This is a genomic window from Pseudoalteromonas sp. Z1A2 (genome assembly GCF_011378755.1).
Classification (GTDB): Bacteria; Pseudomonadota; Gammaproteobacteria; order Enterobacterales; family Alteromonadaceae; genus Pseudoalteromonas; species Pseudoalteromonas distincta.
This window is the reverse complement of sequence record NZ_WTKX01000033.1, coordinates 1-44,367: the sequence shown is the minus strand read 5'-3', so window position 1 is coordinate 44,367 and position 44,367 is coordinate 1. Positions and strand designations below refer to the sequence as shown.

Genomic DNA, 44,367 nt, shown 5'->3' with positions numbered 1-44,367 from the left:
ATGGCAAGGATGGCTTAAGTTACAAGCCATCCTGGAAGGCTACGATTTAGCAAAATCTCTTGAGTCAGACTTGTGATCAAGAGACAGCTAATAGCGGCTTTATTTTTGTGGGCGATTTTTTATAAAAATTATTGAATTTTTTGTATGCGTTAAGGTCTATCAGCATGCAAATATACTTATACAGTGGAATAACCATGCAAAACATGCCATCAATTAAACGTTGTACTCGAGAAGAGTTAGCGCCAGAGCAAGATTTGGGGCGTTTAGTCTCTTTTTTACGTTCGAGATTAGCCATTCATGTTGATGCCAAGTTACTTCCTATGGACTTAACTTCTGCGCAATATATTGTGGTTGTACTACTTGCGAGAGAGTCGGTTAATACGCTTGCAGGACTTTGCGAATATATGGTTTATGATCGTGGCGCTATGAGCCGCTTATTAAACCGACTTGAAGAAAAAGGACTCATTATTAAAACGCAATGTGAGCTTGATAAGCGCTCAACTATTTTGTGTTTAAGTGAAAAAGGTAAAGCTCTTTGTCCTGAAATTATGCCTGTAGTGAACGAAGTCTATGCGCAAGCATTAAGTGGTTTTTCAGAGCCAGAAAAAAACCAAATAATCGACTTACTATTCAAAGCTATAAATAATCTTGATTCACTGCCAGACTCCCCCCAAAAGTAGATTATCAATAAAATAGCGATACTGTTTCAATAGAAAGTTAGCGTGCTAATTAGTTGATCTGATTGTGCGCAGAATCTAACTTTGATAATATAGTTGCCTAGGCAATTAAAGTTATCATCTTGTTAGGTTTGTTATGATTGAAAATAATTTGTTAGTACAATTACAACAGCAATTTCCAGAACATACTTTTATGCAACATCACTTAAGTGTTGTCCATAAGGGACGTTTTGCTAACGCGATTGTGTATCGATATAAAGATAATGAATTTGATTTAATCGTTAAAGATTTTAGCCAAAGCCCTTGGTTTATCCGCAAAACATTTGCACGAATGTCGGTAAATCAAGAGTATAAAGGGTTGAGCCGTTTAGCAGAGCTTGATGCAGTTGCTAACCGCTTTTGTAGATTGTCGCCGATAGCGGTTGCTTATAACTATATTGAAGGCACGCCACTGCGCGCTTTAATTCATGAAGACAAAACACTACCTGTTAACTTTTTTAGTGAGCTTGAGCGTCAAGTAGCAAAAATGCATCGCAAAGGCATCGTGCATTTAGACTTGCGTAATATGGGTAATATTTTATGCGGCGCAGACGGTAAACCTTACTTTATTGATTTTCAGTCCACTATTAGCTTTTCTCGTTTTCCACGTTGGTTGCAACGCTTTATGCGAGGATCTGACATGTCAGGCGTATATAAAGCATGGAATAAATTGGGTGAGCAGCCTCTGCCACAAAAAAAGCAAGACTATTTAGAGCGCTTTAATCACGTGCGTAAACGCTGGATTTTTAAAGGTTACCCAATACAGCGTGGCTATGCGTGGGGCACTGCACTTATTACTCAATTTGTAGATTCTGACTTAGTACGAAATATTACTGATAGACTTTAATTTAAAGCATAAACCGTAATTTAAAAACACCTAATTCATTGTGTGATTTTGCCCATATTAGCCTAGCTAATATGGGATTTTTTTATTATAAGTAATCCCTTTAGTTTGTTTACTTGTTGTTTAATCCCTCAAAAATAATTCCTTTTACTGTTTTTTTAATTTTTTAAAATAAATATTAGTACTGCATTTAGTTTGCCCATACAATGCGCAAAAATAGCTTGCGCATGCTTAATAAGTTCACGTTTTTTCTGCAATTTTTTATTGTTCAAGTAGACTATAAATAATGTGCGCTTTTAAATTTTAAGGTTTTAAGATGATTGAGTATCCGGTAGACCAACTTCCACAGCTCATAAATGATTTATTGCAATGCGATACAACAGAACGCAAAAATAAATTATTAGCAGATGCGCAGTTAACGCTTTCAACAGAGCACCTGTCATTACTTTTTGAGGCGATACCAAAAGAGCAACGACTTGAAATTTGGCAGTTGCTTGATGAAGACACGCAACACGAAATTTTTGTTAATTTAAGTGAAGATAGTTGTTTGTGGTTGCTACAAACGCTAGAAGACACTGAGGCTTTTAAACTTCTTGATGAAGTTAATGTAGAAGAGCTACTGGAACTTGAAGAAGTTATACCAGAGCGATTTGTTGAGTATGCAAAAAAGCAACTCGATGAAGCGCAAACCAAACAATATGATTTAGCGCAGCAATACCCGCCAGAGCAATTAGGTCACTGGTTAGGTTTTGACTTTTTAAAAGTATCGGAGAAGCTAACAGCCGGTGGTGCTAAAAAATTGCTACACAAAGGTTTACCGCAATACAGTGAAGTTATTTATTTAGTAAGCCGCAAGGGTAGTTTAATAGGTGAGGTTGCGGTAAATGATTTAATAAAAGCCAGCGACACCGATAACTTAATGACATTGGCAAATCATGACTTTTCATCGCTCCATGCTGATGATGATTTATATGAAGCGGCAGAAGTGGTGATCCACAGTGAAAAAATGGCACTGCCAGTGGTTAATGTTGATAACAAATTACTTGGGCGATTAACCATTGCCTCTGCTTATGAATTACGACAAGAAATTGCTGATGAAGCAGCCGCTAAAGCCGGTGGTTTACGTGAAGACGAAGACCTGTTCGCAAGTGTGCGAAAAAGTGCTAAAAACCGTGGCATATGGTTAGGTATTAATTTAGCTACTGCCTTTTTAGCGTCGTGGTTTATCGGTTTATTTGGCGCAACGATAGAACAAGTTGTAGCACTAGCGGTATTAATGCCAGTGGTCGCTTCTATGGGGGGAATTGCAGGTAGTCAAACATTAACCGTTATTGTGCGAGGTTTAGCGCTTGGACAGGTTACAGATTCAAACCGTAATGCGTTGCTTAAAAAAGAGCTGCGTGTTGGCGCTGTAAATGGCTTGGTATGGGCGTTTGTAATCGGCCTACTTACCTTTTTATGGTTTAACGACTTAATGCTTAGTATTACGATTACGGTAGCCATATTATTGAATTTAGTGGCCGCGTCACTAGCAGGTGTTGTTATTCCGTCTATTTTAGACAAAATGAAAATTGATCCTGCGTTATCTGGTTCGGTAATTTTAACTACCGTTACCGATATTGTTGGGTTTGTTACCTTTTTAGGTTTAGGCAGTTTATTGCTTTTATAAGCCTTATACCAATTCGCTTAATTAAGTGAATTGGTATTACTAACAGGAAAATACAATGACCTTTGAAGTCATGATTTGGTGTGCAATTGCTTTGTGTATTTCACAATCGGCAATATTTTCGGGCTTAAACTTAGCGTTTTTTTCACTAAGTAGGCTTCAGCTTGAAATGGAAAGTGCAAAAGGGAACGAGGCGGCCATAAAAGTCATGGCCCTTCGAAACGACTCTAATTTTTTATTGTCGACTATTTTGTGGGGTAACGTAGGTATTAACGTACTACTTACACTACTTTCTGATTCGGTATTAATGGGCGCAAGTTCGTTTTTATTCTCAACTATCGCAATTACTATTATTGGTGAAATAACACCACAGGCTTATTTTTCGCGTAATGCGTTAAAAATGGCGAGCCTACTTTCGCCGTTAATTAAGTTTTATCAGATTCTGTTTTATATAGTTGCTAAGCCAACGGCTTTAATACTCGATGCATGGTTAGGCAAAGAGGGGATTACGTACTTTGCTGAAAGTGAGCTCAGAGGTATTATTCGCAAACACATAGAGGCTGAAGAAGCTGATGTTCAACATGTTGAGGGAATAGGCGCACTTAACTTTTTTAGCTTAGATGAAATAAGCGTAACCAAAGAGGGTGAGGTAATTGATCCAGACTCTATTATTGCTTTGCCTACTAAGCTTGATTTGCCTATTTTCCCAGACCTTACATTAACAACTGATAATGAGTTTTTACGCAAACTACATAAGTCAGGTTATAACTGGGTGATCATTACCAATGAAGACGGTTGGCCTTTATTAGTGGTAGATGCTGACGGCTTTTTAAGATCAGCGTTATTTGAGCCAGATACGTTTGACCCTTATCACTATTGTCACAGACCTATAATTGTTGCTGATGAAGCGATGCGTTTAAGTGAAGTGATTTTAAAAATACGGGCTAATCATTCTTTAGATAAATCGTTTGATGGGGCCATTGATCACGATGTGGTATTAGTGTGGAGCGATGTGAAACGCATTATTACCGGCGCTGATATATTTGGTCGGTTGCTCAAAGGTATGAGTGCACCAAAACTCGAACTGCATGAAAGTACAGAGAATAAAAAGCCGCTGTAAAGCGGCTTTTTTGTATTTAGTTGGATGGAGCTTTACGCCCAACCTTCGTAGCGCTTACGACGTGACAGCACTATCGTTAATATAATACCTAAAAACAGGCCTAAAAACGCAATAGCACCACCGTAAGTAAGTAGCTGGCGTTTCTCTTTTGAGCTAGCAGCTTCTTTTTGAGTGCGCTCTTGCTCTAGCGTTGTTTTAAGCTTAGTAATTTGAGCAGATAACTGCAGATTTTGATCTGTTAAAGTTTGGTTTTGTTCTTGTAGCTGTGGAAGTTCTATTTGAGCTTGGCGTAGCTTTTCTTGCATAGTGCTCATTTCGCTACTTAGTGTTTTGTACTGTTGGTGTAAGCCCGCTGTTTTAGTAATAAACTTAGTTTCTATCCAGCCTTCGCGGTCTTTATCATCTTTAATTTTTATAAAGCCGTTTTCTTCATTTGATAACAAGGTTAACTTTGTTCCAGCATCTACAGAGCCGAGTAGTCGATAATTTTTACTCGCCCCAGAGCGCATAAAAGTGTATAGATTATCGATAATATAAGCGGTGTTTGCATTCGTTGAATTTGCAGGTTGTGCTTCTTGTGCATAACTCATGAATGTGGTGGCTGTTAAAAGTAGCCCTAATAAACAATGTTTTAGCATTTATCTACCTTGTTGATCTAACTGCGTCCGTTATGAACGTGATTTTTATTTCACATAAGTAGTTAGATAGTATGGATTAAATAGATCAATAGCAAGACTGATATTGTAACCCAGTACGGTAACGCAGGAGTAGTTATCGAGTCCACTAGGTTACAAGCCTCACGCTATGATTAAATTGCTCCTAGATAGAACGAATTTTAATCCACAAAGGCCATCAAGCCCTAAAATAAGGTTAAAAAATTTGCATTGTTAAGGCGCTTTGTTTATTTTGAGCACTTATTTATTTTAAAGGTAATCCGCAAACCGAATGGATACTGAGATAGAACTGAAATTTTTGGTATCAGATGCCGTTATTCCACTGATCCCCTCGTTAATTACTCAATTTGCAAAAACGGTGAAGAATAAACCGTCTCGCAGCTTACAAAATGCATACTACGATACGCCAAGCAGAGAGCTTAGAGCGCTTGATATAGGCTTTCGAACGCGTTGTTCTGACAGCGAATGCGAGCAAACTATAAAGCTTGCAGGTGAAGTGGTAGGTGGTTTACACCAACGTCCAGAGTACAATTTACCAATTGAATCAAGCCGCCCTAATTTAATGGCGTTTGATGCTGATATTTGGCCTCATGGCATGCAAATAAGCGCCATCTCAAAAAACTTGTATCCAATATTTAGTACTAACTTCATTCGTCGTACTTGGTTAATTGAAACCGAAAGTGGCGCTAAAATTGAAGTCGTACTCGATAAAGGTGAAATTGCGGCTTCGGGTAAAATTGAAATTATTAGCGAGCTAGAAATTGAGCTAGTTGAGGGCAGTCGTAATGAGCTGTTTGCATTTGCAGATATACTAGTTAGCCAAAACTGCATACGCTTAGGTTTGTATTCTAAGGCCGCGCGTGGTTATCGACTTGCTGATGAAAAACCTTTAATGCCAAGCAAATCTATTGGTTTTGTACAATTACCAAAGTCGACTACTCAAGAGCGTGCTTTAGTTGAAGCCATGAACTTTGGCATTCGCTTTGTACAAAAGCACGAGCAATGCTATTTCGATAAGCCAAGTTTAAAAACACTTAAACGCGTAACTGACGGCATCAGTTTAATCCGCCATACTTTTTGGCTATACGACGATATAGTATCTAAAGAAAGTACAGAGCACTTACGTACCGAACTTAAATGGTTATTAAGTGAATTAGCGTGGGTAGAAAACGCGATTCAATTAAAAACGTACACGTCTAAACGCCATGCTTTTTATAAAAAAATTAATGCGGCGCCAGCACTTGCTCAAGTCATTGGAGACTTAAAAGAGTTACAGCCAAGCATTGACGATATAAATGCACTGTTTCACAGCGCACGTTATAATCGTTTATTACTATCGTTAACTACCTGGTTAATCGATAAGCAATGGCGTAAAGACTGGGGGCAAGCAGAGCTTCAAGCGGCTGAGCAAAATGTGTCGTCTATTGCCAATAGGCTTTTCAATAAAGACTGGAAAAACCTGCACGAGTTGCTTCCAAAGGAGCAAACACTCGATGTCGCTTCGTATTTAAACCTACGAACTCAGCTTGAAAATAGCCTACTGAGCGGTAACTGTTTAGGATCGTTATTTGATAAAGAAGAACGCCTAGAGTTTAGATTGCCTTGGCTTGATATTTCTCATGGTATTTATGAATTAAGTACGCTTGAGTATTTAAAGCAATTATGTGCAGGGCAAGAGGACGAACAGCTTGCAAAAATCCAGTCATGGCTTGAACAAAAGTCTGAATATTTGGTCAGTGCCATGGAGCAAAGTCGCCTTGCTTCACTTGACATAGAACCTTACTGGCAAAAATAAATGATGCGCTTTTGTAATAAAATTCAGTTGCAAAAGTGTTTATTCGTTATTTTTTTATTAGTTAGTTTTAACACTTACGCTGAGCCCATATGGCATTTGTATAAAAACAAAAATGGCGTAAGTGTGTATTATCAAAGCCACAGTGATAATACCTTTGAAGTAAAAGCGCAGATGAGCGTGAAAGGCGTATCCACCAATGAGTTTTTAGAATTACTTAGTGATACCGATGCCGCACCCCAATGGCTCGAAAATATATCTCAGGTAAAGGTTATTAAGCACATAAGCCCATCAGAAAATTTAGTGTACAGTTATTTTAATTCTCCTTGGCCTATTAGAGATAGAGATAGCATTACTTATTCTTGTTATTCACAGTTGACTGCAAATAAAAGCCAATTGCTTATTAAGGCTCGCCCTAATAAGCAGCCCAAAAACAATGGCGTTATAAGAATTACTACTTTAAATGCACGCTGGCTACTGAGTGAGGACAAAGGCCGCCTTGATATTGAGTACCAAGTATATGCTTTGCCTGATGGGGCAATACCTACTTGGCTAAGCAATAAGGTCGGATTGAAAAGTACTTACACCACATTTATGAACTTGCATCATATGCTCACAGATAAAAAATACACTCCAAAACCACCTGTAATCAAAGCAGGTCAATGCTAAATATCGAATATATAATAATTTAATGGTGTGTTGAGTAGTCTTTAACTACGCTTAAGCAATAATGACACGCTATTATTTGGAGAATTGATGAAGTATTTAGTGGCTATATTATGTTTGATACACAGCTCATTCTTATTAGCTCAAGAATATACCTTTGGTGTAGTGCCGCAATACGAGCCGCAAAAGCTAAATACTATTTGGCAACCTTTGTTAAAGCAAGTAAGTAAGCAAACGGGAATAACAATAAAGCTAATTACAGTTGAGTCTATTCCTGTATTTGAAAAAGCCTTTGCTAATGGCGAGTACGACTTTGCATACATGAACCCATGGCATAGTGTTGTAGCATACGAAAAACAGGGATATTTACCATTAATAAAAGATGCAGGGCGAAAGCTGCAAGGTATTTTGCTCGTAAACAAAGACAGTGATATTGATAATTTAAGCCAACTAGAGGGCGCTGAAATAGCATTCCCTGCACCTAACGCATTAGGTGCGTCATTATTAATGAGAGCTGATTTAGCATTGTTATACGGGCTAACAATAAAGCCTGTATATGTCCAAACTCATCCATCGGTATATTTAAATGTAGCACTGCACTCAACAATGGCGGGCGGTGGTGTAATGGGCACATTTAAACAACAACCAGAAAGCTTACAAAATAAACTCAAAATTCTTTATAAAACGCGTGAAATTAGTCGCCACCCAATTGTAGCCCATCCAAGGGTTGATCCTGCAATACAGTTAAAAGTGCAACAAGCTATTTTAGATATAGGGCAAAGCCCAGAGCATAAACATTTACTTGCAGGTATCCCAATTATTAAACCTAGTATTGCAACTTTAGCAGAGTATCAGCAGTTAACTCAGTGGGGCTTGCGCTCATTTTATGTTGAAAATTAGAGGGTTTCGTAGTTTAAGGGCGCAAAGCTTTATTGTTGTATTGCTTTGTGGCTTGCTTATGGCATGTCTTTTTATGTTTTACGCATTACCTGAACAAGCGCGTTGGGTAAACGATGGCCTTTCAAAGGCTGCTCAGCGTTCTTTAGCGCAGTTATCGACTTCTATAACGACTCCGTTGTTAACTAGGCAATATGCAGAGCTATATGAAGAAATAGACAGTCAACTTCAAACTCGCCCTAATTGGAAAAGTATTAAAATTGTTGACGTTGATTCAAAAAACCAATTGTATCCGCTTGAGAATTGGGTTGGAGCAAATGAAAACGGCGACATGCTGTTATCTCAACAGGTGGTATTTTTAGACAAACCGCTGGCTAATATTAGCTTGGTTGTTAATTTTACGAATGAAATTAACGAATCTTCAAAACTTCATTACACCTTAATATATATACAATTTATTATTTTAGTTATCGTTTTTATAGGTTTAGCTTGGCTGGTGGATTACAGGGTTACATCGCCTTTGAGGACGCTAAAACTTGGGTTTTCACGTTTAGCCAAAGGCGACTTTGATTGCCATATAGATAAACAACAACAAAATGAAGTGGGCAGTGTAATAAATGCATTTAATAATATGGTTGATGAGGTTGCGAATAACCATCAAAAATTAAATGCATTACGAATTCAAGCTGAGTCTGCAAGTAAAGCAAAGTCAGATTTTATGGCCAGTATGAGCCACGAATTAAGAACTCCATTAAATGCAATTTTAGGCTTAGCCCAGCTGTATGGATATGATGAGAGTGCTAATAAAGTACAAAAAGAAAACGCGAAAAGCATTTATCAAGCTGGAGAGCATTTACTATTACTCATAGACGATGTGCTTGATTTAACAGCTATTGAGTCGGGTAATATGCAGTTTAGTTTTTCTTATGTGCCTATTAAAAGCATATTAGAAGAGTCAGTAAAGCTTGTCACTGAGCTAATTAAAGGGCAATCAATAACACTGCAAACTCACGGTTTTGAGTCCTTAGAAGGGTTGAGTATTTATATTGATCAGCGCCGCTTTAAACAAGTGATGCTTAACTTGCTTTCAAATGCGATTAAATACAACAAACTAAATGGCAGCATTAATATTAATTGTCGGGTGTTAAGTAATAAACAATGCGAAATAGATGTAATAGATACCGGATGCGGATTTTCTCCAGATGATATTTCTCGCCTATTTAAACCTTTTGACCGCTTAGGCGCTGAAACCAGTAAAGTAAATGGAACCGGTATTGGTTTAGTGATAACTAAGCAGCTGGTAGAGCGTATGCAAGGGTCTTTGAGCGCACAAAGCGAGCAGCACAAAGGTTCTTGTTTTACGCTAAACTTTAACAGTTTTGATCAAACTGACTTGCCAGCACAAGTGCAAGCCCCTCAAATAACACAGCAAAGCTTAAATGCGGTAACGCTTCCTACGCTTGAGGTTTTAGTGGCAGAAGATCAAGTTACAAATCAGCAAGTGTTAAAACAGCAATTAACTATGCTTGGAGTGTGCTCTACTTTTGTAAGTAACGGTGAGCAAGCTTGGGAGGCCATACAAAATAAACGCTTTGATATTTTACTAACCGACATTCAAATGCCCTTACTCGATGGGTTAGGGTTAGCCAAAAAAATACGAGAAAACACTCATTTTGATGAACTGATTATAATTGCAATTACGGCCAACATTACCAAAAACAACATAGATAATTGCTATAGTTGTGGAATGAATGGCTTTTTAACAAAGCCTATTGAGCTTGTTAAATTAAAGTCGTTATTGATGGAGCATTCTCAAACTATGGTCAATACACGTTCAGAAAAATCAGATGGTGAAAATATAGCTTCAGATAGTTTTGATCAATTAGATATTACGCTACTAAAAGCAATGCTTGGTGATGATCCTAGCGTACATTGCATGGTATTTAATGCGTTTTTACAAACAGCAGGGGAGCAAATTAAATTAGCTAACGCGTATGCTAAAAGTAAAAACTATGTTGATTTAGCTTTTCAGGCTCATGCATTAAAGTCGTCTTCAAAGTCTGTTGGGGCTATTGAGTTGGCAAATATATGCCAGCAGATAGAAACACAGGCAGAAAACGAAACAGTTAAAAATGAATATATACAGCAGCTGGAAGAGCGCTTTAACGCTGTAGTCACACAACTTAAAAGCTATTGTTTACGATATGAAAAACGCACATAAAAAATGGCTCTTAAAGAGCCATTTTTTGTTTTAGGTATTTTAGTATTTAGCCGCTTGCCCTTTTTTGGGTAAAGCGTGCTGTATAAAGTCACGTAAATCGTTATTAGAGCTTTCTAAATCAGCGTGGCGAAGGTACATCATGTGTCCGCTTCTGTAGCCTTTAAAGCTCAAACGGTCTTTCATTTTACCGCTTGAGTCTAATTGCCATAACGTATATTTAGCGTCAAAGTAATTGGTTGCGCCATCAAAGTATCCTGATTGGATCATCACGTTTAAGTAAGGGTTTTGTGCCATTGCTAAACGTAGGTTTTCGCCTGTATTATTACCGGTTCTATCCCATGGATGGACATTACCAAATAAGTTATATTTTACATCAGTTTTATAGTTTAACTCTTCACGTAAGTAGTGATTAATTGCAGGAGTGAAAGAGTGTAACCAAGAGGTAAGTTCAGCCCAGTAGTCTGGGGATTCACCTGCGCTTCGTTTATCTATTCCTAAATAACGAGAATCTAAGCGGCCTACAGTTTTACCACGTTCACGTAGTAGCTCTTTCCAGAAAAACTGAGTTGGAATATCTAAGTTATTTTGTTCAACAAACTTTTCTGATAAGCCTGCGTAGTGCGCCATTTTTGTAATTATGCGTCGCTTCTCATCAGCATTAATAAAGCCACCTTTAGCAAGCGCAGGGATTAACTCATTTACAGTAAACTCTTCAACTTCAGGTAATAACTCATCAAGATCTTTAGCTTGTAAATCGGCGTTAAGTGCTTTGTGATACCAAGCAGTCGCTGCAAAGTAAGGTAGGCGGTTAGCGGCTTTAATCGGGCCGTCGCGCTTAATACCAATGTCAGTAGGTGATACGAGAACAACACCGTTTATGTACATCCACTGACTGTTTTGAAGCTCATGAGCGAGTCCAGATACACGTGTTGTACCGTAGCTTTCACCAATTAAAAATTTAGGCGAGCGCCAGCGCTGTGCTCTATTTACAAAAGTATTTAACCACTCAGCAAGGTATTTAATATCGGCATTAACACCAAAAAATAACTCTTTTTGTTTTGCTTTGGAAGGCAGTTCGCCTTTTTCGTTTTCAAGTACGCGAGAATAGCCAGTATTTACCGGGTTTACGTAAACAATATCGGCAATGTCAAGTACAGAATATGGGTTGTCTTTTACGCCATAAGGTTGAATTGGATAGCCTTCGTCATCAATTTTTAATACGCGAGGGCCAGTATAAGCAAGATGCATCCATACAGAAGCCGAACCCGGCCCGCCATTAAATGAAATAAGTAATGGGCGAGCTGTCCTGTCGTCAACTTTGTCACGTGTGTAGTAGGTGTATTGTAGTGTAGCAACCGCGTCGCCTTTATCATCCCATACAGGTTGTGTGCCTGTAGCTACGGTATAACTAAAACGCTGGCCATTAATTTTAGCCTTATGTTGGGTAACTACTTTGCTGTCTACATCAATACGACGTTGATTATCGGCAAGCGTGCTTGTACTAATTATTAATGCAATAACGGTTATCGGTAAACTGATAATACGACTAAGCTTCATTAGGTGTCCTTATTATTGTTGATACATCATTAAAGATAAAAATGAGTTAAATAACAAAAGTATTGAGACTAGTGGCCGATAATACTGGTTAAGTAAGGTATTAATACATTGAAAGGCGCGTATTAATCGCTTTTATAGTTATTTTGGATTTACTTTCTTTATTTAGTTAATTGCAAAATTCAGGTATATTGCGGCCTACTTGTATTGATTTTTTATACAGGCTATCACCAAAAAATCTAACGGATTACGCTTTCAAGCACATAAGTGCACTCTACACCGGATGTTTATGACTAATGCTATTGCAGTAATTGCGTGGTATTTGTCGTTTTGTGGTAAAACTAATTAAAGGTAAAGAGAAGCTTTATGCAAAGAGTATTAGTGGTTGAAGACAGTAAAGTAGTGCAGCAGGTACTTCGCCACTTAACTGCACAATACCTTGATGTGGCAATCGATTTTGCTTGGTCTTTAGCTGAATGTGCCACTTACGTAGAAAAATACGACTACACGCTTGCGTTAGTTGATTTAACCTTGCCAGATGCTCCTCACGGTGAAGTCGCAAAATATACTTTATCTAAAAAGATTCCTACGGTTGTTTTAACCTCAAAAATAGATGAGTACAAGCGCCAACAAATGCTTGAATTAGGTGTCGTTGATTATGTTATTAAAGATAATCGCGACTCTTACCATTACGCCGTTAAACTCGTTGCGCAATTGCTAAGAAACCAAGGTTGTAAAGCATTAGTAGCAGATGATTCATTACTGAGCCGCTCGTTAATGAAGCAAATGCTTGAAAAGCAATTGTTTGATGTGACAGATGCCCACGATGGACAACAAGCACTCGAAATATTAAAAGCTAATCCTGATATAAAGCTACTTATGACCGACTACGCTATGCCTTCTATGGATGGCTTTGAACTTGTTAAAGCGGTACGTAACTTTAGAGGCCGAGACGACTTAGCAATTATTGGCTTGTCGGGCGCGGGGAAACATGGCCTATCAGCGCGATTTATTAAATATGGCGCCAATGACTTTTTAACAAAGCCATTTATGAATGAGGAGTTTCATTGTCGAGTACTTCAAACAATGGAGCAACTATCGTTAATTTCAGATATTAAAGAAAGCGCGCATAGGGATCATTTAACAGGGCTTCATAATCGACGCTATTTTTATCAATATGCAGAAAAGCTCCTTAAAAGTAAAAACCAGAAAAATACTCTCGCATTGTTAGATATCGATTTTTTCAAAAATATTAACGATACATTAGGCCATGAGGGTGGCGATCAGGCTTTAAAGCAGGTTGGTTCATTAATCCGCACTACGTTTTCAAAGTTTACAGTTGCACGGGTTGGTGGAGAAGAGTTTGCCATAATATTACCTGAGATAGAGCTTGAACGTGGTCGTGAATACTTTGAAGCATTTAGAAAAAAGCTGGCTAGTTACGATTTTTCTATCAGCGATAAATCAATTAAAATTACTACAAGTATAGGCTTGGCAGACTTTCAAGACACTAGCTTGACGCAGGCAATGCGTGTTGCTGACAAAGCATTATACGAAGCTAAAAACCAAGGAAGAAACTGCGTGGTATAGCTCTGTTATATAAAGCTAAGCATGCAATTAATATATTGCACGCACCAATGTAGATAACTTGTTAAATTAACGCACCTAATTGGTGCGTTTTTTTTGTTATTTAGTTTCTGTTTTTCACTAACTTATTGTTTTAAAAAATATAAAAATAGTGGCACAAAGGTTGGATTGTTTAACCCAACAGGATAACAATAAAGAGTCCGAGGGGGCCGCTATGAAAATGATTAGTGCAATCATAAAACCATTTAAATTAGACGACGTGCGTGAAGCACTCGCTGATTTAGGAATTGAGGGGATGACAGTAGTTGATGTTAAAGGTTTTGGACGTCAACGAGGTCATACTGAGTTATATCGTGGTGCAGAATACCAAGTAGATTTTATTCCTAAGATCAAACTTGAAATTGCAACTCGTACTGAAAATTGTCAACGCGTTGTTGAAGCAATTACTAAAATTGCATCAACAGGTAAAATCGGTGATGGGAAAATTTTCGTGTACGACTTAGATCAAATTGTTCGTATCCGTACTGGCGAACTTGACGAAGAAGCAATTTAAGGGGGTCTCATGGAAAATACAATAATAGAACTAAAGTTTTCACTCGATACCTTCTATTTTTTAATATCAGGTATATTAGTAATGTGGATGGCAGCAGGTTTTGCCATGTTAGAAGCGGGCTTAGTTCGCTCTAAAAACACAGCTGAAATTTTAACTAAAAATGTCGCGCTGTATTCAATTGCATGTACGATGTTTTTATTAGTTGGCTACAACATTATGTATGTAGACAATGCCGAAGGTGGTTTTATTCCTTCAATAGGCGCTTTAATTGGCACACAAGCTGCTGATGCTGACCATTCTTTAGAATCTGATTTTTTCTTCCAAGTAGTATTTGTTGCAACGGCTATGTCGATTGTATCGGGTGCAGTTGCTGAGCGTATGAAGCTATGGGCTTTCCTTGGCTTTGCTGTAGTACTAACTGGTTTTATTTACCCTATTGAAGGTTACTGGACATGGGGTGGTGGTTTCTTATCTGAAATGGGCTTTGTAGATTTTGCAGGTTCTGCAATTGTACATGGCGCAGGTGCAGCTGCTGCACTAGCGGGTGTACTAATCCTAGGTGCTCGTAAAGGAAAATATGGTAAAAACGGTGAAATATACCCAATTCCAGGTTCAAACTTACCACTTGCTACACTAGGTACATTTATTTTATGGATGGGTTGGTTTGGTTTTAACGGTGGTTCTCAATTACTACTTTCGGATAAAGAAAACGCAACTGCGGTAGGTCAAATATTACTTAATACTAATGCAGCTGCTGCAATGGGTGCTATTGCTGCACTGTTTGTATGTAAGATACTTTGGGGCAAATCAGATTTAACCATGGTATTAAACGGTGCATTAGCAGGTTTAGTTGTAATTACTGCTGACCCACTTTCACCTTCTCCATTAATGGCATGTTTACTAGGTTTACTTGGTGGCTCATTAGTTGTGTTTAGCATTATAGCACTTGATAAAGTTAAGATTGACGATCCAGTAGGTGCTATCTCTGTACACGGTGTGTGTGGTGCATTAGGTATTATGTTAGTACCGCTAACCAATGGTGATGCAAGCTTTGTCAATCAGTTAATTGGTTTAGTGTGTATTCTTGCCTTTGTATTTGTAGCATCATTTATTGTTTGGACTGTGCTTAACAAAACAATGGGTATACGAGTAACTGAAGAGGAAGAACTAAACGGTATGGATCAACACGATTGTGGTATTGAAGCCTACCCAGAGTTTGTTTCTGTTAGAAATAGCTAATAGTTTATTTAAATAATAGTGTGTTTACATAAAGCCCTACTTCGGTAGGGCTTTTTTTGTTTCAGGGGGGGTTAACTTTTCGGATGTTAGGATATGCCCAATATGCTAAGCTCACACTCGTGAATAACCCTTGGAATAAATTACACTTAAATGGCCGACAATAAAAAAACACCTACCAGCAAACCTGCAGCTAAACGTGCTAGTAAATCGTCAAGCACGACAAAAAAAAGCACATCAAAGGGTAGTAAAAAAACAGTGAATCCCACTGTTAAACGCTCTTTTATGAGAAAAACATGGTCAGTGTTTTGGAAATTCAGCTTGGCTGTTTTTATTGCAATGGCAATGTATTTCATTTATTTAGATTCAAAAACTACACGTATATTTGAAGGTAATAAATGGCAACTTCCAGCGCAAGTGTATGCTCGTTCTATGGAGTTCTATCCGGGGCAATTTTTATCAAGCCAAGAAGTTGTGTTTGAGTTAGAGCGTCTACATTATTCATCTGTTAATAGATTAAGCAGAACAGGGCAGTTTGTTAAAACAGCAGATAGCATCAAGATTTATCGCCGTGATTTTGAATTTTATGATGGCCTTGAAGAATCACATATTATTGAACTTCGTTTTGCAGGGCAAAAAGTTGCGACTATTAAAGATAAGTTCGGCAGGCGTTTAAACTCTGCTCGCCTAGAACCTGTGCAAATAGCGCGAATTGGCAACGACTCTAAACAAGATAGAGAATTTGTACCGCTAGATAAGTTCCCAGCCATGCTTAAAGATACGCTACTGGTAGTTGAAGACCGTGATTTTTATGATCACCATGGTGTGTCGGTGTTTTCTATTTTACGTGCGCTTTATTCAAATATTAAAGCGGGACGCACCGTTCAAGGTGGCAGTACGCTTACTCAGCAATTAGCTAAAAATATTTACCTCACGCGTGAGCGTTCTTTAGTACGAAAAATAAATGAGGCCTTTATTGCCCTTATTTTAGATTATCGCTATTCAAAAGATCAGATATTAGAAGCTTACTTAAATGAGGTATACCTAGGGCAGTCATACAACCAAGGTATCCATGGTATGGGGCTTGCTTCTGACTTTTACTTTTCAAAGCCTGTAGACGAGCTTGAGTACGATCAAATTGCTCTGCTGGTGGCAATGGTTAAAGGCCCATCTTATTACAACCCACGTCGTTATAAAGAGCGCACAATGGAGCGCAGGGACTTAGTGCTGCGTCTAATGGTCGAAAATAAGTTACTTAGCACAAAAGAGTACCGTGCATCGCTTAATCGCCCAATTGATATTGCGCCAATGAAAGCCAGTTTACAAAAATCATACCCAGGCTATTTAGAGCTAGTAAACAGAGAGTTAAATGAATTATTACCTGATCAGCAAACACTTGATGCAGGCGTAAGAGTATTTACTTATTTTGACTTGCAAAAGCAAACAGCAATGGAAGAGTCGATTGAAAAGAGTTTACCGTACTTGGAAAATCGCCCTAGAACTGAAAAACTAGAAGCAGCCATGATCTCTGTTAATGTAGAAAAAGGCGGTGTTTCTGCACTTATTGCTGGTCGCGATGTTCGATATTCAGGATTTAACCGTGTTTTAGACACAAAACGTAATATAGGCTCGCTTGTAAAACCTGCCGTGTATTTAACCGCACTGCAATTGCCACATTATAATTTAGCTACTTTGCTTGATGACTCGCCAGTACAGGTCACAAATGAGCAAGGTAAAGTGTGGCAACCAGAAAATTTTGACCACCAATACCGTGGTGCAATTCCACTTTATAAAGCATTTAGTAACAGTATAAATATCCCAGCGGTTAATTTAGGCCTCGATGTAGGTGTTGATAAAGTAGTAAATACATTGAAAGGTTTAGGCGCAACAGGGGCGATAGACGAATACCCATCGCTGCTTTTAGGGGCTGTTGAAATGTCGAGTTTTGAAGTGGCTCAGCTTTATACAACAATTGCTGCAGATGGCGAATATAAAAAGCTCACTGCAATTTCGGCATTAACTGACTCTGTTGGTAAAGTACTTTATAAGCATAAAGTAAATGCAGAGCCTCGTTTTGATAAATCTGCAATGTATATGACCAAATACGCAATGAAACGCGTAACGAAAGATGGCACTGCTAAACGCTTAAATTTACACTTTCCGTCAATCCAGCTCGCTGGTAAAACAGGGACCAGCAACGATTTACGTGATAGTTGGTTTGCAGGCTTTGATCAAAATACAGTGACTGTTGCGTGGCTTGGTCGAGATGACAACAAAAGCACTGGTTTAACAGGTAGCGTAGGCGCATTAGAAGCATATATTCGTTACTTAAAACCACTTAACCCACAAGCAATAGCTGATACGCGTCCACCATCAATACGCTGGGCATTTGTAAATGAACAAACGGGTAAGCAGGCACCACCAGGATGTGGCAAGGTGATTCAGCTACCGCTTAGGGCGAGTGAGTTCGAGCCTAGGCCACAATGTATTCGTTAATAAAACAGAGCCCTTAATAATAAAACCGCTAACTCAGCGGTTTTTATTATATTTAGCTTAACTATCTAGCAGTTCGAATTAGTAATTAAATAAATTTTAATTGGTTTTATTACCATATTTTTTAGAAATTATTTAAAAATTAGTGAGTATAACTAATTTTTAAATAGCATTATTCGAGATTAAAAAAAGCTTTTGTAAATATTTTGTTTACGTTGCGGTTATTTAAATTATTGCTGGTTGATATTCTTTTTTTATTTCTTTAAATTAACACTTTAAATTTTTATATTATACAAATAAATACGCTAAAATCATTTTAAGTGTTTGTTTTTATTTGTTTTTAATTTTAATTTTATCTTGGATTAATTAACATATTTACAATTTGTACTCTTTTGTTACTCTCTGTATGCATTTTGTTTAAAGTGCTAAAATAATTATAAACTTTACAGGGATAAGAATATGAAAAATATATTCAAAAAAAATCTTACAGCAATAGCGGTTCTTGCTTCTCTCGGGGTTACTCTCCCAGCAGCTGCATCTGATGTTGTAGGGTCTATTAATAATATTTCTACTACTGCAGGGTATACAGTAAAAGTCAAAAACCCAGCAACAGGGTTAGAAAGAACACTAAGTATTTCTGATGATGGATCTTTTCGTTTTGCATCTTTACCTTCTGGTAGTTATCAAATACAAATTATAAAAAATGGTGCTGTTGTTGCAGAAGATAACGTTCGAGTTTCGTTAGGAGCAAATGCAAGAGCCAGTTTTGATTTAGCTCAAGTTAGTGACTCTGGGCCTGAAGTAATCCAAGTATTAGGTGCTCGTATATCTTCAATTGATTTAACTACAGCTGATTCGGGGTTAGTAATTACTGATGCTGAAATAGACCGTATGCCTATAAACAGAGACCTTACATCTGTTGCGCTATTAGCGCCAGGAGCGGTTAAAGGTGATAGTGCATTTGGAAACACCGCTTCTTTTGGTGGTTCATCGGTTGCTGAAAATGCATGTTATATAAACGGGTTAGAAGTTACTAATACTCGCCAAGGTCTTGGTTGTGGTGAAGTACCTTTCGAATTTTACGACCAATTTCAAGTTAAAACAGGCGGTTATTCCGCGAAGTTTGGTCGTGCAACCGGTGGTACTATTAATACAACTACTAAAAGTGGTACAAATGAGTGGGAATTTGCGGCAGTCGTACAATTTCAACCTGACTCTTTACAAGAAGAGGGCAGCATCTCTCGTGGTAATAATGGCGCTGGCCAAATTTTCAGAGATGAAAGCCTAGATTCAGATAGCAAAACTGATGTAACGTTTTCTGCTGGTGGTCCACTAATCGAAGATACACTGTTTTTCTACGGCTTGATAAACCCAAGGGATACAGAATCTACATATACTTGGGGTGGAGATGAGTTCTCGCCAAATGATCAATACCGCAACGAATCAGCTTCTGGTGGTGATAATTTATTCTGGGGTGGTAAGCTTGATTGGGATATTAATGAAAACCACAGATTAAGCTACTTTGCGTACTCTAACCGTCGTGATATTGAGCGCTCTGTTTATGAATATGATAATGGGACAGTTGGAGATCGTATTGATGGCGCTCTTCTCAAGCGTGGTGGTGAAGCGCAAAGTTTAAGCTACACAGGTGTGTTAACTGAAAACTTAGTAGTGACGGCAATGGCTGGTAATATTAAGACAGAGTATGAAACACAATCTGAGAACTTAGTTTGTCCTTCAATTACAGATTCACGCGGCACAGCTAACCCAATTACAGGTTGTGGCGCAGGTGGTAGTTTTGGTGCTAATAATGATGAAAACACACAATACCGCTTAGATGTCGAGTATGTCTGGAATGATCATGAAATAACATTTGGTATAGATTATCAAGAGCGTAAGTCAGAAAATGTAAGTAGCCCAATTGGCGGGCATAGTTATGACTACAGAACTTTAGCGGATAATGGTAGTTGGCAAGCTGATAACGGTGCATTGACAAATAATACAGGAGCTGCGCTTGATTATGTAGAGGATCGTATCTTCGATGGTGGTGGTAGTTTTGAATCAGAATTAACCGCTTACTACATTGAAGATCAGTGGCAAGTAACTGATGATTTCTCTGTAAAAGTTGGCCTACGTATTGATGAATTTGATAGCTGGGGTACTACCGGTAAACTATTAACTAGTTTTGAAACGGATATAGCTCCTAGATTAGGTTTTACGTGGGATCCTACGGGTACTGGCGATACTAAGGTATATGGTACATATGGGCGTTATTACTTACCAGTTGCTAATAACACTATTTTTAGAGCTGCATCTGGTGTTAGTGATATCACGACAGCTTATACTTATACTGGTGTTGATTCACAAACTGGTGCCCCTACAGGGCTATCACCACTTGCGGACACGCTTGGGAGTGGCGGAGCTCAAAACTCACAGCAAGTAAGTGGCGTGCCTGTAATACCTGAAAAAGATATTTTCCAAGCTCAAGAGGCGGAACCATTTTCTAAAGATGAATATATTATAGGTATACAGCAAGCCTTAAATGATGAATATACAGTTGGTGTAAAAGGTATTTACCGTGAAGTTGCAACTGCACTAGATGATTACTGTGGACGATATGCATACCCATACTGTGTAATGATAAACCCAGGTGACTCTTCTAGTTGGTACAGCGATGGTTACTATTGGAATGGTACAGATTGGGGGGATTCATCTTTTGATAATGACGGAGTTCCAGATAGTGGTTCGTTAACTACTTATTCGGCGGATACGATAGGCTTACCTAAAGCAAATAATGAGTATACAGCAGTTGAGTTTAGCTTAGATTACAAGGCTGATACTATTCGTTACCAGTTTGGCTATACATGGGCTAGAAGTGTTGGTAACTTTGAAGGCGCTGTTAAATCAGATATTGGTCAAGCAGATGCTGGTATTACTCAAGACTTTGACTTCCCTGCTGTTATGGATGGTTCACAAGGCTATCAACCTAATGATAGACGCCATACCTTTAAGTTCTTTGGTAGCTGGGAGCCTATGGAGGATCTAACCGTTGGCTGGAATGCAACCTTACAAAGTGGTCGTCCTAAAAGCTTATTTGGTCAAGGTTATCCGTCAAATGATCCAAATTTAAACGGTGGTTGGGGAGATACTTTTTACATCTACACTAACGAATGCCCTGATACAAACAGCAATGGCGAGTGTGAGCAAGATGAAAAAATCTATGAGAAGCACAGCCGTGGCACGAATGGTCGTACACCTTGGGTATTTAACTTAGATTTATCTGCCGCTTACGACTTTACTATCTCAGATATTGATATGAGAGCATCTGTTAATGTCTTTAACATTTTCAACTCACAAACTGAGTCGTCGTTGAATGAGCACTATGAGCAAAATGAAGGCGAAGTAAATGCTTATCATGATGCTGCGTACTCTTGGCAAACCCCGCGTTATGTTCGATTAGGTATCGAAGCTCGCTTCTGATATTACTAATTACCTCTACTAAAAACCCTTCTGAATAGAAGGGTTTTTTATTTTAAAATTACTTGTTTTTTAACGCTTAAGATTTAAAAAACTGCATTGATTTGGTTAAATCATTAGATAAGCGACTTAATTGCTGTGCATCTTGTAGCGTTGATTGAGCCGATGTTAGCGTTTGATCTGCTAAATTACTCACCTCTTGCGAATCATTCAATGCTTGTGTTGTTGCATTTGATTGCTGTTTAACACGCTCTGCAATTACTTCACCTTGATGTTTAATATCGCCCATACTTTGCTCTGCACTTTGCAATACTTCATTGGTTTGATTGGCTGCTTTTACTGATTGCTCCATTTTTTCAACACTTGAGCGCATTTTTTGCTGGGTGTCGTCAGATGCTTGTTGTAAAGAGCTAATAATTTGATGTATTTCTTGGGTTTGTGTTTGTGTACGCTGAGCAAGTGTTCTTACCTCATCAGCTACAACGGCAAATCCACGGCCATGCTCGCCGGCTCGCGCGGCTTCAATAGCGGCATTAAGTGCAAGCAAGTTTGTTTGATCGGCTATTTCACTGATCCCTTTACTTACTTTGCTAATTTCTTGGCTATCTTGTGCTAGTTTATCGAGCGCTTGTTGGCTCTCTGCAAATTCAATTTGGAGGTCTTGCATATATTTAGCAAGCTCCATTGTATTATCTGAACCTTGTTTCACATGAACTGCAGCATTTTGTGCGGTAAGCGTAGCTTGATGCGCTGACTCTTCAACTGCAAGTGCGTTTTGAGCCATATCGCTTAGTGCATTATAAATGGCATTGACTCGAATTTGCTGTTTTGAAACATCATTGCTTGTTTCGCTACTCGCATGTGATAGCGATTTAGTTGCGTCGCATAGCTCTTCTGTACTTGCTTTAACATCAAATAATAAATGTGAAAATGCATTAAGTAATGCATTGTAGCGCGATGCAATAATTCCCATTTCATCATTAGTGCTCGAATCGATAGTGGCATTTAAGTCGCCATTCGCGGCTCTATTAGCGGCATCAGCAAAGCGATTAATGGTATCAACAACTGCAAAATAAAAACCAATCATCAAATAAAATGCAAATAGCAAACTGATCAATGAAGCAGCTAAAACAAGATTTCGTGTCCACTGTTGAGTTTGTAGTTTTGCCTCAATAAGGCTCTCAAGGGTTGGAATGCTCTTACTAACAAGTTGATTAATACTGCTGTGAACATTGTTTGTTAGTTTAGTAAATTCTGATTGAGTTAATAGAATATCGTCTGGCTCAAGTAGTTTTTCATCTATCGCGTTTTTAAATGCACCCACAGCACTGTGTAAACTAGTTAAAGGAGGCATGAGCGCTTTGTTTACTGATTTATCTGCATTGGTGGCTACATTGAGTATTTTATCGAGTTGTTTTTCGTATAAAGGAAGTGACTTATTAAAATTTGAAAGTGCTATAAACGTATCGGGCGTAAAACGGTTACTAGCTAAAACAGTATTAGCGCTTTGCGCTGTTGAGTTTATTTGCATTATAAGTGCAGGAATTGGCGTGACTAAAGAGCGGTTTACATAAGCGCTTGCTAACTGACTGTCTAAGGCTAGATTTGATTGAATAGAAACAAGTTCAAGTACTTCATTTGCTTGTGTGTCTTTTATGTCAAAGCCGAGTGAGCGAGCTATTTTTATATTTTGATTCGTATCTCCCTGCATTTGATTTGAAAGTATAGCTCTGTAGCCTTTTAAGCCTTGCTGTTGCATTTTTGAAACAGTAATACTTTCACTTAATAACGAGACTAAAAAAAACAAACTAAGTGATAGAGGAACGAGTAAAATTCCAAACATTAAGCTGATTTTAGTTTTGTATTTTAAGTTTGCCATTAGCTGGATAGCGGGAAAAGAAAATTGGCGTAATCCTGACATAAGGCTCTCTTGTATTTTTTGTAATAGAGTAAAGGTGAATAGACCTTGTTATGCTTAATTATCATTCATTTATAGTACACTACAAATAAAAAAAGCCCTTTCGGGCTTTTTTCAATCTTTAGTCTTAATTACATACTTAAAAACAAGTGGTTACAAATGTATAAATAGTAATTTTTAGCTTAAAGTTTAGCAAACGAGCGTTCCGCTGCCGCTATTGTGTCTTTTACTTCTTGCTCAGTATGCGCAGCACATACAAAACCAGCCTCAAATGCTGATGGGGCAAGGTAAACGCCTTCTTCAAGCATGAGGTGGAAAAAACGTTTGAAGCGCTCTAGGTCACACTCAGTTGCTTGCTTGTATGTCGTTACTTTTTCAGCATCAGTAAAAAAGAATCCATACATGCCGCCCGCATAGTTAGTTGTTAGCGCAACACCGGCTTTTTTAGCACCAGCTTCAAAGCCTTCACAAATTGCTTTTGAAATAGCTTCTAACTTATCGTGAAGGCCAGGCTCACTTAATAGCTCAAGTGATTTTAAACCTGCAGCCATTGCAATAGGGTTACCAGAAAGAGTACCAGCTTGGTAAACTGGTCCTACAGGCGCAATGTAATCCATTATTTCAGTTTTACCACCAAACGCGCCAACTGGCATGCCGCCGCCAATTACTTTACCTAAACACGTAAGATCTGGTTTAATGTTGTAATAAGCTTGTGCACCGCCAAGTGCAACACGAAAGCCTGTCATTACTTCATCAAAAATAAGTACTGATTTATATTCGTCACACACATCACGCAAACCTTCTAAAAAGCCAGGCACTGGTGGAATACAGTTCATGTTACCGGCTACTGGCTCTACAATAATGCAGGCAATTTCGTCTGCGTATTTTGCAAAAATAGCTTTTACTTCATCTAGATTATTAAACGAAACTGTAAGTGTATGCTTAGCAAAGTCTTCAGGAATACCTGGAGAATTAGGCACACCCATTGTTAGCGCACCAGAACCTGCCTTAACTAATAACGAGTCAGCGTGACCGTGGTAACAACCTTCAAATTTTAATATTTTATCGCGACCGGTAAAGCCACGTGCTAAACGAATTGCACTCATTGTTGCTTCAGTGCCTGAGCTAACCATGCGTACTTTTTCGATTGATGGAACTAGCTCTTTTACTTTTTCAGCCATTAATATTTCGGCTTCAGTTGGTGCGCCATAGCTAAGGCCATTTTCTACAGCTTCGTGTACAGCTTGTTTAATTGCAGGGTGATTATGGCCCATGATCATAGGCCCCCAAGAGCCAACATAATCAATGTAACGATTACCGTCGGCATCAAATGTAAACGCGCCTTCTGCTTTTGTAATGAATAGTGGCGTACCGCCTACACCATTAAAAGCACGAACTGGTGAGTTTACGCCACCAGGAATAGAAGCTTGGGCGCGTTCAAATAAGTCTTGGCTAATTGTCATGAAAAATCCTATAAATTGTCACTTAAAAGAGGGTTAGCTGTCGCGTTTGCGGCTAAACCAAGGTACGTCTACTTCATACTTATCGACTTTGTTTTCTACGCCGAGTGTTAAAGCAAACAGTGCCATACGAATTAATACGCCATTTTGTACTTGGCGGAATATTGCTAAATTGTCGTTACTGTTTAAGTCGTTATCAAGCTCGTTGGCTTCTAAGCGACTGTCACGTGGAAGAGGATGCATTAATACAGAGTTAGGCTTACAGTGAGCGCTGTAAATAGATTGGCTAATCCTAAAACCGCCACGGTATTTATTTGCTTCTTCTTGCGATGGAAAACGCTCTTCTTGAATACGTGTTTGGTAAACAATATCGGCTGCTAAATTGCCTTCCATCTTATTTACTAGCTCAATTTTATGGCCAGCATTTTCTACTGCATCTAAAATGCTTGTTGGCATTTGTAAGCCGTCAGGCGCGACCATCGAAAACTTTACATTTTTATAATGGCACAATAGTTTAGATAAAGAATGCACTGTGCGGCCATACTTTAAATCGCCCACAAGCGCTATATGCATACCATCAATATTTTGACCAAAACGATGTAATTCGCGCTCAATGGTTAATAAGTCAAGTAATGCTTGAGTAGGGTGCTCATTTGGGCCGTCGCCGCCATTAATAACCGGCACAGTACAGCCGTCAGCAAATTCACTAACTGAGCCTGCATCAGGATGGCGCATAGCAACAGCGTCAGCATAAGCTGAAATAACGCGGGCGGTATCGTAAAGAGACTCACCTTTAGCAAGGGCTGAACTTTGCATACCTGTAGTTTCACGTACGCCACCGCCAAGTAAGTTAAAGGCGGTGCCAAAGCTAACTCGTGTACGAGTGCTCGGTTCAAAAAACAAATTAGCTAAAATAGCGCCTTCTAGCACCGTAGTTTGCTTTTGCTTTTTAGCATAAGGCTCCATTTTTTTTGCTACTGCAAAAATACGTTCAATGCAGTCTCTGTCTAGCTGATTTACAGACAGTATATGCTCACCTTGGAAACTTAACATGGGGTTATTCCTAATCAGTCAAATGGGCGCGATAATCCATAAATGGAGCACGCAATCGCGCGTGTTAAAGCAAGTATTGTAAATTGCAGCGAAGTTTAACATGCGCCGCAAAGCTTATAAATTAGGTTTTATTACCGCAAGTGCCACTATGATGAGCAACGCAATAACTGGGAGCTCATTAAAAATACGGTAAAAGCGGTCTGTCTTAGTGTTGCGGTCATGTTTAAAGTCATTTAATAACTTAAAACAGTAGCCGTGGTATATATATAATATGATCACCAGCACTAGCTTATAGTGCAACCACATACTGTATCTAAACCAATCACGACCATATTCAACAATGGTCAATACACCAAATACAGCGGTTAATACAGCAAATGGGGTAACGAAATAAAGTAGTCTGCGCTCCATAACTTTTAACATAGAGTTGCATGATCTTTCCTCGCTCATAGCGTGATATACAAATAATCGAGGCAAGTAAAAAATACCGGCAAACCACGCAATCATAAAAAATATGTGGAGTGTTTTATAAATCAATAATGCGCTCATAATAGTCCTTATTGTTTAAAGTAAGCTGTTACGAATGGTTAAAATATGATGAATTTGATCCCAGCGTAATAGCCCCATAATTTGTTGATTATCTAAAAGGTTATAAACGTAAAGCGCGCCACTTCTTTTATCTTTTAGGATATCGAAAGCATCGGCTAGGGTGGCCTGACTACTGATGCCCTGCAAGCTAATATAATTTATATTTATTGTTTCATTAGACATTAGCGTTAAATCGTATTCAGCGAGACGATAGCCATTTTCTTCGTCAAAAACAATTAACGGAGTTTGGCTATCCATGGCATCTAATGTGCTTTTTATTTGCACTTTGTCGTCAGAATAAAGCAATTTAAAGTCTTCATCCATATCATCCATTATCCCCACTTTTTGTAATGCTTCGGTAGCGGGAGATACATGGTACGGTAATCCCTGAAAATCTAGTTGCTGCAAAAATATGGAGCGATTTCCAAAAAACTGTAATGCTGTTACATAGGCCGTGGTGATCACAAGCATAGCTGGAACAATTATTTCAGGTGACGATGTAAGCTCCATGACCGTTGTTAAAGCAGCTAGTGGTGCATGCAATGTGGCGGCCATTAATCCGGCCATACCTAAAACTCCATAAGTACCCGCTATATCAGTGCCAGGACTAATAAACTGAGCAAAAAAAGCCATTAATGTACCAATTAATACGCCAAGTCCAATTACCGGACCAATTAAACCGCCCGGAATACCCAAACCGATAGCAAACAATGTAGCAAGTAGTTTAGCGATTAAAATAGTTGTGAGTAGCTTTACGTCATCAGGAGATTCAACCGCGATAGTTATTGCGCTCATACCAGAGCCCATAGCATGAGGCACTGCGTAAGCTATTAAGCTGGCAATGCACCCTGCAATTAATAAACGAGGGAACATACTTAAAGGTTTAAATGTTTTAATAATTAGCATTAAGTTTTGATTAAAGCTAAATGCAATTGCACCCAGCGCCATGCCGCATAATATTAAATAAGGGTAATGCCAACCACTCAATGGCGCTATGGTAATGAGCGCAAGCTCTGAGCCTTCACCAAAAACAAACTGTGTGGCCAGTGCGCCAGTAACAGCGGCAAGCATGATAGGTACAAATATATGTACTTTATATTCACGAAGTACCACTTCCATTACAAAAATAACGGCTGCAAGTGGAGTATTAAACGACGCGGCTATACCTGCCGCTACTCCACAACCACTTAGAGTACGCATGGCATTATGCGGTAAATGCAGCTTATCTGCCAAAATACTCGCCCCCGTTGCGCCCATATGCACGGAAGGCCCTTCTCGGCCAACTGAAAAACCGCTAATGAGAGCAAGTGCGCCACCAACAAATTGATTAACCGTATTGTATAAAGGCATTTGCCCGTAGTGACGTTTAATTCTGTGTATAACAAAGGGGATACCCAAGCGGTAATGTTTAAACCCAGTAAAGGCAGCAAACGTGGCTATTAGTAATGCAGCAACTAAAGGCATTAGTACACGTTCAAGTGTTGGTAGGGTAGTAAAGTCGTCAGGTGTTTCTAAAAATAAGCTTTGGAAAAACAGAATGGTTAAGCGAAATAAAATAATAAAAAATGCAGCAATTAATCCGGCAACTACGCCTAATAAGCATAATTGTACAGATGTTTTAGGTTTTGCCAGCCGACGCCTGAGTTGCTCAAGCCACATGCATAATTCCTCGCTGTATTTTTCAGCAGCATTTTAGCAAAAGAGTTTAGCTAAGTCCTTGTGATTTTGAAATTTTCGTAACTTATATTAACAATTTGCAGTGAAGATTAAGACCTATTGCCTATAACTAAAATATTTAATGAGTTTATAGCGTATAAAGGTCGCTTTTAGTTTGCTTAAGTATTATTTTAGCTAGTTAATGTTTGGCCACTTTTTTACTAATTTATAGATATAACTTAGAGGAAAGAGTTGTTTTACTATACTTGATTAAAACACTCGGGTATTAGATAATCACGCCATTGCGATATTGAGGGTTTTAAAATGTCTGAAGAATTACCAATTAAGTTCAGCGATGCGGCTGCTGTTCGTGTTAAACAGTTAATCGACGAAGAAGAAAACCCAGACTTAAAACTGCGTGTTTATGTAACAGGCGGTGGTTGTTCTGGTTTTCAATATGGTTTTACTTTTGATGAAAAAGCGAATCCTGGCGATTTAGAAATTGTAAAAAATGGTGTAACACTCGTTATTGATCCAATGAGCATTCAATATTTGGTTGATGGTGAGGTTGATTACACTGAAGGATTAGAAGGTGCACGCTTTTTTGTATCTAATCCAAATGCAACAACAACCTGTGGTTGTGGTGCAAGCTTTAGCGTTTAACAGCCAAACGCTAAATAGAATAAAGCCGCTTTTGCGGCTTTTTTAATGCCTATAAATCAGTTGGTGCGTATTCGGTAATTTGCATTATCAATACAAAAAAGCCGAGTACAAAGGCTGAAAACGCTAAAATATACATAAAGCCTTTTTTACCTTGTTTAATTGGTACGCCGTTGTGGCGCAAAAAAAAGTACCAACCTAAACACAACACGATAGGTAATAAAAAAAGAAGTCTGAACATTACTTGGCCTTTTTAGTGCAAATTATTGCTTAATAATAAACGTGTAACATTAAAAAGGAACAAATATGTTATAAATATTTTTAAGCTGTTTTATGAAGGTAATATTATTTTTTTAATATTTTCTGATAACTTAGGTCAAATATTCAGTGTTTATAAATGTTCGTTCAGGTTGATTTTGTACCGAGTATGTAATTAATTATTTAACCAAAGTGTTAATAGTATATAATGTATCCAAGAATGAGACGGGCAAAATTTCATTCTCAATAAAAACAAATCTTTACCATATTATTAGCGTAGTTTTTAGCTGTGTTGGTGGAGTGAGTAGCAACACATGCTTTATTAAGCAATAGCTTGCTATTGAAAGTATGACTGCTTACCTGCCTACGGCTATTGATGGAAACTACTGCTTTAATGGGTACGTCAAATCATCTAGTAGGAGATGTAAAATGATGGGCAAAACAGTTTCTTCTGAAGAAAATGCAAAGCTAACAAAGTGGCTTAAAACCAAGCGCCATGAAAAGGGTCATACAATGCGAAGCCTAGCACAAGTGCTTGGAACGCCTCATTCATTTATCGGCAAGATTGAAAATCAAGAACGCCGTTTAGATGTCATTGAGTTTGTTCGCTATTGTACAGCTCTAGAAGTTGATCCACATGAAGCACTTAGCTTGCTAAAAGTAGATTAACTCAATAATTGCTTAGTACACTTTAAGGGGCACTTGATAGTGCTAAGCAATATGTTAATGCAGGGATGCATTAAATATTTTTGTGGTAATTCTTCTCAAGCTCATACAACTTATGCCTAATCAGATATAAAAATATCAACGAAGGTAAAACCATTAAGGCTGTTAAAATAAAGAACAGCGACCAATTTCCCATTAACCAATCATCAATTACTACACCACTGTAGCTTGAAAGCAATGTTCGTCCTAAATTCCCTAATGACGCCAGTAATGCATAGTGCGTTGCACTAAATGCTCTATCGCATAACATCGATATAAAGGCCACCATAGCGACCAACGACCACGCTTGCGTAAAGCCATCAATAACAATAGCAAAGGCATACAGCCTTAGGTCAGGGCCAGCTAAAGCAATCCACGAAAAGGCTAAGTTTGAAGCAGCCATTGCAATACCACTTACAAATAAACCCTTAACAATGCCATATTTTTGATTAAATAAACTGCCAACAAAGGTAAATATGATTGTAAGTACCGCTGTACCTACCTTCGAAAATGTAGCTATATCGCTATTGCTAAAACCAATTTCTTTATAAAACACAATCGACATGCGCCCTAAAAACGCTTCGCCTATTTTAAATAAGAAAATAAACGCAAGTAATGCTAGTGCTGTTTTAACGCCATTTTTATTAAAAAAAGCTCTAAAGGGATCAATAACGGTTACCGCAAGCCACGCAACAGTTTTTGTTAAAGGAGTTTGTTTTGTAGAGGACAGTTTTTCAAGGTACACACGCTCAAGTTCAGCATGTACTGCTTCGCGGTTAGTTTCGGGCTCTTTTGCAAACAGTGCTCCACTCATTAACAGCAGCATTACGGCAGCTAAAAAGTAATAAATTTGTGGCCAGTCGAGCGAGGGTATATCGGCCATGTAAAATGGAATGGCGCCTAAAAGTGCATAACCTGTCCACCAACCCGAAGTTGCCATTGCGGCTGCAGCGGTTGCTTTGTGTGATTCGCTTTCGCTTAGGGTGTCTATTCTAAAGGCATCAATAGCAATGTCTTGAGTAGCCGAAGCAATGGCGATTAATAAACAAATCGCAGCAACAATTGCCAAATTAGCTTTTAAATCAAGCCCTGCTAATAGCAAGGTGCCAATAAAAATAAAACTTTGGCAAAATAGTATCCAACTGCGACGCTGGCCTAGCCATTTATATAAAATAGGAAGTTTTGTACGGTCAATGAGTGGTGACCACAAAAAGTTTATGCTGTAAGCGCCAAATACAATGCCAAATAGGCCTATCATACTGCGACTTAGCCCCTCATCTTTTAGCCAAGCAGACATAACAGAGCCAATTAAAACCCACGGAAAACCGCTACTCATACCAAATATGAAAATGTGGATTAAGCGTTTGTCTTTAAAGTAAGAAAAATATTCGCTAATAGAGAGAGATTTGCTCATAGGGCCTTCATTGGCTTTGATGCAGAGCAGCTAGGCTGCTCTTAAAAAATTATAGTGGGACTTGTTCAAGTACTTTAATATTTAAGATGACAACAGGTTTTTTAGGTACGAAATCGTAGCCAATTTTCTCATTAAAACCGGTTTCAACAGTCATAATTTTATCAAGCGTGTCGTAACCATCCATTACGCTACCAAATACTGCAAAGCCCCAATCTTTCCCTGGATTTAAGTGATCGTTATTATCCATATTAAAAAAGAATTGGCGAGTTCCTGAGTGCGGTTGTCTATCTTGATAGGCCATAGCAATGCTATACATATCGTTTTTTAAACCGTTGCCGCTTTCATTAAAAATAGGGTCATTTTCATGTAGGCCATCATAGTCTTTATCGTAACCGCCACCTTGAATAACAAAGTCGCGATCATTTTCTACATCGCGCTCAATACGGTGAAAAACGCTGCCTTGATAACTTTTGTCTGACACGTAAGTTAAAAAATTATTGACTGTGATGGGCGCTTTAGAGCGATCCAGCTCAACCACGATGCTACCCATTGACGTTACAATTTCTACGCGTGGAAAAATGTTGTCCTTTTGCACAAAGCGGCCTTCTTGGGCTGCTAAGCTACTTACACTAAAGAATAAGCCTAAGCAGATTAAAAAAAGTCGTTTCATAGTTAACCTTCTAAAAATTCTATTAATTCAGGGTCAGATACAATGCGGGTAATAACTTGCTCAGTCAACTTATTGAGTTGACCTTCTATTTTTGCTTGCTCATGACTAAATGGGCCTTCTAAATTAGCACTACCTCTATACACTTTACTAAAGTTACTTGAGGCGCGAATAACACGCACGCCAAGTTCTATGTGGGCTTCGCTGGTATGGCTCACTAGCTTTTCGGTTACAACAGCTTGCAATGCATGAATATCTACTTCAAAGCGAACCGTTGCTAAGTTAGAAATACTGGCTCCATTGCGGCTTAGGGCGCTGTCTAACACACTTTTAATAGAGCTGGTAATACCTTGGCTTGCAAAGGTTTTAGTTTTGTCTGACTCAATAAGTTTAAGTGTTGATGTATCGCCACGTAAATCAATTACACTAGTACTTAAGCTACTATTTATAGTGCTAATTTGACCATTTTTATAAACTGGGTTAAGTATTACTTGGCTAGGCTGATTCGCGCAGCCAGCAAGTATCAGTAATACACAATACCCAATTATAATGTTTGTTAATTTCATTTATAGCATTCCACTATTTTTTGTTGCACTTAAAACGACAAACTTTTTGTTTGAACCTAGCAACTTACAGTTGCCAAACATACGGTTTAATTTATCATGATAATCTAAATGACGATTACCAATAATACGCAGCTCGCCGCCTTCTTTTAAAGTATCTTTTGCTTGTTTAAACATTTGCCAAGCAATATGGTCGGTAACGGCCTGAGCTTGGTGAAATGGAGGGTTACAAAGCACCATATCTACACTGTCTCTTTCAAAGCCTGTTAAACAGTCGTTTTCGATGAACTCGCAGTTATCAAACTTATCGCCTAGGTTAATTTCTACATTTAACCGAGCCGACTCTACTGCCATGTAAGACTCATCAACAAAAGTAACTGATGCATTAGGGCAACGAGCAAGCGTCATTAATCCAACAACCCCGTTACCACAGCCTAAATCAATAATGCTTTTAGCTTTTGGTGTTTCTGGTAAGTAGTTAAAAAAGAAGCGTGCACCAATATCTAACGAATCACGCGAAAACACATTTGCATGGTTTGTTATATTAAACTCAGTACCTTCAAGCTCCCACGTTACAGGGAAGTCTGCTGCTTTATATCCGCCTTTAGCATTGCTTAATATTAGACGTGATTTTTTAACTGCTAGGCTAGTTTTTGTTTCACCAATAAATTGCTCAAATGATTTTATTGTTGAGTTATGAATTTCTTTTGTTTTACCTGCAGCAATTACTGGCGTACCAGGTGCAAGGACTTCACTGAGCTCACTTAACTGAAACTGTAAAAAACCTAAATTACGAGGGATTTTAATAAGTACTAAATCAACATCCTGCGGTAATGCCGACAAACTATCTACTTGCGTAAACTCTGCTGTAGGCAGCTTGTTTTCTTGTAAGTTATAAGCCGCAGCTTGGTGGCTAATATAAGAATCGTTAACTGAACAAACCGTTAACTTATTAAAATAACAAGCAAGCGCACCAAAGCTATCGTTTAAAATAAGCAATGAGCGACAATCAGGGTGATGTTCGTTAACATAATTGATAAGGTACTCATCTGCCGAATCCCACGCTTGTAAGCTGCGGTTTTTTTGATCCAAAGGAAAGCGTTCAAGAGTAAAGGTTTTATCGCCTAGCTGGGCTTGCGTCGTCATAATGGTTCGTTGATCAGTAATCTAATGTAGGTAAATTCTAACATGCAACGGCAAAACGCCAACCCCCAACAGTTACCAAATGGCTTTTCTTATCAAAGTAGGGCACTTAGTGCACAAAAAAGCCTCGATCTATTTTATTATTTGCAAAAAAACCTACGTTGGCAGCAACCCGATGTAACTGTTTATGGTAAAACGGGGCCTATTCCACGGCTACAATGCTTCATGAGCGATTTGAATATTGAATACGGCTATTCAAGTAGTAAGCAAATAGTAGAGCCATGGGATGAATTGTTACTTAATATGAGAAGGCGTTTAGAGGCGCACTTAAATCAGCCTCTAAACTCATTACTCGTTAATTATTACCGAGATGGTAATGATACGATGGGCTGGCACAGTGATGATGAAATAGAGCTTGGTGATAAACCAACAATTGTGTGTGTCTCGCTAGGAGCTGATCGGGTTCTAAAGTTAAAGCACAAGGCGAGCAATAAAGTAACCGACTTAAAATTACAAAGTGGCAGCTGTTTAATAATGAATGGACATAGCCAGCGAGATTATCAACATGCAATACCTAAACAAACAACGCTTGCACATCCTCGAATAAGTTTAACTTACCGATTTATTAAGGACATTAAACAAAAGCAATTTAGTTAGCCAAGCGCTGCGTTAAATTGTTATAGTAAGTGTATAAATTAGCTAATTAAAACGGTCTTTTATGTCAATGCAGCAACAGATCCAAGAAAAAATAAGCAACGCTATTGCGTGTAAACATTTAAACGTAATTAACGAAAGCCATATGCACAGTGCGGGCACTGAATCACACTTTAAAGTAATAGTGGTTAGCGAAGGTTTTACAGGTAAACGTTTATTGCAGCGCCATCGTGAAATTAATGAAATTCTAAAAGATGAATTAGCAAATCATATTCATGCACTCGCAATTCATACATATACACCCGATGAGTATACAGAGCAGGGCGGCGAGGCACCTGATTCACCTAATTGTATGGGCGGCTCTAAATTAGCTTAAATAATTAATAGCGATTTGATTGTTACACTTGTGGTTAACTGATCAGATCAGTGTTTTTAGTATTAGCCTTTAAACTAGCGCTAATTTTTATTGTAAAAGATATAGGATGATCAATGGTCATTAAGCCTAAAATTCGTGGATTTATCTGCACAAACGCACATCCAGCTGGTTGTGCAGAGCATGTTCAAGAACAAATTAACTATGTAAAACAACAAGGCGCATTAAAAAATGCACCAAAAAATGTATTAGTTATTGGCGCATCAACAGGCTACGGCTTGGCTTCGCGCATTACAGCAGCGTTTGGTGGTGGTGCTAAAACATTAGGTATTTTCTTTGAAAAAGAAGGTACAGAACGCAAAACAGGCTCTGCTGGTTGGTACAATACCGCTGCTTTTCAAGATGCAGCAGACGAAGCAGGCCTTTGGTCTAAAAATATTAATGGCGATGCGTTTTCTAACGAAATTAAACAAAAAGCAATCGACACTATTAAAGCAGATTTGGGCAAAGTAGATTGTATTATTTACAGCTTAGCGTCTCCTCGTCGTACAGACCCAAATACGGGCGAAGTTTACTCATCTACGCTTAAACCAATTGGCAGTGCCGTTACTACTAAAAACTTAAATACATCAAAGCGTGAAATTGATGAAATTACTGTTGAAGCTGCAAACCAAGACGATATCGACAACACCATTAAAGTAATGGGCGGTGAAGATTGGGAAATGTGGATTGACGCATTAAAAGAAGCGGATGTATTAGCCGATAACTTTAAAACGACTGCGTACACTTATATTGGTAAAGAGCTAACATGGCCAATATACGGACACGCTACTATTGGTAAGGCTAAAGAAGATTTAGACCGTGCAACCGCTGCTATTAAAGAATCAACAAAAGATTTAAATGGTGAGGCATATGTTTCATCACTTAATGCTGTGGTAACGCAAGCAAGTTCTGCTATTCCTATTATGCCGTTATATATCTCTGCTTTATTTAAAGTTATGAAAGCAGATGGCACATACGAAGGCACTATTGAGCAAATTCACGCTTTATTTAGTGAAAACTTGTATGGTGAATCTCCTCGCTTTGACGACGGTGGACATTTATTCCAAAACTACAAAGAGCTAGAAGACGATGTACAAGCTCGCGTGCAAGCTGTTTGGGATAAAGTAGATACGAGCAGCATTGATGAGCTAACAGATTATGTTGGTTACCATAATGAGTTTTTACGCTTATTTGGTTTTGGTATAGATAGTGTTGACTACGATCAAGATGTAGATTCAGTTAAGCCAATTGCCAATATGATTGACTAACAGAACTTAGGGCCTGTTTATCTTTCGAGGTTAAATTTGCAGCAGCCTGTTTGGTATTTAGGCAAGACAGAGCCTATGTAGTGTGGTTATTCCCCATAAATGGGCGATGACGTGGAATAAATGCCAAACATGCGCTGCCCAAAGGGTTCTGCCTAGGGGCTATTTACTCTTTGTTGCTTGGTTTTTACTTAGCCCACTAGGTTACAAACCTCACGCCGCGATTAAATAGCCCCTAGATTGAACAAATTTTAATCCTGAAAGGTCAACAGGCCCTAGTTATAAAAGCCGCTATCGCGGCTTTTTTTGTATTATGCGATTTGTTGAATTTACGATGAAATCAGGAATGATAATTGCTTAGGCTACCACTTTGGTCTAGCTTGATTTTTATTTAATTCACTTAACAAAACTAAATAAGTGTTTCTGTCGTATAATTTTCATAAATACACTCGCATAGTCATCTAAAATGATGTTAAAATCTCGACAATATGTGATGAGTTTTACTACGTTGCTTGTTTGATATCTCTAGCAAGCTGCTCTTTTGTACCTTGATATAACTTGGAATAACTCAAATGGCGACGTGGTTGATACGATTTTTCAGTTTCTTTCCTTTAATGTAATGCAAGTGCGTATGATCAACATAAAAAAAGGTCTGGATTTACCCTTAGAGGGCGCGCCACAGCAAGTTATACATGACGGTTCTGCTGTCAAACGTGTAGCTGTGCTTGGCGAAGAGTTTATCGGTATGCGTCCAACCATGCATGTTCGTGTGGATGACCAAGTCAAAAAAGGCCAGGTACTTTTTGAAGATAAAAAGAACCCAGGCGTCCTATTTACTGCTCCAGCTTCTGGTACAGTAAAAGAAATAAATCGTGGTGCTAAACGTGTGCTGCAATCTGTTGTTATTGAAGTAGCAGGCAGTGAGCAAATCACCTTTGACTCTTTCAAAGCAGACGAGCTTCCGAGCTTAGAGCGCGAAAAAGCCAAAGAAGTACTTATCCAGTCTGGTCAATGGACAGCACTTCGTGTTCGCCCATTCAGCAAAGTAGCGGCTGTGGATGCAAATCCTAGTTCTATTTTTGTGACCGCAATCGACACAAACCCATTAGCTGCAGATCCTGCAGTAATTATTGCAGAAAATGCGCAAGCATTTGAAGCGGGTCTTGCAGTTGTTTCGCGTTTGACCGATGGCAAAGTATTTGTGTGTAAAAAAGCAGGCAGCCAAGTTCCTAGCTCATCTATAGCTCAAGTAGAAGTACATGAGTTTGGTGGTGTGCATCCGGCTGGCCTCGTTGGCACTCATATCCATCATCTTGATGCAGTTTCTGTTAGCAAACAAGTTTGGCATATTGGTTACCAAGACGTTATTGCGTATGGTCACTTATTCCTTACTGGTGAAATTTACACAAATCGTGTTATTTCGCTTGCAGGTCCTCGCGTTAAAAACCCACGTTTAGTGAAAACACAATTAGGTGCTTCATTGGATGATTTAGTGGCTGGTGAGTTAGAAGACGGAGATAACCGCGTTATTTCTGGTTCTGTTCTATCGGGTTCTATTTCAAACGGTGTTCATGCATTCTTAGGTCGTTACCACGTTCAAGTATCTGTTTTACTTGAAGGTCGCGAAAAAGAATTGTTTGGCTGGATTGCACCAGGTAGTGATAAATTCTCTGTAACGCGTACATTCCTTTCTCACCTTGCACCAAGTCGTTTATTTAAAATGACAACGTCAACAGGTGGTTCAAAACGTGCCATGGTACCAATTGGTAGCTACGAGCGCGTAATGCCGTTAGATATTTTGCCTACTCTATTATTACGTGACTTAATTGCACGTGATTTAGACAGTGCAATTTCATTGGGCGCGCTTGAACTTGATGAAGAAGATTTAGCGTTATGTACCTTCGTTTGTCCAGGCAAATACGAGTATGGTTCTATCCTACGCGATTGCTTAACTACGATCGAGAAGGAAGGCTAGAGAGATGGGTTTAAAAAAATATCTAGAAGATATCGAGCCGAATTTTGAAGCCGGTGGTAAATATGAAAAGTTTTATGCACTGTATGAAGCAGCTGCAACTATTTTTTATACACCAGGCTACGTAAATAAAGGCGCGACACACGTACGCGATAACATCGACCTAAAACGTATGATGATTTTAGTGTGGATGGCGACGTTCCCAGCTATGTTTTTTGGTATGTTCAATATCGGTCATCAGGCCGCTGGTGCTTTAGCACAAGGTTTTGAACTAGCAAACACGTGGCAAGTTGGTTTGTTCCAGTTATTCGGTGGCGAGTTAACCGCTGATGCAGGCTGGGGCGCTAAGATGTTCTATGGAGCATGTTTCTTCTTACCTATCTACGCTGTAACATTTGCAGTAGGTGGTTTCTGGGAAGTTATATTTGCTTCAGTGCGTAAGCATGAAATTAACGAAGGTTTCTTCGTTACTTCTGTATTATTCGCACTTATTTTGCCAGCAACTATTCCTTTATGGCAAGTTGCGTTAGGTATTACGTTTGGTGTGGTAATCGCTAAAGAAATCTTTGGTGGTACTGGCCGTAACTTCTTAAACCCTGCTTTAGCCGGTCGTGCATTTTTATTCTTTGCATACCCAGCTCAAATCTCAGGTGACACAGTATGGACAGCAGTAGATTCTTTCTCTGGTGCAACTATGCTAGGCCAAGCATTTGCTGGCACACTTGACTTTGCAAACATGGAATTATGGTGGAATGCGTTTTATGGTTTCATTCAAGGTTCTGTAGGTGAAACATCTACACTTGCATTATTAGTAGGTGGTTTGTTCTTAATTTACGTTCGTATCGCTTCTTGGCGCATTGTACTAGGTGTATTCCTAGGTATGGTAGCAACTGCATTTTTATTAAATGCTGTTGGCTCAGAAACTAACCCTGTATTTGCAATGCCTTGGTATTGGCATTTTGTACTTGGTGGCTTTGCGTTTGGTATGTTCTTTATGGCTACTGACCCTGTATCAGCTGCATTTACTGACAAAGGTAAATTAGCATATGGTCTATTAATTGGCTTTATGGTGGTTATGATACGTGTTGTGAATCCTGCTTTCCCAGAAGGCATGATGCTAGCAATCTTATTTGCTAACTTGTTCGCTCCACTGTTCGATCACTTTGTAGTGCAGGCTAATATTAAGCGGAGGTTGGCACGTAATGTCTAGTAATAACGAATCAATCGGCAAAACGTTATCAGTTGTTGTAGCACTATGTTTAGTGTGTGCAATCATTGTATCGTTTGCTTCTGTACAGCTTCGTCCTTTACAGCAAGCTAATAAAAACAAAGATATTCAAAGCAATATCTTAGCTGCTGCGGGCATCGACAAAGTTGAAAATGTTCTTGAAACATTTGATGCAAAAATCGAAGCGCGCGTTGTAAACATGACTACAGGTGAGTTTGTAGATACAGACCCAACAATCTTTGACTTTGAAAAAAGCAAATATGATGCAGCGCTAAGTGTTTCTCTTCAAGAGAAAGGCGTTAAAGATATTGCTGGTATTCAACGTGTGACTAAAGAGTCACCGGTGTATATCTCTAAAAAAGAAGATGGCTCAGTTGATGCAATCATTCTTCCTATCCAAGGCTACGGCTTATGGGGCTTGATGTACGGTTTTATCTCGCTTGAAAGCGATGGTGAAACAGTTAAGGGCATTATCTTTTACAAGCATAATGAAACCCCAGGTCTTGGTGGCGAAATCCAAAATCCACAGTGGACTGCTACATGGGAAGGTAAAGAACTTCCAATTCAAATTGTTAAAGGTACTGCGGGCAATGATGAGCATAAGATCGATGGTCTTTCAGGTGCTACATTAACGTCTAACGGTGTTGATCATGCAGTTGACTTTTGGACTGGCGAAAATGGCTTTGGCCCTTTCCTTGCGAAAGTACGTAAAGGAGCATTGAAATAATGGCTGATACTAAAGAAATGAAGGCGGTCCTATTCGGTCCGGTTTTAGCTAACAACCCAATCGCACTACAAGTACTTGGTATTTGTTCTGCGCTAGCGGTAACGTCTAGCTTAAAAAATGCGTTAATTATGTCAATCGCATTGACACTTGTAACTGCGTTTTCGAGCTTCTTTATCTCGCTTATTCGTAACCAGATCCCATCATCTGTACGTATCATCGTACAAATGACAATTATCGCATCATTGGTAATCGTTGTTGACCAAGTATTACAGGCATTTTCTTATGCTACTGCAAAAGAGCTTTCTGTATTCGTTGGTCTAATCATTACTAACTGTATCGTAATGGGTCGTGCTGAAGCATACGCGATGAAGTCGCCACCACTTATGTCATTCCTTGACGGTATTGGTAACGGCTTAGGTTACTCTGTAGTACTACTTACTGTTGGTTTCATTCGTGAGCTATTTGGTAAGGGTTCACTATTCGGTGTTGATATTATCCCATTAGTACAAGATGGCGGTTGGTATCAGCCTATGGGTCTATTGATCTTACCACCGAGTGCATTCTTCATCATTGGTTTATTCATATGGGTACTGCGTACTTATAAGAAAGACCAAGTAGAAGCTAAAGCGTAAGGGGCAAATAGTGGAACATTATATTAGTTTATTTGTAAAAGCCGTTTTTATTGAGAACTTAGCGTTGTCATTCTTCTTAGGCATGTGTACTTTTTTAGCGGTATCTAAAAAAGTAACTACATCAATTGGCCTAGGTATAGCGGTTATAGTTGTATTGGGTATTTCTGTACCTGTAAACAACTTGGTTTATCATGCGGTACTTGCACCTGGTTCACTAACTTGGTTAGGTTACCCAGATGCAGATCTTAGCTTTTTACGTTTCTTAACTTTCATTGGTGTTATTGCAGCACTTGTGCAAATTCTTGAAATGGCGTTAGATAAGTTTTTCCCTGCACTATACAACGCGTTAGGTATCTTCTTACCACTTATCACAGTTAACTGTGCAATATTTGGTGCGGTATCATTCATGGTTGAGCGTAACTATAACTTCGGCGAGTCTGTTGTTTATGGTATTGGCGCTGGTGTTGGTTGGGCACTTGCAATTACATTACTTGCAGGTATCCGTGAGAAACTGAAATACTCAGACGTACCTGACGGCTTACGTGGTTTAGGTATTACCTTCATCACTGTTGGTTTAATGGGACTTGGCTTTATGTCATTCTCTGGTATTTCACTGTAAAGGTAGCGAGGATAAATCATGGATTATCAGATTTTCTTAGGCGTTGGTGTTTTTATCGCTATCGTTGTACTACTGGTTTTAGTCATCATTGGTGCTAAATCTCAGTTAGTTGCAAGTGGCGATATTATCATCGGCATTAATGGCGACCCAGATAAAGCCATTAAAACATCAGCAGGTAGTAAGCTTTTAGGCGCACTATCTGAGTCAGGTATATTTGTATCATCTGCTTGTGGTGGCGGTGGCTCTTGTGGTCAGTGTCGTGTACACATTAAAGAAGGTGGTGGTGATATTCTGCCAACTGAGCTTGATCACATATCTAAAGGTGAAGCCCGTGAAGGCTGTCGTTTAGCGTGTCAGGTAAATGTTAAAAATGACATGGAAATTGAACTTGAAGAGTCAATTTTCGGTGTTAAGAAATGGGATTGTGAAGTTATCTCTAATGATAACAAAGCAACGTTCATCAAAGAACTTAAGCTGCAAATTCCAGATGGCGAGTCAGTGCCGTTTCGTGCGGGTGGTTACATCCAAATCGAAGCTCCACCTCACCATGTTAAATATGCAGATTTCGATGTTCCTGAAGAGTATCGTGGCGACTGGAACCATTTTGGTTTCTTCGATCTGGAGTCAAAAGTAGACGAAGAAACAATTCGTGCTTACTCAATGGCTAACTACCCAGAAGAAGAAGGCATCATTATGCTTAACGTGCGTATTGCTGCTCCACCTCCAAGAAACCTTAGCTTGCCATGTGGTAAAATGTCTTCGTACATTTGGTCACTTAAAGAAGGCGACAAGGTAACTATTTCGGGCCCATTTGGTGAGTTCTTTGCTAAAGACACTGACGCAGAAATGGTATTTGTTGGTGGTGGTGCTGGTATGGCGCCAATGCGTTCTCATATCTTTGACCAACTTAAACGTTTGAACTCTAAACGTAAGATGAGTTTTTGGTATGGTGCACGTTCTGAGCGTGAAATGTTCTACGTAGAAGATTTTGACGGCCTAGCCGCTGAAAATCCTAACTTCGTATGGCATACAGCACTTTCAGATCCACAGCCTGAAGATAACTGGGAAGGCTATACTGGCTTTATCCATAACGTGTTATTTGAGAACTATCTTAAAGATCACGAAGCGCCTGAAGATTGTGAGTACTACATGTGTGGTCCTCCAATGATGAATGCGGCAGTTATTACTATGCTTAAAGATTTAGGTGTTGAAGACGAAAATATCTTACTAGATGACTTCGGTGGCTAACACTAATACCAAAACAGTTTAGTTTTGGTTAAAATACCAGCCTCGTAGCACTTGTGTTACGAGGCTTTTTTTATTCTTTAATTTTATCAATCTATTAAGTAGAGCTGTTATGAATCGAGTAAGTACTTCACAGGGCATAATGGCCTTTTTACTAATTACACTGACTGTATTATTGTCTGGGTGTGGTGAAAAGCCAGAGTTAAAAGAAACCTTTTTAGAAGGTAAGACTATGGGTACCACTTATCATATTAAATATTATGATGAGCAAGCCCAGCTATCGGCTTCACAACTACAGCTGCAAATAGACGCTGTTTTAAAAGATGTGAACCAATCTATGTCTACTTACATAGAAGACTCTGAAATAAATACATTTAACAGATTACCTGCAAATCAAGTCATGCCAATTAGCGAAGATTTTAGGGCTGTTATAAGCGAGTCTATTCGCTTGGGTGAATCGACTAAAACACTCGACGTAACAATGGGGCCTTTAATTGATTTATGGGGCTTTGGGCCTGATAAAAAACCAACTAATCGCCCAAGTGATGAAGAGCTTGCAAGTATGGTTGAAAAAATAGGCATTGATAAACTTATCTTAAATGAGCAAGGACTGGCTAAAACAGTTAATGGACTGGAGCTTTCTTTTTCGGCAACAGCTAAGGGCTATGGTATTGATAAAGTTGCCCAGTTATTAGAAAGCCACGACATTACTAATTACATGGTTGAGATTGGTGGTGAGCTGCGTATAGCAGGTGAAAAGCCAAATAATCAGGATTGGAAAATCGCGATTGAGCAACCAGATGCGCAACCTGGAGAGCGTAAGGTACACCGTGTCTTATCGCCAGGTACAAGTGGTATAGCGACATCGGGTGATTACCGTATTTTTTATAAAATGGATGGCGAGATCTATACCCACTTAATTGATCCAGCAACAGGTATGCCTATTAAGCACGACTTAGTGTCGGTAACTGTGCTTCATCCAAGCGCTATGACGGCAGATGGTTTAGCGACGGCACTTACTGTAATGGGGATGCAAAAAGCGCAAGCTTATGCTGAACAACATGATTTACCGGTTTATTTAATAGGTAAATCAAAAGAGGGTTTAGTTACCTACTCAAGCCCAGCATTTAAGCCTTATTTATAGTATGGTGCTGACTTGTTTATTTCCGTGTTATTTGGGTATATAATAGCAGTCGCTCAAAAATATTTGAGTTTAATTTATTGCTGATCAATAGGGGCTAAGCAATGTCACTTTTTCTTCTTACTTTTGGCTTACTAATTTTGATAGTTTCGGCTATGGCCGTTGGTATGATCGTGCAAAAAAAATCTATGGCAAGCAGCTGTGGTGGTTTAGGTTCGGTTGGTATTGATAAAGCCTGTGATTGCGATGATCCATGTGATAAACGCAAAAACCGTTTAGCAAAAGAGCAAGCCTGGAAAGAAAACCAAATTATTTAAGCCTGTCTTAAATATTAAAAAGCGCTTTATAGCGCTTTTTTTGTGCCTGTAAAACGCCTTCGCATCATAGTTTCCAAAGCAATCCAATCTAAATGTATTAGACAAAGGTATATAGTTTAGTTTTTTTCACCTATTAGGTTTATTTTTCTCGTTTGTCAAATTGGAGCTAACACTCTAAAGTTTAACCATAGACAAAGAGCAAGGCTCTCGTCATAAGCTTGAGGCATAAGTTAGCCTCGCTTAAAAGAATCTTTATATTGTGTGTGAAGATGTTGTCAGTGTGAAAGGCAACTCAAGTTTGGTGGTGACTGAGTTTGAGTTGTTTTTATTCCCTACAATTGCCACGCAGTGTAAGCCAAGAATCTTTATATTGTGTGTGAAGATGTTGTCAGTGTGAAAGGCAACTCAAGTTCGGTGGATTCACTTCCATAAAGAACGAGTTTGAGTTGTTTTTATTCCCTACAATTGCCACGTAATGTAAACCAAGAATCTTTATATTGTGTGTGAAGATGTTGTCAGTGTGAAAGGCAACTCAAGTTCAGTGGTGACTGAGTTTGAGTTGTTTTTATTC

38 protein-coding genes are annotated in these 44,367 nt (G+C 38.8%); 26 read left to right on the top strand and 12 right to left on the bottom strand.

From position 1 onward, the window contains the following. The first annotated feature begins 164 nt into the window (after positions 1-164). The 4 genes from GQR47_RS18030 (at position 165) to GQR47_RS18015 (ending at position 4,346) form a co-directional block, all read left to right on the top strand. A complete protein-coding gene (locus GQR47_RS18030; protein ID WP_231388420.1) occupies positions 165-680 on the top strand; it encodes a MarR family transcriptional regulator in 516 nt (171 codons plus the stop codon). 133 nt (positions 681-813) lie between these two features. Next, positions 814-1,563 carry an RIO1 family regulatory kinase/ATPase gene (locus tag GQR47_RS18025; protein ID WP_024596279.1) on the top strand — a complete coding sequence of 250 codons (750 nt, stop codon included), beginning with the start codon at positions 814-816 and terminating at the stop codon, positions 1,561-1,563. A 313-nt stretch (positions 1,564-1,876) separates the two neighbouring features. After that, positions 1,877-3,229 (top strand): magnesium transporter, encoded by a 1,353-nt coding sequence (locus GQR47_RS18020; protein ID WP_165724231.1) that lies wholly within the window; start codon positions 1,877-1,879, stop codon positions 3,227-3,229. Positions 3,230-3,284: 55 nt separating this feature from the next. After that, positions 3,285-4,346 carry a CNNM domain-containing protein gene (locus tag GQR47_RS18015; protein WP_024596278.1) on the top strand — a complete coding sequence of 354 codons (1,062 nt, stop codon included), beginning with the start codon at positions 3,285-3,287 and terminating at the stop codon, positions 4,344-4,346. A gap of 32 nt (positions 4,347-4,378) precedes the next feature. On the opposite strand, the gene GQR47_RS18010 is transcribed toward GQR47_RS18015, so the two are convergent. Continuing rightward, positions 4,379-4,984, bottom strand: coding sequence for a TIGR04211 family SH3 domain-containing protein (locus tag GQR47_RS18010; protein ID WP_002958928.1), 606 nt, complete (start codon positions 4,982-4,984; stop codon positions 4,379-4,381). A gap of 307 nt (positions 4,985-5,291) precedes the next feature. On the opposite strand from GQR47_RS18010, the gene GQR47_RS18005 reads away from it, so the two are divergent. The 4 genes from GQR47_RS18005 to GQR47_RS17990 all read left to right on the top strand — a co-directional run bounded on the left by GQR47_RS18005 (position 5,292) and on the right by GQR47_RS17990 (position 10,596). After that, positions 5,292-6,815: a CYTH and CHAD domain-containing protein gene (locus GQR47_RS18005; RefSeq protein ID WP_024596277.1), complete on the top strand. Its 1,524-nt coding sequence runs from the start codon at positions 5,292-5,294 to the stop codon at positions 6,813-6,815. Then, entirely contained in the window at positions 6,816-7,481 is a 666-nt protein-coding gene (locus GQR47_RS18000; protein WP_024596276.1) for an START domain-containing protein, read from the top strand. Positions 7,482-7,568: 87 nt separating this feature from the next. After that, positions 7,569-8,378, top strand: coding sequence for a phosphate/phosphite/phosphonate ABC transporter substrate-binding protein (locus GQR47_RS17995; protein ID WP_024596275.1), 810 nt, complete (start codon positions 7,569-7,571; stop codon positions 8,376-8,378). After that, the gene (locus GQR47_RS17990) at positions 8,365-10,596 is read left to right on the top strand and encodes an ATP-binding protein (RefSeq protein WP_024596274.1); all 2,232 of its coding nucleotides are present in this window, start codon (positions 8,365-8,367) and stop codon (positions 10,594-10,596) included. The genes GQR47_RS17995 and GQR47_RS17990 overlap by 14 nt, the downstream gene beginning before the upstream one ends. Before the next feature lie 39 nt (positions 10,597-10,635). Here GQR47_RS17990 and GQR47_RS17985 read toward each other — a convergent pair whose 3' ends face one another. Next, on the bottom strand, positions 10,636-12,153 hold the full coding sequence (locus GQR47_RS17985; RefSeq protein ID WP_165724230.1) for a carboxypeptidase: 1,518 nt from the start codon (positions 12,151-12,153) through the stop codon (positions 10,636-10,638). A 363-nt stretch (positions 12,154-12,516) separates the two neighbouring features. Between GQR47_RS17985 and GQR47_RS17980 the strand changes: the two genes are divergently transcribed. From GQR47_RS17980 to GQR47_RS17960, 5 genes are all read left to right on the top strand, one after another. After that, positions 12,517-13,740: a diguanylate cyclase gene (locus GQR47_RS17980; RefSeq protein ID WP_002958922.1), complete on the top strand. Its 1,224-nt coding sequence runs from the start codon at positions 12,517-12,519 to the stop codon at positions 13,738-13,740. A gap of 211 nt (positions 13,741-13,951) precedes the next feature. After that, entirely contained in the window at positions 13,952-14,290 is a 339-nt protein-coding gene (locus tag GQR47_RS17975) for a P-II family nitrogen regulator (protein WP_004587162.1), read from the top strand. A 9-nt stretch (positions 14,291-14,299) separates the two neighbouring features. Then, positions 14,300-15,529 carry an ammonium transporter gene (locus tag GQR47_RS17970; protein ID WP_024596272.1) on the top strand — a complete coding sequence of 410 codons (1,230 nt, stop codon included), beginning with the start codon at positions 14,300-14,302 and terminating at the stop codon, positions 15,527-15,529. Between the two features lie 150 nt (positions 15,530-15,679). Next, positions 15,680-18,022, top strand: coding sequence for a penicillin-binding protein 1B (gene mrcB, locus GQR47_RS17965; RefSeq protein ID WP_024596271.1), 2,343 nt, complete (start codon positions 15,680-15,682; stop codon positions 18,020-18,022). A gap of 456 nt (positions 18,023-18,478) precedes the next feature. Continuing rightward, entirely contained in the window at positions 18,479-21,499 is a 3,021-nt protein-coding gene (locus GQR47_RS17960) for a TonB-dependent receptor (RefSeq protein WP_024596270.1), read from the top strand. Positions 21,500-21,575: 76 nt separating this feature from the next. Here the strand turns inward: GQR47_RS17960 and GQR47_RS17955 are convergent, their stop codons facing one another. The 5 genes from GQR47_RS17955 to GQR47_RS17935 all read right to left on the bottom strand — a co-directional run bounded on the left by GQR47_RS17955 (position 21,576) and on the right by GQR47_RS17935 (position 28,174). Then, positions 21,576-23,417 (bottom strand): methyl-accepting chemotaxis protein, encoded by a 1,842-nt coding sequence (locus tag GQR47_RS17955; RefSeq protein WP_024596269.1) that lies wholly within the window; start codon positions 23,415-23,417, stop codon positions 21,576-21,578. A 179-nt stretch (positions 23,418-23,596) separates the two neighbouring features. Beyond that, a complete protein-coding gene (hemL, locus tag GQR47_RS17950) occupies positions 23,597-24,877 on the bottom strand; it encodes a glutamate-1-semialdehyde 2,1-aminomutase (RefSeq protein ID WP_024596268.1) in 1,281 nt (426 codons plus the stop codon). 33 nt (positions 24,878-24,910) lie between these two features. Beyond that, complete coding sequence (locus tag GQR47_RS17945) at positions 24,911-25,927, bottom strand: aspartate carbamoyltransferase (RefSeq protein ID WP_002958914.1); 1,017 nt, start codon at positions 25,925-25,927, stop codon at positions 24,911-24,913. Positions 25,928-26,041: 114 nt separating this feature from the next. Then, entirely contained in the window at positions 26,042-26,476 is a 435-nt protein-coding gene (locus GQR47_RS17940) for a CopD family protein (RefSeq protein WP_002958913.1), read from the bottom strand. 15 nt (positions 26,477-26,491) lie between these two features. After that, positions 26,492-28,174 carry a chloride channel protein gene (locus GQR47_RS17935; RefSeq protein WP_002958912.1) on the bottom strand — a complete coding sequence of 561 codons (1,683 nt, stop codon included), beginning with the start codon at positions 28,172-28,174 and terminating at the stop codon, positions 26,492-26,494. A gap of 321 nt (positions 28,175-28,495) precedes the next feature. Here GQR47_RS17935 and erpA point away from each other — a divergent pair, with 321 nt between their 5' ends. Next, entirely contained in the window at positions 28,496-28,834 is a 339-nt protein-coding gene (gene erpA, locus GQR47_RS17930) for an iron-sulfur cluster insertion protein ErpA (RefSeq protein ID WP_002958911.1), read from the top strand. Positions 28,835-28,883: 49 nt separating this feature from the next. Here the strand turns inward: erpA and GQR47_RS17925 are convergent, their stop codons facing one another. Then, entirely contained in the window at positions 28,884-29,072 is a 189-nt protein-coding gene (locus tag GQR47_RS17925) for a hypothetical protein (protein WP_024596569.1), read from the bottom strand. A 446-nt stretch (positions 29,073-29,518) separates the two neighbouring features. On the opposite strand from GQR47_RS17925, the gene GQR47_RS17920 reads away from it, so the two are divergent. Continuing rightward, positions 29,519-29,758 (top strand): helix-turn-helix transcriptional regulator, encoded by a 240-nt coding sequence (locus GQR47_RS17920; protein WP_002958908.1) that lies wholly within the window; start codon positions 29,519-29,521, stop codon positions 29,756-29,758. A gap of 70 nt (positions 29,759-29,828) precedes the next feature. Here the strand turns inward: GQR47_RS17920 and GQR47_RS17915 are convergent, their stop codons facing one another. The 4 genes from GQR47_RS17915 to GQR47_RS17900 are packed head-to-tail and all read right to left on the bottom strand — an operon-like array spanning position 29,829 to position 33,584. Next, positions 29,829-31,208, bottom strand: a complete 1,380-nt coding sequence (locus tag GQR47_RS17915; RefSeq protein ID WP_024596568.1) for an MFS transporter — start codon at positions 31,206-31,208, stop codon at positions 29,829-29,831. 49 nt (positions 31,209-31,257) lie between these two features. Continuing rightward, positions 31,258-31,878: a peptidylprolyl isomerase gene (locus GQR47_RS17910; protein ID WP_002958906.1), complete on the bottom strand. Its 621-nt coding sequence runs from the start codon at positions 31,876-31,878 to the stop codon at positions 31,258-31,260. 2 nt (positions 31,879-31,880) lie between these two features. Next, on the bottom strand, positions 31,881-32,441 hold the full coding sequence (locus GQR47_RS17905; protein ID WP_024596567.1) for a YajG family lipoprotein: 561 nt from the start codon (positions 32,439-32,441) through the stop codon (positions 31,881-31,883). Continuing rightward, positions 32,442-33,584, bottom strand: coding sequence for a methyltransferase (locus GQR47_RS17900; RefSeq protein WP_024596566.1), 1,143 nt, complete (start codon positions 33,582-33,584; stop codon positions 32,442-32,444). Positions 33,585-33,626: 42 nt separating this feature from the next. On the opposite strand from GQR47_RS17900, the gene GQR47_RS17895 reads away from it, so the two are divergent. The 11 genes from GQR47_RS17895 to nqrM all read left to right on the top strand — a co-directional run bounded on the left by GQR47_RS17895 (position 33,627) and on the right by nqrM (position 43,796). Next, entirely contained in the window at positions 33,627-34,238 is a 612-nt protein-coding gene (locus GQR47_RS17895) for an alpha-ketoglutarate-dependent dioxygenase AlkB (protein WP_024596565.1), read from the top strand. 61 nt (positions 34,239-34,299) lie between these two features. Then, positions 34,300-34,611 (top strand): BolA/IbaG family iron-sulfur metabolism protein, encoded by a 312-nt coding sequence (locus tag GQR47_RS17890; RefSeq protein ID WP_024596564.1) that lies wholly within the window; start codon positions 34,300-34,302, stop codon positions 34,609-34,611. A 113-nt stretch (positions 34,612-34,724) separates the two neighbouring features. Beyond that, on the top strand, positions 34,725-35,918 hold the full coding sequence (fabV, locus tag GQR47_RS17885; protein WP_024596563.1) for an enoyl-ACP reductase FabV: 1,194 nt from the start codon (positions 34,725-34,727) through the stop codon (positions 35,916-35,918). Between the two features lie 628 nt (positions 35,919-36,546). Next, positions 36,547-37,890 (top strand): Na(+)-translocating NADH-quinone reductase subunit A, encoded by a 1,344-nt coding sequence (locus GQR47_RS17880; RefSeq protein ID WP_024596562.1) that lies wholly within the window; start codon positions 36,547-36,549, stop codon positions 37,888-37,890. Positions 37,891-37,894: 4 nt separating this feature from the next. Next, the gene (locus GQR47_RS17875; protein ID WP_002958899.1) at positions 37,895-39,097 is read left to right on the top strand and encodes an NADH:ubiquinone reductase (Na(+)-transporting) subunit B; all 1,203 of its coding nucleotides are present in this window, start codon (positions 37,895-37,897) and stop codon (positions 39,095-39,097) included. Next, entirely contained in the window at positions 39,090-39,842 is a 753-nt protein-coding gene (locus tag GQR47_RS17870) for a Na(+)-translocating NADH-quinone reductase subunit C (protein WP_002958898.1), read from the top strand. The genes GQR47_RS17875 and GQR47_RS17870 overlap by 8 nt, the downstream gene beginning before the upstream one ends. After that, positions 39,842-40,474: an NADH:ubiquinone reductase (Na(+)-transporting) subunit D gene (locus GQR47_RS17865; RefSeq protein ID WP_002958897.1), complete on the top strand. Its 633-nt coding sequence runs from the start codon at positions 39,842-39,844 to the stop codon at positions 40,472-40,474. The genes GQR47_RS17870 and GQR47_RS17865 overlap by 1 nt, the downstream gene beginning before the upstream one ends. Before the next feature lie 10 nt (positions 40,475-40,484). Then, a complete protein-coding gene (gene nqrE / locus GQR47_RS17860; protein WP_002958896.1) occupies positions 40,485-41,093 on the top strand; it encodes an NADH:ubiquinone reductase (Na(+)-transporting) subunit E in 609 nt (202 codons plus the stop codon). Between the two features lie 18 nt (positions 41,094-41,111). After that, positions 41,112-42,341, top strand: a complete 1,230-nt coding sequence (gene nqrF, locus GQR47_RS17855; RefSeq protein WP_002958895.1) for an NADH:ubiquinone reductase (Na(+)-transporting) subunit F — start codon at positions 41,112-41,114, stop codon at positions 42,339-42,341. Positions 42,342-42,450: 109 nt separating this feature from the next. After that, complete coding sequence (locus GQR47_RS17850; protein WP_024596561.1) at positions 42,451-43,482, top strand: FAD:protein FMN transferase; 1,032 nt, start codon at positions 42,451-42,453, stop codon at positions 43,480-43,482. 101 nt (positions 43,483-43,583) lie between these two features. Then, on the top strand, positions 43,584-43,796 hold the full coding sequence (gene nqrM, locus GQR47_RS17845; protein WP_007376137.1) for a (Na+)-NQR maturation NqrM: 213 nt from the start codon (positions 43,584-43,586) through the stop codon (positions 43,794-43,796). Positions 43,797-44,367 lie beyond the last annotated feature (571 nt).

What these genes read in the sequence shown, in the direction of transcription:
- GQR47_RS18030 (WP_231388420.1), top strand. Translation starts at nt 165, where the DNA reads ATGCAAATATACTTATACAGTGGAATAACCATGCAAAACATGCCATCA.
- GQR47_RS18025 (WP_024596279.1), top strand. Translation starts at nt 814, where the DNA reads ATGATTGAAAATAATTTGTTAGTACAATTACAACAGCAATTTCCAGAA.
- GQR47_RS18020 (WP_165724231.1), top strand. Translation starts at nt 1,877, where the DNA reads ATGATTGAGTATCCGGTAGACCAACTTCCACAGCTCATAAATGATTTA.
- GQR47_RS18015 (WP_024596278.1), top strand. Translation starts at nt 3,285, where the DNA reads ATGACCTTTGAAGTCATGATTTGGTGTGCAATTGCTTTGTGTATTTCA.
- GQR47_RS18010 (WP_002958928.1), bottom strand. Translation starts at nt 4,984, where the DNA reads ATGCTAAAACATTGTTTATTAGGGCTACTTTTAACAGCCACCACATTC.
- GQR47_RS18005 (WP_024596277.1), top strand. Translation starts at nt 5,292, where the DNA reads ATGGATACTGAGATAGAACTGAAATTTTTGGTATCAGATGCCGTTATT.
- GQR47_RS18000 (WP_024596276.1), top strand. Translation starts at nt 6,816, where the DNA reads ATGATGCGCTTTTGTAATAAAATTCAGTTGCAAAAGTGTTTATTCGTT.
- GQR47_RS17995 (WP_024596275.1), top strand. Translation starts at nt 7,569, where the DNA reads ATGAAGTATTTAGTGGCTATATTATGTTTGATACACAGCTCATTCTTA.
- GQR47_RS17990 (WP_024596274.1), top strand. Translation starts at nt 8,365, where the DNA reads ATGTTGAAAATTAGAGGGTTTCGTAGTTTAAGGGCGCAAAGCTTTATT.
- GQR47_RS17985 (WP_165724230.1), bottom strand. Translation starts at nt 12,153, where the DNA reads ATGAAGCTTAGTCGTATTATCAGTTTACCGATAACCGTTATTGCATTA.
- GQR47_RS17980 (WP_002958922.1), top strand. Translation starts at nt 12,517, where the DNA reads ATGCAAAGAGTATTAGTGGTTGAAGACAGTAAAGTAGTGCAGCAGGTA.
- GQR47_RS17975 (WP_004587162.1), top strand. Translation starts at nt 13,952, where the DNA reads ATGAAAATGATTAGTGCAATCATAAAACCATTTAAATTAGACGACGTG.
- GQR47_RS17970 (WP_024596272.1), top strand. Translation starts at nt 14,300, where the DNA reads ATGGAAAATACAATAATAGAACTAAAGTTTTCACTCGATACCTTCTAT.
- mrcB (WP_024596271.1), top strand. Translation starts at nt 15,680, where the DNA reads ATGGCCGACAATAAAAAAACACCTACCAGCAAACCTGCAGCTAAACGT.
- GQR47_RS17960 (WP_024596270.1), top strand. Translation starts at nt 18,479, where the DNA reads ATGAAAAATATATTCAAAAAAAATCTTACAGCAATAGCGGTTCTTGCT.
- GQR47_RS17955 (WP_024596269.1), bottom strand. Translation starts at nt 23,417, where the DNA reads ATGTCAGGATTACGCCAATTTTCTTTTCCCGCTATCCAGCTAATGGCA.
- hemL (WP_024596268.1), bottom strand. Translation starts at nt 24,877, where the DNA reads ATGACAATTAGCCAAGACTTATTTGAACGCGCCCAAGCTTCTATTCCT.
- GQR47_RS17945 (WP_002958914.1), bottom strand. Translation starts at nt 25,927, where the DNA reads ATGTTAAGTTTCCAAGGTGAGCATATACTGTCTGTAAATCAGCTAGAC.
- GQR47_RS17940 (WP_002958913.1), bottom strand. Translation starts at nt 26,476, where the DNA reads ATGAGCGCATTATTGATTTATAAAACACTCCACATATTTTTTATGATT.
- GQR47_RS17935 (WP_002958912.1), bottom strand. Translation starts at nt 28,174, where the DNA reads ATGTGGCTTGAGCAACTCAGGCGTCGGCTGGCAAAACCTAAAACATCT.
- erpA (WP_002958911.1), top strand. Translation starts at nt 28,496, where the DNA reads ATGTCTGAAGAATTACCAATTAAGTTCAGCGATGCGGCTGCTGTTCGT.
- GQR47_RS17925 (WP_024596569.1), bottom strand. Translation starts at nt 29,072, where the DNA reads ATGTTCAGACTTCTTTTTTTATTACCTATCGTGTTGTGTTTAGGTTGG.
- GQR47_RS17920 (WP_002958908.1), top strand. Translation starts at nt 29,519, where the DNA reads ATGATGGGCAAAACAGTTTCTTCTGAAGAAAATGCAAAGCTAACAAAG.
- GQR47_RS17915 (WP_024596568.1), bottom strand. Translation starts at nt 31,208, where the DNA reads ATGAGCAAATCTCTCTCTATTAGCGAATATTTTTCTTACTTTAAAGAC.
- GQR47_RS17910 (WP_002958906.1), bottom strand. Translation starts at nt 31,878, where the DNA reads ATGAAACGACTTTTTTTAATCTGCTTAGGCTTATTCTTTAGTGTAAGT.
- GQR47_RS17905 (WP_024596567.1), bottom strand. Translation starts at nt 32,441, where the DNA reads ATGAAATTAACAAACATTATAATTGGGTATTGTGTATTACTGATACTT.
- GQR47_RS17900 (WP_024596566.1), bottom strand. Translation starts at nt 33,584, where the DNA reads ATGACGACGCAAGCCCAGCTAGGCGATAAAACCTTTACTCTTGAACGC.
- GQR47_RS17895 (WP_024596565.1), top strand. Translation starts at nt 33,627, where the DNA reads ATGCAACGGCAAAACGCCAACCCCCAACAGTTACCAAATGGCTTTTCT.
- GQR47_RS17890 (WP_024596564.1), top strand. Translation starts at nt 34,300, where the DNA reads ATGTCAATGCAGCAACAGATCCAAGAAAAAATAAGCAACGCTATTGCG.
- fabV (WP_024596563.1), top strand. Translation starts at nt 34,725, where the DNA reads ATGGTCATTAAGCCTAAAATTCGTGGATTTATCTGCACAAACGCACAT.
- GQR47_RS17880 (WP_024596562.1), top strand. Translation starts at nt 36,547, where the DNA reads ATGATCAACATAAAAAAAGGTCTGGATTTACCCTTAGAGGGCGCGCCA.
- GQR47_RS17875 (WP_002958899.1), top strand. Translation starts at nt 37,895, where the DNA reads ATGGGTTTAAAAAAATATCTAGAAGATATCGAGCCGAATTTTGAAGCC.
- GQR47_RS17870 (WP_002958898.1), top strand. Translation starts at nt 39,090, where the DNA reads ATGTCTAGTAATAACGAATCAATCGGCAAAACGTTATCAGTTGTTGTA.
- GQR47_RS17865 (WP_002958897.1), top strand. Translation starts at nt 39,842, where the DNA reads ATGGCTGATACTAAAGAAATGAAGGCGGTCCTATTCGGTCCGGTTTTA.
- nqrF (WP_002958895.1), top strand. Translation starts at nt 41,112, where the DNA reads ATGGATTATCAGATTTTCTTAGGCGTTGGTGTTTTTATCGCTATCGTT.
- GQR47_RS17850 (WP_024596561.1), top strand. Translation starts at nt 42,451, where the DNA reads ATGAATCGAGTAAGTACTTCACAGGGCATAATGGCCTTTTTACTAATT.
- nqrM (WP_007376137.1), top strand. Translation starts at nt 43,584, where the DNA reads ATGTCACTTTTTCTTCTTACTTTTGGCTTACTAATTTTGATAGTTTCG.